A 56,116-nucleotide genomic window follows, 5' to 3' on the forward strand; every position below is an offset into this window, starting at 1 on the left:
GCAGGGCGCAGGCTGGCAGCCTTCGCGACCGCTTGCGTTTTGCTGGTCTCGATGCCGGGCAATGCGACAGCTTGCGCCGCAACCGGCCGATGCTCGAGACACATCTGAAAGCCGGCCTGCGTGATCTTTTCCATCGGTTCCAGGCCTATCCGGACGCCGCGCGCAATTTTTCCAGCGAAAACCAGCTCGAACGCCTTCAGGATCTGCAGTCCTCACACTGGGATGTGCTGACGGACGCCCGTTTCGACAGTCTTTATGCCGAGCGCGTCAAGGTTCTTTCCGACAGCGAAAGCAAGATGGGTCTCGACCCCCGCTGGCACGTCGCGGGCCATGGGGTGATGCTCGAGCATTTGCTTACCGGCCTTCTCGACGACATGGGGGGCCGTGCCATCCTCCCCGGAGCCAAGCGCCGCGCCCGCGAGCTCAGCGAGCTCGTCACATCAGTCGTGCGCCTCGTGATGGTCGATGTCGAGATCGCGGTATCGCTGCGCTTCAACGAATTGCGGGTCGGCCATCAGCGGGCGCTGGCCGAACAGCGGGCCGCCGATCGCGGCGAGGCGGCGGCATTCATCGCTGAGCTCGCCAACGGCCTTGCCGATCGCGACCTTACAACCCGGATGACGAGTGATTGTCCGGAAGCCTATACCGAGGTCGCCGAGGCCTTGAATGCGGCGCTGGCGGACATCCAGCAGCAGTTTTCGGCTCTGTCCGCTGGCGTGCAGGCGGCGGAAGCGGCAAGCGACGCCATTTCCCGTGCCTCAAAATCCCTGGCGGAAACATCGTCCGAACAATCGCGTGCGCTCGCGGTCTCGGCGCGACAGCTCGCGGAGCTTGCCGAGCAGGTGCGCGGCAATGCGGCCAATACGCGCTCGGCCGAGCGCGTCACGGCATCGACCCGCGTGGCCGCGGAAGACAGCGGCCGCATCGTCGGCCAGGCGATATCGGCCATGGCCGATATCGAGACATCAGCCGAAAAGATCGGCCAGATCATCGGTGTCATCGATGAAATCGCGTTCCAGACCAATCTTCTCGCCTTGAATGCCGGCATCGAGGCGGCTCGCGCCGGCGACAGCGGCCGCGGCTTTGCCGTCGTCGCGCAGGAAGTTCGCGCACTCGCCCAGCGTTCCGCCGATGCCGCGCGCGAGATCAAGGTTCTGGTCACGGGTACCAAGGCGCAGGTGGATGCCGGCGTGCAGATGGTCGGCCGCACCCAGGATGCGATCGGCGGCATCGTCCGTCAGGTGACCGATATCAACCAGGCGATCTCGGGGATTGCCGCGGCGAGCGACGAGCAGGTCGCCGGCCTCAACGCACTCACGACCGACATCGGCGGCTACGGCGAGCGCGCGGCGGTTGCCGGAAGCGAGGCAAGCCGCTCCGAGGAAGGCGCCGATCATCTGCATAGCGTCGTCGTCGAGCTCGGCCGGACCATTCGCGAGTTCCGCATCGAGCGCGAGCGGCGCCATGCGGCATTTTCGGCGCCGGCGAGAGCCTCTCAGCAACGACAGCTCCCCACCCGCGACGAGCCCAGCAACGGGCGGGACGAAGATGAGATGGCGGATTTCGGCTTCCCGCTTCGCAGGGCCGCATCGGGAGGTGATCGCAATGCCTATTGATCTTTCAGTTTCATGCACATGCGGGCCGAGCGGCCTGATTTCAGACAACGAGGAATGAAGCGATGCCGAGCAAGAAAGGCGAAAAGACAATCAGTCTGGCCGCGGTGCTGGACCTCAACGAGGCCTCAGCCCTTCGCGGCACGCTGATGGGGATGCGCGGCAGCAATGTCGCGATCGATGCGTCCGGCGTCGAGAGGATCGGAGCCTTGTGCGTTCAGGTCATCATGGCCGCCGCCAAGACGTGGGATGAGGACAAGCTCCCCTTCACCTTCTCCAAGGTGTCGGACGCATTTCAAAAAACAATGCAGGTGATCGGGGTGGATATCTCCCATCTGCTTGCCAAGGAGATCCGGCAATGAAGAAAAAAGTACTGACGGTGGATGATTCACGAACCATCCGAAACATGCTTCTCGTGACCCTCAACAATGCGGGTTTCGAGACCATTCAGGCCGAAGATGGCGTCGAGGGCCTGGAAATTCTGGAAGAGGCCAATCCTGACGTCATCGTCACGGACATCAACATGCCGCGCCTCGATGGCTTCGGCTTCATCGAGGGCGTGCGCCGCAACGACAAATACCGTGCCGTTCCGATCCTCGTGCTGACGACCGAAAGCGATGCGGAGAAGAAGAACCGTGCCCGCCAGGCCGGTGCGACCGGCTGGATCGTCAAGCCGTTCGACCCCGCCAAGCTGATCGATGCCATCGAGCGCGTAACCGCCTAAACAGGATCCACCCCTCATGGATATGAACGAAATCAAAGAGATTTTCTTCCAGGAGTGCGAAGAGCAGCTCGCCGAACTGGAATCCGGTCTCCTGAAAATGAATGACGGCGACCGTGATCCGGAAACCGTCAATGCCGTGTTCCGCGCCGTTCATTCCATCAAGGGTGGGGCAGGTGCCTTCGGTCTGGACGACCTGGTCGCATTCGCCCACGTCTTCGAGACCACGCTTGATTGCGTTCGATCCAACAAGCTGGAGCCGACCCAGGATGTCCTGAAGGTCATGCTCAAGGCCGCCGACGTTCTGGCGGATCTTACCAATGCCGCCCGCGATGGCGGCAGTGTCGATCAGGCCCGCAGCCGCGGCCTGGTCAAGGAACTGGAGGCGTTGGCCCATGGCGAATTGCCCGCGTCGTCGGCCGCGGCAGTCGTCGTCGAGGCCGCTCCCAAGTCCGCCATACCGGCTCCGACTGATGATAGCGGTTTCCAGCCGATCCCCTTCAGCTTCGATGACGATTTCGGCGGCAACGAGCCGGCCGGCGACGGCGTGCCGGAGTATGAAGTCGACTTCAGGCCGCGCTCGGATCTCTATGCCAAGGGCAACGACGCAACGCTGCTGCTGCGAGACCTCGCGCGGCTGGGCGAGATGAACATCTTTTGCGACATGGATATGTTGCCGGGTCTTCCTGATCTCGATCCCGAAAGCGCCTATTTCAAATGGACGATCTCGATCAAGACGGACAAGGGCGAAGACGCCATTCGCACCGTCTTCGAATTTGCCGAATGGGACTGCGATCTCGATATCAGGCAGGCCGAAAGCGCCGGCTCCTCGAGCGGCGACGAATTGCCGATGGTGCCTGTACCCTTCGATCTCTCCGCCCTCGATGATGACGGCGCGGCACCGGCCGCCGAAGGCGTGGAGCAGGCGGCGTCTCCGAAGAATGATGCCGCCGCTGCCGTTGCCGCAGCTGAAACCGCCAGCAACGTCACGCAGCTTGCCTCAGTTGCCGCTCGCGTCGAGAAGAAGGAGGCTGCCCTTGCCGCCGCCGCTGCCGCCAACGCGGCCGCCGCGCAGAACAGCGCCGCCGCAGCGGGCGTCGGCCAGACCATCCGCGTCGACCTCGACCGCGTCGATCGCCTGATCAACCTTGTCGGCGAGCTCGTCATCAACCAGGCGATGCTGTCGCAGAGCGTCATCGAGAACGACAACAACGGTGCATCCTCGATCAACATGGGTCTCGAAGAGCTGCAGCAGCTCACCCGCGAGATCCAGGACAGCGTCATGGCGATCCGCGCCCAGCCTGTGAAGCCGGTCTTCCAGCGCATGTCGCGCATCGTCCGCGAAATCGCCGACATGACCGGCAAGTCGATCCGCCTGATCACCGAGGGCGAAAACACCGAAGTCGACAAGACTGTTATCGACAAGCTGGCCGAACCGTTGACGCATATGATCCGCAATGCCGTCGACCACGGCATCGAAACGCCGGAAAAGCGCGCGACGCTCGGCAAGAATCCGGAAGGCACGGTTCGCCTGACTGCAAAGCACCGCTCCGGCCGCATCCTGATCGAACTTGCCGACGACGGCGCCGGTATCAATCGCGAGAAGGTGCGTCAGAAGGCCATCGACAACGATCTGATCCCGGCCGATGCTAATCTGTCGGATGAGGAAATCGACAATCTGATCTTCCTGCCGGGCTTCTCGACCGCCGACAAGATCTCCGACATTTCCGGCCGGGGCGTCGGTATGGATGTGGTCAAGCGCTCGATCCAGGCGCTCGGCGGCCGTATCAACATCAGCTCCAGGCCGGGGCAGGGCTCGGTTTTCACCATGAGCCTGCCGCTGACGCTCGCCGTCCTTGACGGCATGGTGGTGACGGTTGCCGGCCAGACGCTTGTCGTGCCGCTGACCGCGATCGTCGAGACGCTGCAGCCGGAGGCTTCCGCCATCCATTCCTTCGGCGCGAACCATCGCCTGATTTCGATCCGCAACAGCTTTTGCCCGCTGGTCGATGTCGGCCGTATCCTGAACTTCCGCGCCACGCAGGCCAATCCCGTCGAAGGTGTCGCGCTGCTGGTGGAATCGGAAGGCGGCGGTCAGCGCGCCCTCATGGTCGATGCCATCCAGGGCCAGCGTCAGGTGGTCATCAAGAGCCTCGAGGCCAACTACACGCATGTGCCGGGCATTGCGGCCGCGACCATTCTCGGCGATGGCCGCGTGGCGCTGATCCTTGACGTCGATGCCGTGGTCGGTGCTTCGCGCGGCCAGTCGCTGAAGCCTGAAATGTCTTACGCAGCGGTGGGGTGAGTTCATGTCCTATGCCGTCAAGAACCTGACACAGGGCATCCGCGAGCTGATCGCCTTCCGCATCGGCGACCAGGAATTCTGTGTCAACATCATGTCGGTTCGCGAAATTCGCGGCTGGACGCCCGCAACGGCCATGCCGCATGCGCCTGGCTATATGCTGGGTGTCATCAATCTGCGCGGCGCGGTCTTGCCGATCATCGATCTCTCCTCCCGGCTCGGCATGAAGCGCGCGGAGCCGACGGCGCGGCATGTCATCATCGTGGCCCAGGTCAAGCGGAAGGCGGTCGGCCTTCTCGTCGATGCGGTGTCGGACATCCTGACCATCACCGACGACAGCATCCAGCCGACGCCGGAAGTCTCCTTCGATCAAGAGCGGCAGTTTGCGCGCGGCATCGTGGCGATCGACCGCCGCATGATCTGCCTGATCGAGCTGGAAGCCCTGTTCCCTGAAAGCGAAAGCGAAGCAGCATGAGCGTGATGGGAGCTATGGATTTCAAGGCGTCTCCGGACGAGGTGCTGGCGAGCGGCGAATATCCGCTGACGCGGCGCGACCTCATGGAAATCGCCGCCATGATCTATGCGGATGCGGGCATTTCGCTCAATGAGAGCAAGGCGTCGCTCGTCTATTCCAGGCTGTCGAAGCATATTCGCGCGCTGGGTCTTGCCGGTTTCCGCGACTACTGCCAGCTGGTTTCCTCGCCGGCGGGAAGTGCGGCGCGTCGTGAGATGCTCTCGCATCTGACGACCAATTTCACGCGCTTCTTCCGCGAAAACCATCATTTCGATCATCTGCGCGACGAGGTTCTGCCGGGTCTCCTGGCGCGCGCCAAGGCCGGTGGCCGGGTACGCATCTGGTCGGCCGCCTGTTCCGACGGGCAGGAGCCCTATTCGATTGCGCTGACCGTACTCGCCTTGATGCCGAATGCCGCGGAATTCGATTTCAAGATTCTGGCGACGGACATCGATCCCAAGATCCTCGGCCTGGCCCGCGCGGGCGCCTATGATGAGACGGCGCTCGAAACGGTCTCGCCCGCCATGCGCAAGCAATGGTTCCAGGAGGTCAATGTCCAGGGCAGGCGCAAATTCCAGATCGACGACCGTGTCAAGCGGCTGATCACCTTCAACGAGCTGAACCTGCTGGCGCAATGGCCCTTCAAGGGCATGTTCGACGTCATCTTCTGCCGCAACGTCGTCATCTATTTCGACGAGCCGACGCAGACGAAGATCTGGACGCGCTTTGCCGGCCAGCTGCATGACAGCGGCCACCTTTATATCGGCCACTCCGAACGGGTCTCCGGCGAGGCGAAGCACGTCTTCGACAATATCGGCATCACCACCTATCGCTATCTCGGCAAGAGCGCGGGGAGGAAACCATGAACGCAGCTGCCCGTGTTCTCGTGGTCGACGACTCCCCGACCATGCGCGGCCTGATCACGGCCGTATTGCGCTCCGACCCGGAAGTCGACGTCGTTGGCCAGGCCGGCGACGCGCTCGAAGCGCGCGCCGCCATCAAGGCCCTTAATCCGGATGTCGTCACGCTCGACATCGAGATGCCGAACATGAACGGCCTCGAATTCCTCGAAAAGATCATGACGCTCAGGCCCATGCCCGTCATCATGGTATCCACGATGACGCATCGCGGCGCCGACGCGACGCTCGCAGCCCTCGAGATCGGCGCGTTCGACTGCGTCGGAAAGCCGGCGCCGGGCGAGCCGCACCCCTTCGGCGACCTGGCGGACAAGGTAAAGGCGGCAGCCCGCTCTCAGCGGCAATATGTCAAGCCGGCCGCGCAGCGCGTGCCGCCGCCCGCCGTTTCAGATTTCCGCGTGGGACGCAAGATCGTCGCCATCGGTTCCTCCACCGGTGGTGTCGAGGCACTGATCAATGTGCTGCAGAAATTCCCGGCCAATTGCCCGCCGACCGTCATCACGCAGCATATGCCGCCGACCTTCACTCGCAGTTTCGCTGAACGGCTGAACCGCCTCTGCGCGCCTGTTGTCCAGGAGGCGACCGACGGCGCGCGGCTGGAGATCGGCAAGATCTATCTGGCGCCGGGCGGCGAAAGGCATTTGCGGGTCGCCAATGCCGCAGCACCCCATTGCCGTCTGGTAGACGGCGGGCCCGTCAACGGCCATCGCCCCTCGGTCGACGTGCTCTTTGATTCGGTTGCCGAGCTGGCAGGCCGCAATGCCGTCGGCGTAATCCTGACCGGTATGGGCCGCGATGGCGCCGCCGGTCTCCTCAAGATGCGCCACGCCGGTGCGCGCACCATCGGCCAGAACGAAAAGACCTGCGTGGTCTACGGCATGCCGAGGGTCGCCCATGAGCTTGGCGCCGTCGAACAACAGTTTCCGCTGAACGTCATTGGCGAGGAAATTTTGAAGATAACAGCCGCCCGAAAGGAAGGGAGCGAATAATGTCTCTAGCGGAGAAAATCAAAGTTCTGATCGTCGACGATCAGGTTACCAGCCGCCTGTTGCTGAGCGATGCTCTGACGCAGCTCGGTTTCAAGCAGATCACCGCCGCCGGCGACGGTGAGCAGGGGATGAAGATCATGGAGCAGCAGCCCCATCATCTGGTCATCTCCGATTTCAACATGCCGAAAATGGACGGGCTCGGTCTGCTGCAGGCAGTCCGGACCAATCCGACGACGAAGAAGGCGGCCTTCATCATCCTGACGGCGCAGGGCGACCGCGCACTGGTCCAGAAGGCGGCGCAGCTCGGGGCCAACAACGTGCTCGCCAAGCCCTTCACCATCGAGAAGATGAAAGCTGCCATCGAGGCTGTCTTCGGAGCGTTGAAATGATCGTCGAGGGTGCTGCCCGTCGCGTGCATATTATTCAGGGCGAGTACAAGGTCATCAGCGATCCAGAAGTGGTACTGACGACCATTCTCGGCTCTTGCGTAGCGGCGTGCCTGCGCGATCCCATCGCCGGCGTCGGCGGGATGAACCATTTCCTCCTCCCGGGAATGGCCACTTCGCCGATGAGCGGTGGCGACGCGACGCGTTACGGCGTGCACCTGATGGAACTTCTGATCAACGGCCTCTTGAAAAAGGGGGCGCGGCGCGACCGGCTGGAAGCAAAAGTCTTCGGCGGTGCCAAGACGATCGCGACCTTCTCCAATGTCGGCGAGCAGAATGCTGTCTTCGCCATGCAGTTTCTGAAAGACGAAGGCATACCGGTCGTCAGCTCCAGCACGGGCGGCGAGCATGGACGCAAAATCGAATATTGGCCGATCTCCGGAAGGGCCAGGCAATACCCGCTGACCGGCGCGGAGACGCAGAAGACCGTTGCGCTGGAACAGCGTCCGGTCGTGGCTCCCAAGCCGGTCGACAATACGATCGAATTTTTCTGATCAGCGAGGCTACCGCATGACCCCCTTCCAGCGTATTGAAACGGCCGCCATCGAGGAGACGCTTCCCGCCATCCTCCTGCGGGTCGTTTCCGAATTGCATGACGTCGCCTATCTGATCGAGCGGATCGAGCCGCAGCTGCTCGATCTCAGCGGCACCGATATAATGGCCTCGCCGGAGGCGATGAAGGTTGTTCAGGGCATCGACCTTGCCGTGCAGAAGACCCGCGGCATCGCCGAATTCATCGACACCATCGCCGGGACCATGCCCGAGGGCTGGACGGTCGATCTGGCAACGGCATTGAGCCTGGTCAAGCTGACGGAGATGCAAAAGGCGCTTGGCGGCGGTGGTTTCCATGCGCATTCTCAGCCCATGGCGAAGGCCGCCGGCGACTTTGATTTCTTCTGATCTGGTTGCCGGTTATAAATACTGTTTTTCTTATATAATCTTCATCATTTCCTCCCGACTTTTTCCCGTTTTTCAGCCGGACGAAACGTTCGCACAAGTTTCGATTTCTATTTTCTCCGCAGGGTACAAAGCCATCAGGTCTTTGACGAATCGTGCGAGAACAGAATGAATCTGTTAAATCAATTAGTTCCCCTGTTTCGGAATATTCAGAATCTCGGGAGAACGCGGCTGATGATCCTGGGGGGTGTCGGCGCCGTCTCCATGCTGCTGATCCTTTTTGCCGCCCTTTACGTCAATAAGCCCTCCCAAGAGACGCTTTATGTCGGCCTGGATGCGACCGATCTCAATCAGATCAGCATCGCTCTCGCAGAGGCAAAGATCAATTTCCAGGTCGGCTCCGACGGCACCAGCCTGACCGTTCCAGCCGGCATGACCGGCAAGGCTCGCGCACTGCTTGCCGAGCGCGGCCTCCCCAATAGCGGCAATGCCGGCTATGAATTGTTCGACAATGTCGGTTCGCTCGGCCTGACTTCCTTTATGCAGGAAGTCACCCGCGTGCGCGCACTTGAAGGTGAAATCGGCCGCACCATTACCTCGATCGCCGGCATCAGTGCCGCGCGCGTCCATATCGTCATGCAGGACGTCGGCAATTTCCGGAAGGCGGATCAGAAGCCGACGGCGTCCGTCATGATCCGCGCCAGCGCGGAAGCAGCCCGCAAATCCGCGTCGGCTATCCGCCACCTTGTCGCCTCCGCTGTTCCGGGCCTGGAGGTCGATGACGTCACGATCCTCGACTCGACGGGCCAGCTGCTCGCATCGGGCGATGACCCGAGCAATGGCGCTCTGAACCGCAATCTCGGCATCGTGCAGAATGTACAGAGCGAAGTCGAATCCAACATCAACAAGGCGCTCGCGCCGTTCCTCGGCGCGGATAACTTCCGCTCGAGCGTCACGGCGCAGCTCAACACCGACAGTCAGCAGGTGCAGGAAACCACCTACGATCCGGACTCGAAGGTCGAACGCTCCGTCCGTACGGTGAAGGAAGCGCAGAAATCGCAGCAGAGCCAGCCCGACAGCGCCGCAACCGTGGAACAGAATATTCCGCAGGCGGCCCCGCAGTCCGGCGGCAACACGCCGACGTCGAACGACCAGTCGGACAAGCGCGAAGAGCAGACCAATTACGAAATCAACAGCAAGACGACAGCCACGACGCGCAACAGCTACAAGATCGAAAAGCTGTCCGTCGCGGTGGTGGTCAACAAGGGCCGCATCGCGCAGATGGTCGGCGAAGGCGCGGATCAGGCCAAGATCGATGCCTATACCGCCGAGATGCAGAAGATCGTCGCGACGGCCGCTGGCGTCGATACGACGCGCGGCGACATGGTCACCGTCAATGCGATGGACTTCGTCGACAACCAGCTGCTTGAGGATACGTCTTCCAGCTTCAGCATCACGGACACGCTGAGCCGTAATATGGCCGGCATCATCAACTCGCTGGCCTTCGTCGCCGTCGCCTTCCTGATCGTCTGGATGGGCTTCCGTCCGCTGATCCGCTCGCTCGGCGGCTCCGCAAGCAGCACGGCACTGCCGGAGGCGGCCGGGCTGGAGCTGCCGGACTTCGCGCCCGCCGCCGGCGGTCCCGGCGCGGCGCTGATGGACGGCTTCGGTTCGGACTTCGGCTTCGACAGCACCGACGATCTGCTGACGATGGGCGACGATGGCGGCACCTTCAACCGTCGCGTCAAGGAAGGGCCGGAGCGTCGCCTGTCTCGGATGGTGGAAATCAGCGAAGAGCGCGCCGCAAAGATCCTCAGAAAATGGGCTGTCGACCAGGCGGCATGAACAAAGGACCGGGAGATATCCCGGTCCTTTTTCGTTGCGAGAACGCCGGCGCGTTGATCTTGCCGATATCTGCCATTTCAACTGTGATCAATTAGCCGCTGCCAAGTAAATTGACGTGCTCGTAAGATGGAATTCCCCGGATATCCAGTTGCTGGGTAGAAAGAATCGACTTACAAATAGTATGCTTATTGGGTAACGGCCCTGTATCCGGAGCCAATTGGCCCTCGTTTTCCGCGTTTCGCATGTTTAAAGCGTTTGCAGATTCCGGAGCGCGGAAAAATCGGTTCATGGTTCGTAGATCGTGCCCGCGGCGGTATATGCGGGCTCGATTGCCGACGTGGAATTCAGGGATGGGTACGCTCATCCGCCCGTTTCCGCCGGGTTGTGTTCGTGTCGCGGTAGAGAAGATCCGGTTTTGATGCCTCATGGAAAATCCCTGTCGATTTTCCAGGGCGATGTGCCGGGTTCCGGCGAAACAATGCTCTCGTTGACGGCCGATCGCCCAACAGCGGCAGGAAATGCAAGTATGGACATGCAGATATCGCAGGTGAGCAGAAGCGATAGGGATGCGCGATCAGTCGTGCATGCCGGAGCCATGTCACGCGAGCAGCTCATTCTGCAGCTGAATGCCGTTGCAGGCCCGGCCTATCTGCAAGCCGGCCTGCATGCGCTGACCAGCTACGCCGGCGCCTCCTACTACCTCCTCGTGCGCTCCGATCTTATCCAGGAAAGTGGTCTCGACTTCGTCATTTCCTCCGATTGGCCCTTTGATCTCGTCAGGCGCCTGGCGGCGGAACTGACCAGCGGTTATGGCCGCATCGGCGAGCTCGAAAAATGCATGTCGGTGTTTCAGCCGAGCGCGGCGCTCTTGCCGGACGACGTCACCCTGCCTGACGGCATCGGCCGCCAATATCACGCCCTGAGCTTCAATGTCGGGCGTACACGCTTCTCTTTGCTGCTGCTGGTGCGTGAATCGGTAACGCCGTCATCGGAGCGGTTGCGCGATGTCGGTCTTCTGTCTAGCTATCTCGCGAGCTCCACCCGGTGCGCCGGAGGCAAGCTGGAGCGCGATTTCGATCTGACCGATCGCGAGCTGGAATGCCTGTTTTGGATTGCCGAGGGCAAGACGAGCGACGAGATCGCCATGATTCTCGGGATCTCGCGTAATACCATCAACAATTACATCACCAGCGTCATGCGCAAGACCGCCACCAAGACCCGCTCGGAGGCCATCGCCTTCGCGGTGCGAAACAATCTCGTTTAAGGGCTTACCGGATGCGCTATCAGCCAGACAGGACAACGGACAGGCCCGGCGAATCGCGGCTTACCCGTTCCGGCAGGATTTCTGGCCGCTCCGATCTCTTTCCGAAGCTGGTGTCGATGCAGAAGCTGATCGATGCGCAGCATTTCGCCGTCTATCGCCTTCATGGCTCCGGCCTGCCGCACAAGCAGCGGCTGGTCTGCGAGCTCGACAACTGGGGCTCGGCCAATTCCGTCGTCGGTAAATCCTTCCTGGAAGCCTACGGCGAGGCGATGATCGAGCATATCGACAAATCGCTGCTGCCGCTCATGTGGAATGGGCGCGATAGCGACAGCACGGCCGAGACACCGGACTTTGCCGTTTTCACGCAGCGGCTGAAGCCGCATCTTCTGCCCTTTGCCGGCGTGGCTTTTCCGGTGCGGCTGGGCGCGGTCGGCAACGGCTATATCGTCTTCACGGCCAAGTTCATGGATCTTGCGAGTGACATGATCGTCGAGCTGCATGGCCGCAGCTGCCAGATCATGATGGAGCTCCTGTCGCTGGATGAGCGCCGCTCACAGGCCGCCGAAGCGTTGAGCGAGCGTGAGATTGCCTGCCTGCAGCTTGCCGGTGACGGGCGCATCAGCGACGAAATCGCCGAAAAGCTGGGATTGTCGGTCCACACCGTCAATGCCTATCTCGGATCGGCGACGATCAAGCTCGACAGCGTCAACCGTATCCAGGCAATCGCAAAGGCGATCCGCTTCGGCTACATAAGCTGACGTTGCAGCGCCTCGGCAAATCGCCTTTGCAAATTCGAAATGATGAATCTTTTCAGATTGCGTGCGCCGCTTCGCCGCGGACGACGTAGCGCGCTTCTCTCAGGCTGTGTGCGAGCAGCGCCGTGTTTTCATCCGGGTCGGACGATGCCCTATCGAAGGCGATGTGATTGATCTCGATGCCGGCAAGGTGCTCCGTCAGCGCCAGCTTGGCATAGATGGTGACGCCCTGCGGCTTGATTTCCAGGTCGAGCGTGACCTCCGCCGGACCGCCCCAATCGAGCTTGTAGTCGCCGCCAAGACCGAAATTGACAATGCCTGGAAGAAAATAGAGCTCGGCGGCCGAGGCCACGAGGTCACCAAGATTGCCGTATCGTTCGAAGCGCAGCAGCGAGATCAGGTCGGCTGCATCAAGGAGGCGCAGCTCGCTGGCGACGGGGCTGATGGCTTCGGCTAGTATTTGTTCACGTTGGGCAGAGTAGGGGCATTTTTTCATTTGGTTTATCGTACCCGTTTTCTATTCGACTGCGCGGCGTAGATCCGATGGATGAGCTCGGCGACAGCTTTGTAAAATACTGACGGTATGACGCTATCAACCGAGACTTGCGCAAACATGGAGCGCGCGAGCGGTGGATCTTCGAAAACGGGAATATTGTTTGCCTCGGCTATCTCTCTGATTTTCAAGGCAATCAGATCCTGGCCCTTGGCGACGACGACAGGCGCATCGTTTTCCGCCTGCACATAGCGCAGCGCAACGGCGAAATGAGTCGGGTTGGCGATGATGAGCGTGGCGCGCGGCACTTGCTTCATCATGCGGCGGCGGGCGCGGTCGCGTGCGACCGAGCGCTGGCGCGACTTGACGATGGGGTCGCCCTGGGACTGCTTATGTTCGTCCTTGACTTCCTGCTTGGTCATTTTCAGCTGGTCGAACCAGTGATGGCGGCTCCACAGCAGGTCGGCGATGCCGACGATCGCGGTCGCCATCAGCACGATGATGAGAATCCGCTGAACCACCGTCGACAGGCGCACGAAGATGGTCTGCGGATCGGAAACCATCGAATCGATCGCGTGGAAGAACTGGCCGCGCAACACGAAAAACATGACGATGCTGACGAGCACGATCTTTGCGAGCGATTTGCCGAATTCCACCAGGCCGGTCGTGCTGAAGATGCGCTTGAAACCCGACGCGGGCGATATGCGCGAAAACTGCGGCTGGATCCGCTCCAGGACAGGCGTGGGCAGGTTCTGGAATATCGAGGCGCCGATGCCGAAGACGAAGAACAGCACCACGGCAGGCAACACCATGTTTCCGGCCTCCCAGCCTATGCGGGTAAACAGGGAGATGGCGTCGGGACCCGTATCGAGCCGCCATTGATCCGGCTTTTCGAAGAGATCCCGCAATATCTCGCCCAAGCGGCCCATGCGCGTCGGCAGAAAGAAGGTGACGTAGATGACCGTTGCCAGCATGGAGGCAAAGAGCGTCGCCTCCCTGGAGTGGGGCACATTGCCCTTCTCGACGGTATCGCGGAGTTTTTTCTCCGTCGGTCGTTCTGTTTTACTGTCCTTGTCTTCGTCAGCCAAAGCAGCCGCCCTTTGCGAAACGGAAAGAGGCCGCGCATCATACGCGGCCCGGTACTGAACAGTTTAAGACGATTTAGGTGAGTCGCGCCGAGGTCACGCCGCTTCTTCCACAGGCGTATTTTCTCGGGGCTTGAGTTCGATCTGGCCGGAATTGGCAAGCCTGATGGCTTCCTGGGCGATGGCGCGCCGGGCGATGGCGATTTCGCGCGGATTGATGCCGGTATTGCCCATCTGCAGGTCCGATTCGATCATTCGGCGCTGGCGCGGGCTGATCGAGGACAGAACGATCTCGCGAATCTCGTTGCCGGATCCCCGCAGCGCCATCGTCAGAATGTCGGAGGCGATGTCGTTGAGCAGCAGCACGCGGCTCGGCTGCGGCATGCGCGTGAGGTCGTCGAAGAGGAAGATCTTCGGACGGACCTTCTCGACCGATTCCTTGTTGATCGTTTCCAGCGAGCTCAGCAGGGTATCGACCTGCGGCTTGTCGAGCTCGTTCATCAGGTCGGCGACCTTCGTGGAGCCGGAAGTGTTGCGTTCGGCATCGATCTCGGCCATCAGTCCGAGCACGCGGTTATCAATGATCTGGGCGGCCTTGGGGCTGACGTCCTTGATGTTGACGGTGCGGTTCATGACATCGGCGCGCTGGGCTTCGGGAAGCTGCAGCAGGATCTTTGCGCCGAAGGCCGAAGGCATCATGGACAGCACATAGGCGATGGTCTGCGGATGTTCCCGCAGGAAGAACTTGGCGACGAAGACCGGATCGGCTTCGCCCAGGCGATCCCATATCGATGTCTCATAGGCCTGAAACGCGGTGCGGCGGCCGAGCAGGCTGTCCACCTCGTCTGGCGTCAGGCCCTCCTCGAGAATGCTTTCGATGGCCTTGGCGTTGTCCATGAGGCCGGCGCCCTCGGTGAAGAGGTCTTCGAATTCCGCCACGAGCTGGGCGAGCTCATCCGGCGGAATGAGCCTCAGCGATTGCGCCGAGGCGATGATCATTTGCAACTCGTTCTGCGTGAAATATTTGAGCAGCCGTCCTGCTACCTGCTTTCCCATTGCGAGAAGGACGGCGGCTGCTTTTTCAGTCTGAGTCAACGGTTTCTCGGCAAGCGCGCCGCTGAAATCGTCAAAGTCCATCATGGTCTTCGTCTCCATCCCGCAGGGGGAGTGGGCTCATCCTGAGCCGGTTCAGCTTTTCTTCGTGTTGTAGATTTCTGTGAGCTTGATACCGAACCTGGTGTCATCATGTTCCAGAACGGTAATTTCGCCCCGGCCGATCTTGCGGCCGTTCACTGTGATCTCGACGGGTTCGCCGATCTTCTTGTCGAGCGCGATGATTGCGCCCTCTGTCAGATTCATCAGGCCCGACACCTGCATGCGGCTGCTGCCGAGCACGATCTGGACGTCGATCGGAATATCCATGATCAGATCGAGATTGGCCGTCAGTGCGCTGCCCGGGGCTGAAGGTTCCGCGGAAACGCCGCCGAAGTCACCGTCGTCGAAGGCGGGACCGGAAGTGTCGTCGCCGAAATCGCCGAAGGTAGAAAGGTCGGTGCTTGTCTCTGCGCCGAACGTATCGGCGTCGAAGTCAGGCAGATCGCCGTCGCTATCCTTCTTCAGAACGCCGCGCAGACCGTCGATGGCCTCGTCCAAGGCGGCGTCGCTGTTTGAAATTTCCAGCGATTCCTCGCTGCTTTGCTTTGTCGTCTTCGTAGCCATGAAATCACTATTCCAGTTGAAACTTGCCTCAAGCTGCCGTGGGTGGGCGACCGACCACCTCCGGCTGGTCAATTCATAAGGTGTCGAAGAAGCTCGTCGTCGGAATTGACGTTATCCTTGACGCGCACCGTATAATTTTCGCCAGAGCGGCCGAATTCGCAGATGTAAAGGTCTTTGCTGTTGGCGCTGACTTCGACCCGGACGTCGCCGGCATCCATGAAGGGGATGACGTCGCCGACCGCGAGCTTGGAAATGGTGTCGAGCGTCAGCGACTGCAGCCGGATGCGCGCCTCCAATGTCACCTGCGAGCGGCGCACCTGCTCGCTGAGCTGATCGGACCATGTCTGGGAGGCGGCCGTCGGGTTCTTGGCGCGGGGGGCGCTGACGACGGTGCGCAGCAGATCGCGTTGCGGCACGATGATGACGATATGGGAAGTCGATTTGCCGAGCGAGATTGCCATGGTGATCGCTGCCGCAAAATCATTGCCCTCGTCGCCGACGGCCTTCAGGCGATCCTCGATGTTGTAGGGCGGGTCGAGATAGGGTTCGAAGCCTCCGGGCGCGCTGACCGCCGAGCGCAGCACATTGGCGATCTTGTCGAACACCATGACGGAAAGGTCGAGCTCGATCGCGGAAAGCGGCCGGGCGACCGCGGCTTCCATGTCTTCCGGGCGGGCGCCCAGCATATGTTCCGTCAGCGTCATGATGAAGCCGGCGCCGCAGCCGAGGATGAATTTCTGCGCCCAGTTGCGCAGCGAGCCGTTGACGAGGGCATGGTTGCCGCCCAGTCCGGCGATCAGGTCGCTCATCGGGCCGGACTGACAGCCGCCATAGGCGATGTTGATATCCAGGCCGGTCTCGTTCTTGATGATGTCGGGCAGGAATTCGGCATAGACCTGAGTGAAGGCGGCGCCAAGCTTGGCAAGCGCTGCCTGATCGCCGAGATTGCCGGTAAGTCTGGCAAAGAGGGTGCGGTCCATCGTCTGTGTCTTATACGCGGGTTGCTGGCTCATGATCGTCAAGCTGCCTTGCTTTCACCGCCGGGGTTCATCATCTCCTGCTCAACGGCGTCGATCGAGGGACGCTCGTAGGACGAGATGGTCTTGCGGCCATATTCGAGCGCGACCTGCGGCACCGATCCGTTCATGTAGGCGAGCAGCGTCTGCTTCACGATCACGTAGAGGCGATGCTGCTTGTTGCGCACCACCTTGATCTGCGAGACCAGCGGCGCGCAGACCGAATAGGACAGGATGATACCGAGGAAGGTGCCGACCAGCGCCGAGCCGATGAGATGGCCGAGCACTTCGGGCGATTCGTTGATGTGGCTCATCGCCTTGATGACGCCGAGAACGGCCGCGACGATACCGATCGCCGGGAAGGAATCACCCATGATCGTGATCGAGTGATAGGGCTTCATCTTGTCGTGCATCATGGTTTCGAGTTCTTCGTCCATCAGCGCCTCGATCTCGTGCGAGCGGGCGTTGCCGATGATGATGAGGCGGACATAGTCGCAGATGAAGGCGGTGAGGTCCTTGTTCTTCAGGACCGTCGGCGCGGCCTTGAAGATCGTCGATTCATCGGGATTGTCGATATGGGCCTCGATCTCGTTGCGCGACTTGGTGCGCAGGTCGCGCATCAGGGAATAGAGCACGCCGAGCGTGTCGAGATAATCGCGTTCCTTGGGAACCGCATGCCGGAAGGCTTCTCCGAGCGCTCTGCCCGAATCCTTCACCACTTTCATCGGATTGGCCATGATGAAGCCGCCGAGACCGGCGCCTGCGATAATGACAAATTCGAAGGGCTGGAACAGCGCCCCTACGTCTCCGCCCATGGCCATGAAGCTGCCTATGATGCAGCCGCAGGTTACTACAAATCCGATAATAATATTCATCGTCGGTCCACACCTGAACGTTGCTTCATATGATGAACTAGGGGAGCTGCCTTGCGTGAGGCTGTTCGATGTGTCCGCGGAAGCGCTTTTTGCCTTGTCAGCTTCGCACAAGCCAAGCCCTGCAGGATGATGGGTAAGGGCATCCATGCCCCGCTAACGAAATGTAGGAGCGCCGGTAGCGTTTCCTTTCCCGTTATTCTCCAATGTCCGGAGGGCGTTGAAAATGCAGTCTGGTATTTATGTCGCGCTATCGTCCCAGATGGCGCTCGAGCGGCGGCTGACCACCATCGCCGATAATTTGGCCAATGTGAACACCACGGGCTTCCGCGGTACCGAGGTCAAGTTCAATCAGGTTCTCAGCAATACCGAAAACAAGCTCAACGCCAAGGTCGCCTTCGTATCCCAAGGCAACGACTATCTCTCGACCGACAACGGCGAATTGCAAAATACCGGCAATCTTTTCGATTTCGCCGTCAAGGGTGACGCCTATTTCGGTCTCAACACGCCGGCGGGGCTGGTTGTCACGCGTGACGGCCGCTTCACCATGAGCGAGAGCGGTGCGCTGGTTTCCACGCGCGGCTTTCCCGTGCTCGATCCCGGCGGCGCGCCGATACAGCTTGACCCGACCGGCGGCGCACCGAGCGTCTCGTCGGACGGAACCATCTCGCAAAACGGCAAGCGCATGGGCCAGATCGGTCTCTACAGTTCAGACGTCACCAAGGGTTTCCTGCGCTACGAGAACAGCGGCATTCTGCCGACCGATACCCCGCAGCCGGTTGTTGATCGCTCCAACGTGGGCATCGCCCAGGGCTACCTCGAAAATTCCAATGTCAACGGCATGCGGGAAATGACCAACCTGATCGAGGTCAGCCGCGCCTTCGACAATATCAGCACGCTCACCAGCAGCAGTGAGGGCACCCTCACCGACGCGATCAAGACCCTCGGCGGCAGCCAGTAAAGAGACGGATGATGGTCGAGGATCGGTTGCCGGAGGGCGTGATGTCGCCGAAGCTTTCGCATATGGCCGTTCTGGCGGGCCAATATGCGATGGCGGAGAATGCCGTGGCCCATGGCGGCCATGTGCGCACCATCGCCGCCGGGCACTACACCGTCGCGGGCCTCTCCAGGCAGGTACGTCTCGGCGATTTCGTCGCGCATCGTTCCCAGACCGGCATTCATCTCGGCGAGGTCGTCCGCGTCGAGCCGGAGCTCACCTATGTCTGCCCGATCGAGCCGGGCGAACCGATCGGTATCCAGGACACCATCATCCGCAAGGGAGCCTTCCGCATCGCGCCCGACGAGAGCTGGTGCGGCCGCACGATCAATTCGCTGGGCGAGCCGATCGACGGGCTCGGGCCGCTGACGGTGGGCCTGGAATCGCGCTCGATCTCCAACACCGCTCCGCCATCCATGACGCGCAAGCGCGTCGAAACCGGGTTCAAGACCGGCGTGCGCGCCATCGATATCTTCTCGCCGCTGTGCCTCGGCCAGCGCCTCGGCATCTTTGCCGGCTCCGGCGTCGGCAAATCGACGCTGCTGTCGATGCTGGCAAGAGCCGATGCCTTCGACAAGGTGGTTATCGCGCTCGTCGGCGAGCGCGGCCGCGAAGTGCGCGAATTCATCGAGGATACGCTGGGTTCGCACATGCAGAAATCGGTGGCGGTCGTCGCGACGAGCGATGAAAGCCCGATGCTGCGCAAGATGGCGCCGCTTTCGGCCGTCACCATCGCCGAGCATTTCCGCGACCAGGGCGACAATGTGCTGCTGATCGTCGACAGCGTCACCCGCTTCGCCCATGCCATCCGCGAGGTGGCGACCGCATCCGGCGAGCCGCCGATCGCGCGCGGATATCCCGCGTCGGTGTTCACCGAGCTGCCGCGCCTTCTCGAGCGCGCCGGCCCGGGACCGGAGGGTACCGGCACGATCACCGCCATCATCTCGATCCTCGTCGATGGCGACAATCACAACGATCCGATCGCCGATTCCACCCGCGGCATTCTTGATGGCCATATCGTTCTCCAGCGCAGCCTTGCCGAGGAAGGCCGCTACCCGCCGATCGATCCGTTGGCGTCCGTATCGCGTCTCGCCCGCAAGGCCTGGTCATCCGATCAGGAAAAACTGGTTTCGCGGCTGAAGGCGCTTGTGCACCGCTACGAGGAAACGCGCGATCTGCGCCTGATCGGCGGCTATCGCCAGGGCAGCGATGCCGATCTCGATATCGCGGTGCGCCAGGTGCCGATCATCTACGACATCCTGAAGCAGACCCCGGGCGAAGAGCCGTCGGCGGATGCCTTCACCGATCTTGCCACCGCTCTCAGGAACGCCTCGAGCGGCGTCCCGGTCAGGGGCAAGTGATGATCGCCAGGAAGCTTAGCTCGATTTTTCCTTGTCCGCATGCAGCAGGGTATCGCCGAATTTCGTGCCGAAAGAGGGGCCAGAAGTGAGAGAATCCGACGCAGATGAGCCGGTCGCCCCGCCGAAGCAGGCGAGAAGGCGAACCGTTGCGGATAGGGCGCTGGCCTTCACGGGGCTGGTGCTTGCCGGCGCCTCGGCCTTCTTTCCCTGGTATGTCTTTCTCAATCCGGACAAGTTCGGCATCCACGTGGCCGAAGGCGACCGCACGCGCGATCTGCCGAATTGGCCAGGCCGCGAGATCGTCAGCGTGTCGCCGCTTGCCATGGTCAACAGGAATCCCGGCGAGCCGAAGGATATCATTCCCGATCCGCTGACGACCGCGACGGTCAGCAACGCCGGCCGCGAGGATGACCAGGGGGAACCGGCCGACCAGCAGCCTTTTCCTGGCAAGTCCCCGTTCCATCTGCTGCATATCGCAAATGGCCGCGCGCTCATCGAGGACGACACCGGCATGTATGTCGTGCGGGTCGGCTCGGTTCTGCCCGACAGCAGCCGGCTGGCTTCGATCGAACAACGGGACGGAAAGTGGGTCATCGTCACGTCGGCGGGCGATGTCTACGGCAATAATTGAAAAACCCGCAAACGCCGGGATTTCAAGTATTTCAAAGACTTCTCAGGAACGTATTTCCCGCAAGTCCCACGCAAGATTATCCCGCTAGGTTCCTAGTGTAAGAACGGAGAGAAGGCCATGCAACCCATACAGCTCTTTGACCTGGCCTCGCGGCAAGCCGAGTGGCTCCAGGTGCGCCAGGAGGTTGTTGCCGGCAATATCGCCAATGCCAATACACCGAAATATCGCGCGAAGGATGTGACGCCGTTCCAGGCCGTTCTGGATAATCAGAACGTCAACATGGTCCGCACCAATCCCGCGCATCTTTCGGGCAATGAATTCAGCACGAGCGGCAACATCAACGTCGAGGAAGCGTCGCTCAATCAGGAAATTGGCGTCCAGGAATCGGGTAACACCGTCGGCCTGGAAGACGAGCTCGCCAAGGCCGGGGACATCAAGCGCCAGTACAGCTTGAACACCGCGCTCATAGGCTCCTTTCATCGCATGATGTTGATGGCCGTAAAACAATAGATGAAGTGAAGATGCCATGGACCCCTTATCAGCCGCATTGAAAATTGCAGGCTCCGGCCTGGAGGCTCAATCGACTCGTCTGCGAATCGTCTCTGAAAATATCGCCAACGCCCGCTCGACGGGCGATACGCCCGGCGCCGATCCCTACCGGCGCAAGACGGTGACCTTCGGCGCGGAAATGGATCGCGCCAACGGCCTTACCACGGTCGGTGTCAAGAAGCTCGGTGAAGACACAGGCAAGTTCGTCGAAGAATACGACCCCGACAACCCGGCGGCGAACCAGAAGGGCTACGTCAAGATGCCTAACGTCAATGTCCTCGTCGAGATGGCCGATATGCGGGAAGCCAATCGCTCCTACGAGGCCAATCTGCAGACGGTCCGGCAGGCCCGTGATCTCATCTCCTCCACTATTGATCTGCTGAAGAACCAATGATCGACACGATTAAGAATGTAGCCTCCCTCTCGGCGACCCGCGGCCTCGGCAGCATCGCCACGGATCTGACCTCTGCCGCCTCCAGCGCGATGAATGCCTCACCGGCCGTCGCCATGGGAGCGGACGCCGGAATGAGTTTCGCGTCGGTCATGTCGAACGTCGCGAAGGATTCCGTCAATTCGCTGAAGGAAGCGGAAAACGCCTCCTTTGCCGGTATCAAGGGCACGATGAGCACCCGCGAGGTGGTCGACAAGGTCATGCAGGCCGACCAGACCCTGCAGACCGCGATCGCCTTGCGTGACAAGGTCGTCTCAGCGTTTCTCGATATCACGAAGATGCAGATATAGAGCGGATCTCTCCGTTCTAATTACCTGATTTGGCGAGAGTCTTTCGAAAGCCCTTCCACGGCTTCGAAGGTTCCGCCCTAGATCCAAGGACGAAAGCATGAGAGCGCTCGCAATCGCCGCGACGGGCATGGATGCCCAGCAGACCAATCTCGAAGTAATCGCGAACAACATCGCGAACATCAATACGACGGGTTACAAGCGCTCGCGCGCCGAGTTCTCCGACCTTCTCTACCAGACGGAGCGTGCCAAGGGCATTGCCAACAGGCCGAACCAGGCGGTGGTACCGGAGGGCGCCAATATCGGCCTCGGCGTACAGACCGTGGCTGTCCGCAACATCCAGGTCCAGGGCGAACTGTCGCAGACGCAGAACGATCTCGACGTCGCGCTCGTCGGCCGCGGCTGGTTCCAGATCCAGATGCCGGACCGCACGACCGCCTACACCCGCGCCGGCTCCTTCAACAAGAGCGACACAGGCCAGATCGTCACACCGGATGGCAACGTGCTCGAGCCGGGCATCACCGTCCCGAACAATGCCAGCAGCCTCACCATCAGCCAGTCCGGCCAGGTGTCCGCGATCATCGGCACTGCGACGACGCCGACCGTGCTCGGCCAGTTGCAGATCGCGAATTTCGTCAACGAAGCCGGCCTGCAGCCGATGGGAAGCAACCTCTTCATTCAGACGCCGGCTTCCGGCGATCCGGTCGTTTCTGATCCGAACGAGAACGGCTTCGCCTACATGAAGCAGCACTACCTGGAATCGTCGAACGTCGATCCGGTCAAGGAAATCACCGATCTGATCACGGCGCAGCGCGCCTATGAGATGAATTCCAAGGTCATCACGACGGCCGACGAAATGGCGCAGATCGTCAGCAAGAACCTGAAGTAGCAAGAGGGACGGGCCGAACATGAGGTTTCGCCGGATGAAAAGCTTAGCAATGGCATGGTTCGCCGCGGCGAGCCTTTCCGTCGTGGTTGTTTCGGCTATGCCCGCCTGGGCTGTGAGCGCCGATGGTTCCGCGCTCGGTACCGCCGTGGTGCCGACCGAGACGATCTATCCGGGCGATATCATCGGCAGCGGTCAGCTTGAGGAGGTTGAGGTCACCAATCCCAATCTGAGCGGCGACTATGCCAAGCGGCTTCGCGACGTCACGGGGTTGGTATCGAAGCGGACGCTTCTTCCCGGCCGTACGATTTCCATTTCCGCCCTGCGCCAGCCCTATGCGGTGATGCGCGGTTCGAATGTTCGCCTGGTGATGAGCATGGGCAGCATGATGATCACGGCGGCAGGTACGCCGCTGGATGATGGCGCCGTCGGCGACAATGTGCGCGCCCGCAACATGGATTCGGGCATCATCGTCAACGGCACTGTTCTTGAAAACGGTACGATCCGAGTGGTCGCGAAATGAAACGGCTTCGTCAATTTCTCGCAGTCCTGTTCGCGTTGCCGAGCCTGATCGTCGCCGATCCGGCCGCGGCGATGCAATCGCGCATCAAGGATATCGCGTCGCTGCAATCCGGCCGCGACAACCAGCTTATCGGCTACGGCCTGATCGTCGGCCTCCAGGGGACCGGCGACGGCCTGCGTTCCTCGCCGTTTACCGAGCAATCCATGCGCGCGATGCTGCAGAACCTCGGCATCTCGACCCAGGGCGGTCAATCCGCCGCGAAGAATACGGCCGCCGTCATGGTGACCGCGAACCTGCCACCCTTTGCAAGCCCCGGCAGCCGTATCGATGTGACGGTGAGCTCGCTCGGCGATGCCTCGTCGCTGCGCGGCGGCACGCTGATCATGACTTCGCTGAGCGGTGCGGACGGGCAGATCTATGCCGTGGCGCAGGGCTCCGTCATCGTCTCCGGCTTCCAGGCGCAGGGCGCCGCCGCAACGGTGACCGAGGGCGTTACGACGGCCGGCCGCGTGCCCGGCGGCGCGATCATCGAGCGCGAGCTGCCGTCACGCTTCAAGGATTCGGTCAACCTGGTTCTGCAGCTGCGCAATCCGGACTTCTCCACCTCGATCCGCATCGCCGACACGGTCAATACCTGGGCGACCTCGCGTTTCGGCGCACCGATCGCTGAGGCCAAGGACTCGCAGGAAGTGACGGTCGCCAAGCCGAAGATGGCGGATCTGACACGGCTGATGGCCGACATCGAAAACCTCAACGTCCAGACCGATACGCCGGCCAAGGTCGTCATCAACGAGCGCACCGGAACGATCGTCATCGGCGCCGACGTCCGCGTCTCCCCCGTCGCCGTCAGCTACGGAACGCTGACCGTGCAGGTGAGCGAGAACCCGCAGGTGATCCAGCCCGAACCCTTCTCGGATGGCGAGACCGCCATCCAGGACCAGACCGACATCACCGCCACCAAGAGCGGTGGCCGCGTTGCGGTGCTGGAAGGGCCTGATCTGAAGACGCTGGTCTCCGGCCTCAACAATATCGGCGTCAAGCCGGACGGCATCATCGCCATCCTGCAAGGCATCAAGTCGGCTGGCGCCCTGCAAGCGGAGCTCGTGCTGCAATGATCTTGACCGCCATCGCCAGAAAAATGCTGATTGCCTGCAGTCTCGCAACGGTCGCCATGCTGTTACCGCTCGACATGGCGGCGGCGCAGGAGGCGCCGAAGCCGGTTGCCGCCGATCCGGCCTCCAGCCAGGACGAGATCCGGCAGTTCTGCACCAATATTGCCGATCCGGCCCGCGATCAGCGCTACCTGCTGCAGAAGCAGGAGCTGGAAAAGCTCCAGGCCGATGTCGATCAGCGCATCGCCATCATGGACAAGCGCAAGGCCGAATACGAGGACTGGCTGAAACGCCGCGACGACTTCCTCAAGACAGCCGATCTCGGCCTCGTCGATATCTACAAGAACATGAAGCCGGATGCGGCGGCGGCGAGCCTCAACGACGTCAGAACCACGATTGCTGCTGCGATCATCATGAAGCTTTCGTCGCGTCAATCGAGCCTGATCCTTGCGGAAATGGATGCGAAGAAGGCGGCCGTCATCACCAATATCATCGCCAGCGCATCCGACCCGAATACATCGAAGTCGAAGGACCCCTCATGAACACGCGTCTTACGGCCGCCTGCGCAATCGTCGTCTTTCTCGCCGGTTGCCAGTCGCAGGCCCTCAGGGAAATCGGCAGGGCGCCTGCCATGAGTCCGATCGGCAGCGGCCTGCAATATGCGCAGACGCCGCAGATGCTGCAATATCCAAAGCGGCCGCACCAGGTTGCGCAGGGCTATTCGCTCTGGAACGATTCGCAGGCGGCGCTCTTCAAGGACTCGCGCGCGCTCAATGTCGGCGACATCCTGACCGTCACGATCCAGATCAACGACAAGGCGAACTGGGACAACGAGACCAACCGCAATCGCACGAACAAGAGCGACATGAACTGGGATATTTCGGCCAAGATCTTCGGCTGGAGACCCGCCACCAACGCCGACGCCACCTCAGGCTCCGACACCAGCACCGACAGCAAGGGCAAGATGCAGCGCTCCGAGCAGATCAACCTTCTGGTCGCTGCCGTCGTCACAGGCATTCTCGAAAACGGCAACCTGATGATCAGCGGCTCGCAGGAAGTCCGCATGAACCAGGAAATCCGCATCCTCAATGTCGCCGGCATCGTGCGGCCGCAGGACGTCACCGCGGATAATACGATTTCCTACGACAAGATCGCCGAGGCGCGCATCTCCTATGGCGGACGCGGTCGTCTGACGGAAATACAGCAGCCGCCGCGGGGCCAGCAGGCCGTGGACCTGCTGTCGCCGCTCTGACGGCTGACGGTATCGGCTAGTAGACAACGGACGGACGGAGAACATGGCAGCAGCGACAGACGAACCGGCAAAGGGCAAGGGATCGCCGCTGATCATGACGATCGTCGGACTGCTGGTGCTGACCGTTCTTGGCGGCGGCGGCGGCTGGGTGCTGGGAACCGTCGTCGCGCCGAGGATCAAGGCGGCGACCGCTGCCGTGCAGATGACGATCCAGGCCGCCGGCGACAGCAAGCAAGCGGCCGCCGCGGCACAGGCGAACGGCATCATAGCGCTCGATCCGATCACCACCAATCTTGCCTATCCCTCGCAGAGCTGGGTAAGGCTGGAACTCGCCCTGGTCTTCAAGGGACCTACGGATGCTCAGCTCGCCCAGGCGATCCATCAGGATATTCTTGCTTATATCCGCACGGTTTCCCTGCAGCAGATCGAGGGTGCGCGGGGCCTGCAATATCTTCGGGATGACATTCAGGAGCGTGTTGACCTACGCTCTGAAGGACGAGTATCGAAAGTTATGTTCAGAACTTTCGTGATCGAATGATTCGATTAATACTTGCCCTGTCTATATTAGTGATTTCTGTATTGTCGCCTGAACTGGCGATGGCGCAGCAATTGTCGCAACAGCTTCCCACCGATCTTCTGAACGCTCCGGTCAACGGCTCGGTCGCCGCCTGGATCATCCGCACGTTCGGGCTCCTGACGATCCTGTCGATCGCGCCGGGCATCCTGATCATGGTGACGAGCTTTCCGCGCTTCATCATTGCGTTTTCGATCCTGCGCACCGGCATGGGCCTTTCGTCGACGCCGTCGAACATGATCCTGCTGAGCCTCGCCCTGTTCATGACCTTCTATGTCATGTCGCCGACATTCGATCAGGCTTGGAAGGATGGCGTGCAGCCGCTGCTTGCCAATCAGATTTCGGAAGCCGATGCCGTGCAGCGCATCGCCGAGCCGTTCCGCACCTTCATGTCGAACAATACGCGCGACAAGGATCTGAAGCTTTTCGTCGATCTGGCGCAGGAGCGCGGTCAGACGACCGTGGTCGACAACAAGATCGATTATCGTGTCCTGATTCCGGCCTTCATGATCTCGGAGATTCGCCGCGGCTTCGAAATCGGTTTCCTTGTCGTACTGCCGTTTCTGGTCATCGACCTGATCGTGTCGACCATCGTGATGGCCATGGGCATGATGATGCTGCCGCCGACCTCGATTTCGCTGCCGTTCAAGATTCTCTTCTTCGTGCTGATCGACGGCTGGAACCTGCTGGTCGGCAGCCTGGTCCGCTCTTTCCACTGACAGAGCCAGTTTGAAACGATTGCCGGAAGTATCCTCCCGGCAATCGCGACAGCTTACTCGGCCGCGATCGCCGCCGAGTTCTGGTCTTCTTCCATAAAGGCTTCCGTGCGCACCGGCAGCGCCGGCACATCCATGTGATCGGGTGCGAGGCCCTGCTTGGCGCGGGCCGCCATCATCTCGAATGCGGTTTCCAGATGGTGCGTGAAGCGTTCCGCGTCGAAGAGCGGCTTGATGTGGCGATTGGCGGCAAGGGTTTGCTTGAACTGCGCAATGCGCTCCGGCTGGCCGGCAAGTTCTACCGCCATGTCCTCATAGGCCTTGATGTCATCGGCAACCAGTTCCGGCAGGCCGATGGTGTTCAACAGGCTCTCGCTGACGCGCGAGGCGAAATTGGTGCCCTTCACGGTGAGAACAGGCAGACCGCCCCAGAGCTGCTCGGACGTAGTCGTGTGGCCGTTGACCGGGAAGGTGTCGAGGCCGAGATCGGCCAGCTGCTGGCGATCGATGTGATCCTCGTAGCGAATGCGGGTGGTGAAGACGACGCGCTTGCGGTTGATGCCATGCGCTTCCAGACGTGCCCAGAGATTGGCTTCTGCACGGGCGCCGTTACAGAGCAGCCAAAGCACGCTGTTCTTGCTGCGCTTGAGGATATTGCACCACACGTCGACCATCTGCGGGGTGATCTTGCGGTTGCCGTTGAAGGAGGCGAAGACGAAGGCGTCTTCGGGCAGCCCGTGCTGCGCGCGCGTCGTCGGCCGTGGCTTCGGGCGGTTGAGCGGATCGTTCGGCTGGTAGCATTCGGGCAGGCGGCAGAACTTCTCGTGGAAATGCGGCTTCGAATGATCTGGAAGCACATAATGATCGCCGATGATATAGTCGAGGTCGATATTGACGACAGAGCCCGGAAAACCAAGCCAGGAAACCTGGATCGGAGCCGCCATATGGTTGAGGATGAGCGCGCGACTTCCTTTGGTGTGTCCCTTGAGATCGACGAGAATGTCGATATTCCGGGCGCGGATCGCCTCTGCTGCGCCCTGGTCGGACAGACCGCGAACATCGACCATCGTTCCCCACTTCTGATGGTCGAACGCTTGTTCCTTTTGGGAAGCGAGATCGGAATGGTCGAAGAGGGTGATCTCGAACCGATCCCTGTCGTGCAGCTCCAAGGTCCGCTGCATCAGTTTCATCGTCGCGTGGCCAGGCCAGAAATCCGATGAGAGATAGCCGACGCGGATCTTGTTGCTCCACGCGTGCGGCAACTTGCGACGAGCCTCGGCATGGCCGGCGGACAGGGGTTTCGTGTCGTGGACAGCGTGCTTGTTAATTGCTTCATCGCCACACCAATGCAGGTGGAAGAAGGGGTTGTCCGGGATCACGTAGTCGAGATTGCCCTTCGCCAGTGCCGCTGTGATCGGCGCCATGTGCCTGTCGACAGCCGCGAGATCGGATATTTCTCGCGCGAAGATCAGATGGAGTATGCGAGAGATAATGCTCTCGGGATGTTTCTTGAACAGCGTCGCAACCAGGTGTCGGTTGCTTTCGTCATAGAGATCGTCGGTGAGGAGTTTCGCCGCCATGAGCCGATGCCTGAGCTCCGGTCCCTCGACCAGTACCGTCTTGAAGCCGGTGAGGAGTTCTTTCTGCTGTCGGCTCAGGAAAATGCGAACGAGGATGAAGGCAAGATCCGGATCCTTGAACGCCATTGGAAGGATCAGGTTGCCAACCGCGAGCGCCTGATCATCATTGCCGCAATCGCCGTGCAGCAGGAGGGCTTCGCGCAGAAATTCGTCTCGCTGGGGCTTTTGCCGGCCGGCCAGCTCATAGGCGCTTGCCGCATCCGATCTGAAGCCGAGTTTGAGCAGCGTCTTTGCCAGCAATGCGTAGGTCTTTGGCGACCCGTCGCTATTCAGCAGCTCGTTCAACGTTTCGAGTGCGCGCGTATATTGCCCCTTTTGATAGAAGCCGGACGCTGTCACAAAGGCATTTTTCGTATTCACGAGCGAGAACTCCAAGCGGAATGTTGAACTGGCTCTCGACAAAGGCCGAGCACCGGCATCATGGATTCGCCTGATCATCTCTAACGTAGCTTGCCTGAAACCGAAGCATTGGTCGAAAGTGCCTTTACGCATTGTTAGCCAAGTTCAGGACAGGCGGTTCCCGGTGGTCCCAAGTTTAAGAAATTGGCAAGCAATGGGTGCGACCTTCCTCGCAACATGACGGGTTTGGTCCTCCAGGAAAATTGGATCGAGGGGCATGAAGCTGCTCCGTCATCGCCGGTATTTCCAGTCCGGTATGTCCTCCTTTCGTATCCAGTTTCCAGGGGACACACTCAATGACGAGCATCATCACCAACAATTCCGCAATGGCCGCTCTCCAGACGCTGCGCGGCATCAGCTCCAGCCTGCAGGACACGCAGAGCGCCGTTTCTTCCGGCCTGCGCATCTCCAAGGCTTCCGACAACGCTGCTTATTGGTCGATCGCCACCAGCATGAAGTCCGACAATGGCGCTATCGGCGCTGTATCCGACGCTCTCGGCCTCGGCGCCGCCAAGGTTGACACCGCATCGACGGCCGTCAGCAGCGCCATCGACATCGTGGGTCAGATCAAGAACAAGCTTGCCACCGCCATGGAAGGTTCGGTCGACAAGAAGTCTGTTCAGGAAGAAATCGGCCAGCTGCAGCAGCAGCTGCAGAGCGTTGCCCAGTCGGCTTCGTTCAACGGCGAAAACTGGGTCATGGCTCAGAGCGGCGACTCCGCTTCGGTTGTCTCGTCCTTCATCCGCGGCACCAACGGCACCGTTTCGGTCAGCACGACCTCTTACGCCTTCGACACCAGCGCGACCGGCAACGTTCTGTTCGGCTCGAGCGGCGGCACGATCGACACGACTTCGGGCATCCTGGGTACGTCGGATGGTTCGGTTGGCGCTTCGGTCTTCAGCCTTGACATCTCCAGCATGACGAGCGGTCAGATCTCCAGCGCCCTGAACATGGTTCAGACCGCTCTGAACTCCATGACCAGCCTCGGCTCGAAGCTGGGCTCCGTTTCCAGCCGTATCGATCTGCAGACGAGTTTCGCTTCCTCGCTCTCCGACTCGATCCAGTCGGGCGTTGGCAAGCTGGTTGACGCCAACATGGAACAGGAATCGAGCAAGCTGTCCGCTCTGCAGACGCAGCAGCAGCTGGCTATCCAGTCCCTGTCGATCGCCAACTCTTCGAACCAGTCGATCCTGTCGCTCTTCCGTTAATCGGATAGACGGCCCATTCCTAAACAAGAAGTTAACCGCGCCCGTCTAAGGCGCGGTTTTTTTTATGTTTTCTGGGTAAGGGCGGTTCAGATTTTCTTAACTTTATTGCTGTTTCTTAGGGTCATCGAAACGGCGAGTTAACCTTAACGGATTTGGTTAACAGGCATGATGCTGAATGCCGTTACCGGTTTTAGGTCCGGAATGTCCCTTATTTAACCACTGCCAAAGGGGCAAATATCATGACGAGCATTCTTACCAATAACGCCGCAATGGCCGCTCTCCAGACGCTGCGCACCATCGGCTCCAACCTGCAGGACACCCAGGCTGCCGTTTCTTCCGGCCTGCGCATCTCCAAGGCTTCCGACAACGCTGCTTATTGGTCGATCGCCACCAGCATGAAGTCCGACAATGGCGCTATCGGCGCTGTATCCGACGCTCTCGGCCTCGGCGCCGCCAAGGTTGACACTGCAACCACCGCCGTTACCAGCGCCATCGACATTGTCGGCCAGATCAAGAACAAGCTTGCCACCGCCATGGAAGGTTCGGTTGACAAGAAGTCTATTCAGGAAGAAATCGGCCAGCTGCAGCAGCAGCTGCAGAGCGTTGCCCAGTCGGCTTCGTTCAACGGCGAAAACTGGGTCATGGCTCAGAGCGGCGACTCCGCTTCGGTTGTCTCGTCCTTCATCCGCGGCACCAACGGCACCGTTTCGGTCAGCACGACCTCTTACGCCTTCGACACCAGCGCGACCGGCAACGTTCTGTTCGGCTCGAGCGGCGGCACGATCGACACGACTTCGGGCATCCTGGGTACGTCGGATGGTTCGGTTGGCGCTTCGGTCTTCAGCCTCGACATCTCCAGCATGACCGGCGGTCAGATCTCGAGCGCCCTGAACATGGTTCAGACCGCTCTGAACTCCATGACCAGCCTCGGCTCGAAGCTGGGCTCCGTTTCCAGCCGTATCGATCTGCAGACGAGCTTCGCTTCCTCGCTTTCCGACTCGATCCAGTCGGGCGTTGGCAAGCTGGTTGACGCCAACATGGAACAGGAATCGAGCAAGCTGTCCGCTCTGCAGACGCAGCAGCAGCTGGCCGTTCAGTCCCTGTCGATCGCCAACTCCTCGACCCAGTCGATTCTGTCGCTCTTCCGCTAATAAAAAGCGCCAACGCAACGCGTTGGTCGACGGCAAGAGATAGACCTTCACCGCGCCTTCCCCGGAAGGCGCGGTTTTCAATTTTGGTCCGGCACATCGGCGCCGACCAGCTCAGGACGCCTTTGCCGGGGCCGCCCTTTGCCTGACGGCATCGACGAAGCCATCGAATAGTTTCCGCATGGCCGCCTGCTTGTAGGGATAGACGATCGGGTCATCCATGTCGTGGACCACCATTGCCACATCGAGTTCGAACACCAGCAGGCGTCCGTCGGGAAGTTCCGCGCAATCGATGCCGAAATAGTCGAGCTTGATATGGCGGCAAAGGGCCGCGAAGCTCTCCTTGTGGCGCACGGCGAAGTCGTGATCGAAATTTTCCATCCATGCCTGTTCGACGGCGCGTTTTGCCGCGCTCTCCGCCATGCCGGCGCTCAGATAATGCACGATCCAATGGTCCGAGAGCGCCATGTGGCTTGCGAAAGCCTTGCCGTCGATGAACACGACACGCTGCTTGTTGTAGTAGCCGTCAGCTCCGCGAAACTCGATGAAGGGCGCCACGTAAAGCTCGGAGGCGGGCTGTGTCGTCAAAAAGGCTGCCAGCCCGGCCGGATCGGCGATACGTTCCATCCCGCTGCCTGCATGCGTGCTGATCGGGCGAAGGACGAGCGGAAAGGCCAGGCCCGGAGCGCAATCCCCGAGCGGCTTGGCGCCGGCCGCGACGGCTGCAAGATCGGCGCGCGAAACGCGATGGGTGCTTGGCGACAGGATGGACGGCTCGTTGGCCAACATGCCGCTGACGCCGTCGCGCGTGAGCCTGGCGATTAGCTCTGGATCGCGGTTCATAACCGGACCGTCGAGGCCGGCAAGCAGTTTTTGCATATGGGCGAGCAGAGGGGCGTTTTCGGTCGATTCCCCGATCGCCATGAAGGCGACGTCATGGTCCGGCAGGTCGGCGAGGACAGCGGTTTCCAGGTCGACATAATGCAGCCAGAGCACGCAGTCACTGCCGGCCAGTAGGAAGTCGAGCGGCGTATTGGCCATGAAATCGCCTTCGGTCACGAAAGCGAGCAGCCGCGGACCCGTCCCGTTGCCATGGACCACGCAATAGTCGCGGCGTATTTGCACGGCGCTCTTTAAAATCTGGCGAGCCTCATCGCTGCGGCCGAGCGTCTGCAGGATGATGGCCATGTCCAGAAATGCGGCGGCGGCGGTTGGGTCCGCCGTCACGCGCTGCATGAGTTCGTTCCAGAGCGGGGTCACGTCGTGGCCTGCGTAGACGGACGAGACTATTCTCCGCATGCCGAGAATTCGGGCGCTGGCCGGCATGTTCAGGGGCGCCGGATCGGCGGTGGGGGCTTTGGTCATCAGCATTGCGGAAGATCCTGTTGAGAGCCGATTGTCAAAACGCTCCGAACGAGCGCGTCGATATCCGCCAGTCGGGTACGGTGGTTTACGATCGCGGCGCGAATTGCCGGCTGACCGTTCATATGGGTCAGTGACGGAGCGACGCGGCCTTCGGCGTGGAGACGCTCGACGATGTGGGAATTGACGGATGCCGGCATCGTTCCATCGGCTCCGACATAGGCGAAGCAGACGATGTTGAGGGCGACGGGCGCGAGCAGTTTCAGCGCAGGCTCCCGCTCGATCCGCCGCGCAAGCTCGCGTGCCAGCATGCAGTTGGCGCTCATTGCCTCGCCCAATGCTTTGACGCCATAGGTTTTCAGCGTGAACCAGGTCTTCAGAGCCCTGAAACCGCGCGAAAGATCCGGACCGTAGTCGCAGGGCCACCAGTCTCCGCCCGCAAGCCCGGTCGCCGCGCGGCTGAGATAGGCGGCGTCCGAAGCAAAGGCTTGCCGTTGCCACTCGCTGTCCCGCACCAGGAGGAAGCCGGCATCGTAGGGTACCTGACCCCACTTGTGGAAATCGAAGGCAAGGGAATCGCAGGTTTCTATCCCCGCAAACAAAGGTGCGAGCTCCTCGCTGAGGATGCCAAGAGCGCCGAGCGCGCCGTCGACGTGAAAATGAAGATCATGGGTGTCGGCAATGCCGCGCAGGGCGGCCAGGTCATCGACGGCGCCGGTGTTGACTGTTCCCGCGCTGCCGATGAGGAGGAACGGCACGAAGCCTTCCTGCCTGTCGCGCAGGATCGCCTGCTCCAGCGCATGGAGATCGATCCGGCCGAGGGCGTCGACCGGAACGCGCCGCAGCTGATTGCTGCCGATGCCGGACATTTCAAAGGCGCGCGGGACGCAGCCATGCACCTCGCTTGAGGCATAGGCGACCAGCCGGGATTCGTCGGACAGGCCCGTTGCGCGCACGTCACGGCCGAGCTTGCGGCATCTGGCGATCTGTACCGCCACGAAATTGGCCTGCGATGCGCCGGTCAGGAATATGCCGCCGGCCGTTTCCGGAAAGGAGAAGATCTGGCGCGTCCAGCGGATGATCTGGCGCTCGACCTCGATCGGCATATGGTCGCGGCCGCCGAGATTGGCGTTCAGCCCGCCGGCCAGCATTTCAGCCAGCATGCCGGCGACCGTGCCGCCGCCCTGGACCCAGCCCATGAAGCCGGGATGGATGTTGCCGCTGCCGTAGGGCAGGATGTTTTCCCGAAAGATGGCGTGGACTTCAGCCAGATCGCCGGCCTCCACGGGCAACGGCGCATCGAACAAGGCGCGGGCGGAGGCGGGGGCATGCTGCCAAACCGGCTTCGTGCCGAGTGCCTGGAGATGATCGAGCATGTCGTCGAGCATCTGATGACCCTGTTTGCGCAGGGCCTGCCAGTCGTCCGGATCGAGGCTTGTTCGCGCGTGGCGATCAACCGCCGTTCGTCCGGCGTCCTGCAAACTGAACATCTCAACCTCGTCTATGGCCGGCCGTATCCACGCTGCCGTCGGAATGCCCTATGAAAAGTGACCGGCCGCTTCCCGTCCGACACGGACGGATCGCTGCCATGCTACGACGCCCAAGGTGGCGCGAGGCTGACTTGCGAGCCTGCCAGTCATCAGCCGTATGAATTCGTTAACTTTTGGTGGTGGCGTTAACCTTTTATTAACTCTAATGCTGTCAGTTGCAGCTAACGCAACGGTTGGTTAACCCCTCTTAAAAGGCGGTTAACAAGCATGAGGCTGATTGCCGTTCCCGGCCGCAGACCGGATGTCCCTTCCAAATTCAGCCACAAGGGGCACCATTCGATGACCAGCATTCTCACCAACGACGCGGCAATGTCCGCCCTTCAAACCCTGCGCGGCATCAACACGAACCTGCAGGACACGCAGAGCCGCGTATCCTCCGGCTATCGCGTCGCCAAGGCAGCCGACAATGCTGCCTACTGGTCGATCGCGACCACCATGCGCTCCGACAACAGCGCGCTTTCCGCCGTCTCGGACGCATTAGGCTTAGGTGCCGCCAAGGTCGATACAGCCTATGCGGCGATGGATAATTCCATCACCGTCGTGCAGCAGATCAAGGACAAGCTCGTCGCGGCAACCGAAAGCAGCGTTTCGAAGGCTGATATCCAAGAGGAAATCACCCAGCTTCAGCAGCAACTGGAGAGTATCGCACAGTCCGCTTCCTTCTCCGGGCAGAACTGGATGTATGCGGTCAACGGCGCATCGGCCTCCGTCGTCTCCTCCTTCGTGCGCAACAACAACGGCACTGTTTCCGTCAACAGCACCAGCTACAGTTTCGATACCGGTTCGCAGGGCAATGTGCTGTTCGGCGCAAGCGGCGGTACGATCGATACCAGCTCCGGTATTCTCGGCACTCAGCAGAATATCAGCGGCACATCCTATTCGGTCTTCAGTCTCGATATCACCAACATGACGAGCGGCGACATCGGCAAGGCCATGAATCTCGTTCAGAGCGCCCTCAACGCCATGACGACCACGGCCTCGCAGCTCGGCTCGCTTTCGACCCGCATCGATCTGCAGACGAGCTTCGTTTCCACGCTGCGCGACACGATCGATTCCGGCGTCGGCAAGCTTGTCGATGCGGATATGGAAGAGGAGTCGAGCAGGCTGTCGGCGCTGCAGACGCAGCAGCAACTGGCCATCCAGTCGCTTCAGATCGCCAACACCAGCGCGCAGAACGTCCTCTCCCTCTTCAAGTGAGCCTTGACTGGAGCTTGCGTTAGGATGGCGCGGCGGCATTTCCCTCTTGTCGCCGCACATGAGCTTTTGTTAACGTTGTCGCTGATTGATTTGCAGTCTTTTTGCAGGATCCGGCCTTCGATCGTCTTCAGAACGATAGCCGGGCTTTGCTTTAGCGACGGGCCGCGCTGGGATATCCCCCGCTGGTGGGCATGAGGCCAATCGTTGCTACCGGATCGGCCCGGTTTGCCAGTCCCAATGGAATTACGGATTCTCAGATGAGCAATGTGACGACGAATCATGCTGCGTCCGCGGCGCTGACCGTGTTACGCGGAATCAACAAAGATCTCGGTGTCGTGCAGCAGCAGGTCTCGTCCGGTTATCGCATCGCGACGGCGAGCGACGATCCGACCTACTGGTCGATGGCGACCACCATGCGCTCGGACCGGAGCAGCCTTTCCACGATCACGGATGCGCTCGGCCTCGGCTCCTCCAAGGTCGATACCGCGTCCACCGCCATGGATACGGTCGTCAGCCTTTTGACGCAAATCCAGTCAAAGCTGGTTTCGGCAAAGGAAGCGGGCACAAATAAGGATGCGATCAATTCCGATATTCAGCAGCTTAAGAATCAGCTGCAATCCGTTACCCAATCGGCCTCCTTCTCCGGCGAAAATTGGCTCTACAATACCGACCAGCACCCCAGCACGCAGCAATCCGTGATCAGCAATTTCACGCGCGGCGCTGGCGGCCAGATCAGCCTCACGACGATCGGCTACGACAGTTCCCAAACCCTGATGATCGATACCGCCGATGCGAGCCGGGGATTGCTGACAAAGAATGTCGATGCGAGCACGTTCGACACATCGAGCAGCGGCGGTACCACGGCCCGCAACTACTACCTCCTGGCTGCCGATACTGGTACAGCGCCGGCGGGCGGAACGGAGATCGCGATCTCGAGCAGCACGACCGACGACGAGCTGACCGACATGATCAATGTCACCAACTCGCTTCTGAAGTCCGCGACTTCGGCGGATTCGACGCTCGGTTTGATGAAATCGAACATCGACGATCAGTCGGACTATATTTCCAAGCTCAGCGACGCCATCAAGAGCAGCGTCGGCGATCTCGTCGACACGAATATGGAAGAGGCGTCGGTGCGGCAGAATGCCCTGCAGACAGCCCAGCAGATGGGTATTCAGGCGTTGTCGATCGCCAACGGCATGGCGAGCAAGGTGCTGATCCTCCTTCAATCGAAATGATGGGCGGGCGGCCCGGCTCGATCGGCTCTCGACCAAGGCCGCCGCATTCATCCTCGCACAAGTTTGACTGCCTACGGTCCTTCGCAGTGGCATGGTTGCGCAATGTGCCGGTGACGTCAGTCATGTCCGGAAGCGCAGCCCGAGGACGGAAACCGGAAGCGTGATGATCGACGTTTTGAGAATGGGAATGGAGCTGCCCTCGGCTGGGACGGACGTGCTGCATCTTTCCGATGCGAATGGGGAGATGCGCGCTTGAGCCTGGCACTATCCCGATACCTCAAGGATTTCAGCGCCGAACAGGCCCCGCCGCCGCCTGCGGAGGACGCAGCGTTTGCGCATTTGATGGAGTTTCCCGAAAGTCCGGTCGAGCCGCCTGTCGATATCGAGGCCGAGCGCCGGGCCGCCTATGCAGAGGGACACGAGGCCGCGACGCAGGAACTGTCGCAGAAGCATCAGGCCGAGCTCGATACCATGGCCGTGTCGTTTCAGGCCGAAAAGGAGGCGTTGCGGACGCGTTATGAAGAACAGGCGGCCGAGAACATCGCGGCCGGCGTGACGCGCATGGCCACGATGTTGGGTCAGGCGATCAGCGCGGAAACGGCGGCCATTCTTGCGCCGATCATGACCGAAACGCTGACAGCCAAGGCCGTTGCCGATCTCGCCGATCTGGTCAGGGCCGCAATTCTCGACGGTAGCGCCGGATCGATCTCCGTCAGCGGCCCGCATCGTCTCTTCGAGGCCCTTCATGCGCATCTCGGCGCCGACGGCGCCCTGTTGCGTCACGTCGAGACGCAGGACGTCGATCTCACCGTCACCATTGGCGAGAGCGTTCTCGTGACCCGAATGTCAGCCTGGGCCGCTAGTCTGAAAGAGATATTGAAATGAGCGACGGCGATCAAAATCACGGCAAGCACGAGATCATCATCGTCAAGCGCCATGGCGGCGGCGATCATGACGCCGGCCACGGCGGCGCGTGGAAGATCGCCTATGCCGACTTCATGACGGCCATGATGGCCTTCTTCCTGGTAATGTGGCTCGTCAATGCCGCCAACGAGGAGACGAAGGCCTCCGTTGCCTCCTATTTCAATCCCATCAAACTGGCGGACGAAAAGCCGACGGAGAAGGGTCTCAAGAAGCCCGTCGACCAGGCTCAGGGTGAAAAGAACCAGCAGAAGTCGGATAAGCCGCAGGACAAGCCGAACGAGGGCAAATCCGCCAAGACGGGTGAGGACCTGACATCGACGTCGGGCGATCAGACGAATTATTCCGAGGCCGATTTCTTCGAGAACCCCTATTCGGTTCTGGCGGAAATCGCGCAGGAAGTCGGCCAGCAGGCCAATGTCAGCGCCAAGGGCGAGGGCGGTGCCGCCCAGTCCGGCCCAGCCACGGGTGCGGATGGCGGTCAGGCCTATCGCGATCCCTTCGATCCTGATTTCTGGACCAAGCAGGTTCGGGTTTCCAGCGCCTCCAAGAAGGCGAATGAGGAACAGTCCGCCAAGTCGGATCAAACGGACAAGGGCGAAGTGATCGCCCTGTCGAAGGCAACGGCCTCCGATACCGGCCAGCCGGCGGATCAGCCGCAGACGCCGGAACAGCAGCCGACGGTGAGCGAGCAGGCGACCGGCAAGCAGCAGGAAAAGCAGACGCAAGCTCAGCAAATCGCCAAGGTCTCCGGACAAAGCGACGCGTCGATGCCTGAAGACAATGCCGCCATGCCCCAGGGCAAGGATGTGACGCCGACGAAGGCGCAGCAGCAGGAAGCCAAGGATTTGCAGCAGGCGATCAAGGCCGAGATCAACGGTGTGGCCGGCCAGCTGGCCGAGGGGTTGCAAGTCACCGCGGCCGAAGGCGGTGTGCTGGTGACGATTTCCGATCAGAGCAATGATCCGATGTTCAACATCGGCTCGGCCGTTCCGCGCCGGGAGATGGTGCTGGCCATGGAGAAGATCGGCAAGATCCTGGCCGAGCACAAGGGATCGATCCTGGTCCGGGGCCACACGGACGGGCGTCCCTACATGGTCGGCGGCCGCAACGACAACTGGCGCCTGTCGCTCGACCGTGCCCAAAGCGCCTACTATATGCTGACCAGCGGCGGGTTGGACGAGAAGCGGATCGCGCAGGTCTCCGGCTTCGCGGACCGACGGCTGAAGCTGCCCAGCGATCCCTTCAACGATGCCAATCGCCGTATCGAGATCCTGATTGCCAATCCTTCGGACCAGGCCGTGAAGGAAGGGGCCAGCCCTGATGCGCAGAGCCCGGCCAAGCCCGCTTCGGGGAAGGGCAAGTCAGGCCAAGGCAAGCAGGGCTAGTTCATGGCGCGCAAACAGCATCGTCATCACCTCGCGCTCACCCTCACCCTCGGCATGCTGATGCCGGGGGCCGCGAGCGCCGAGGGGCAGGACAGCCTGCCGCTCTACAAGATGCTGCGCTCGCTTGAATTCGTCCAGGATTCCGTCGCTGCGGGCGACAGCTCCGCCGGAGAGATGCAGCGCTTTCTGCTCGCCACTATCGATGAGCGCCTGCGCAATGCCGATAAATCCGTATTCGAGGACAGCCGCAACGTCGATGCGGCGCTGATCTATGCCATGAGCGGCGGCAACCCGGAAACGCTCGAATATCTGATGTCGCGCGACCTCAACGGCAATTTCGACAATCGCGTCGCGGATGTCTTGAGAAAATATCTGAACGGCAAGGGGCTGCTGGTCGTCAATACGCTTGCCGATATCGCCAGGGAATATCGCGACAAGCCGATCGGTCCTTATCTCTCGCTCGTTGCCGGCAACGTCATGTCCGGCAAGAACGGCAAGGTGGCCCTGCAGCTTTACGATTGGGCGCGGTTGATGGCGCCCGGCACGATCGTCGAGGAATCGGCACTGCGTCGCTCGCTGGCTTTATGTGCCGATGCGGGAATGGTGCCGACCGGGCTCGATTATGCGCGGCGCTATACGAGGCGCTTCCTGCATTCGCCCTATGCCAGTCAGTTTGCCGATCTTTTCGTGCAGCTCGTGGTGGATCACGATTCCGACGTCAAGCAGCAGGATATTGTCGACATTCTGTCCTTCATGGATCCGCCCAGGCAAAGGGAGATCTATCTGCGCATGGCGCGCCGGGCGGCGATCGCCGGCAAGGCTGATCTCGCCGCGCTGGCGGCCGGCCGCGCCCAAGCTATCTCTACCACCGACGGCGGCGACGCCTTCGGTGCGCTGGCGAACTTCTATGGCGGCGTGGCGGGCGTATCCACGCCGGAACTGAAGTCGGCGATCAACGATCTCAATCAGATGCCGGTGGGCGAGCTCAACGCGCGCGATCGTGCCTTGCGCGATGCCGCAAAGGCGGTCGCACAGGAGATACTGCGCGCCCCCGAACCTGCAAGCCTCGGGCAAGCCAACGTTTCTAACCTGCCCAATCAACAGAATACTGAACACGATGCTGCTGTGACGAATCAATCGGGAGGCCAATCTCCCGGCACGGCGGGTGTTGAGCAGGGAGCCTCGGTAAACGCGGCTCCCGCCTCGGAGGGAGGGCGGCAGGAAGCCGGCTCTTCGTTCAACGCATTCGTCACGACGAGCCGTTCGAAGCTGGATGCCATCGACGGCCTGTTGAAGCAGGAAAGTCATTGATCATGAACGACATCGGTGTATCCAGCGCCTCATCCGGGGCGGATATTCTTACTGCCGCCAAGGGCACCCGCTCCGCGAAGCAGGACGACGGCAAGGGCTTTATCGATGCGCTGACCGGTTCGCTCGGCAACGGGCGCAAATCCTCCGGGACGGATGCGTCGGCGAACGCGAACACGACAGCCGATGACGATGCGGATGCCGTAAAGACAGCTGCAAGCGATCCCGCGTCGGTAGCCCTCGCCGTTGTCGAAGACGCCAACGCCGGAGTTGGTATGATCGATACGTCCGGAGCCAATCTCGCCAATCTCGCCGGTCTGACCAAGGGGGCAAAGCCGTCCCAGGGCGCGGGTGCGGCCGCGCTCACGAAATCGCTGATAGAACTGCAGAAGGCGATATCCGCGACGACGCAGGACCACACGCTTCCTGCGGAAGGTGATCAGACGGGGGTGGCCACCGATCCGGCGGCACCGGCTGTCGACCCCAGCAAGGTGGCGGCACAACCGGCCACGCTCGATCAGCTTGCCGAACTCGCGCAGCAATTGGCCGATGTCACCGCGACCGACGGTCAAACCATGCCGGCGAAGGGCGATGGCAAAACGCCTGCCGTGAAAGACGGGAAGGATGCACAGTCCGCGGATGATGGTAAGTCTGTGCCGACGCAAGCCGGCCAGGCCGACAATACGATTTCCGCTGCGCTGTCGCTGCTGAACGTTCCGCAGCCCGTCGTTGCGGCACAAGCGGGCACGGCGCCGGCGGGCAAGACGACCGACGATGCGAAAATCCAGGGAATGCCGCTCGGCAACGCGGCCGTCACGAATGATGCATCGGATGCGGCGGTGACGCTGCCGGATGACGGCAAGGGGGCGGATGCCGCGCAGACCTTCCGCCTGACGCGGTCGGATGGTCGTGGCAGCGCGCTCGACCTGTCGATCAGCAAGAGCGGAGATGATGCGGCAGACGTCAAGGTGGCGGCTTCCGCAGGCGGCGACACCCCGACGATTACGGTCTTGGATTCCCGCCGTTATCTGGGGCTTGCCACCAATTCCAACTCGTCGCTCGTCGCCGGAGCTCTGGCAGGCGATCGCGAATGGTCTGCCGCGATGCAGCCGGGTTCGGCGCTTTCCAATGCCGCGAACCTGTCGAGCACGGGCAAGGTTGTCAACACGCTGAAGATCCAGCTGCGTCCAGACAATCTCGGCGATGTCACGGCCACCATGCGGCTTTCCGGAGATCAGCTGAGCGTCGACCTGAAAGTGCAGACGGGCGAGGCCTACAGGCAGCTTCATGCCGATCAAAGCCATATGGTCGATGCGCTGCGCGCCCAAGGCTACCAGGTGGACAGTATCACCGTCACCCTGGCCTCCAATGCGGATCAGCAGTCGGACAGCGGGCGTAATTCCGGGTCGAACCAGCAACAGTCCCTGTTGAACCAGGGACAAGGGGGCGACGCGCGTCCCAGGGGCCAGAACTATTCGGGACAGCAGTCAGATGAAAACAATGGCAATCGCAGTTCGGGTGAGCGCGGTGTTGAGGACGGCGCTGCTGGTGGCGTTCAGCGTTCTCGTTCTGGCGCCGTTTACCTCTGAGGCGCTCGCGTCGGGTAATCCGACGCCGCCGGACAATGGTGCCGCGGGCCTTTGCGAACGCGAAATTCAGTCTGCTGCCGCGAAGTACGGAATACCGGAAGGGATACTCTATTCTGTCGGCTTAACGGAGACGGGGCGTAAAGGATCGCTTTATCCCTATGCCCTCAATGTCGAGGGGCGGCCGATCTTCCCGCCGTCGGAGGGCGCCGCCCTGCAGGTCTTCGCCGCGGCACGGCAGAGCGGTGCAAAGCTTATCGACGTCGGCTGCATGCAGATCAACCAGTATTTTCACGGCGAAAACTTTACGTCCGTCGATGCAATGTTCGATCCGCGCAGCAACGTCGAGTATGCCGCGAAGTTTCTCCGCAATCTGCATGACAGGCACGAGACTTGGACGATGGCGGTAGCCAGATACCACGCGGGTCCGAACAACGACCCCGCCCAGAAGGTCTATGTCTGCCGTGTGATCGCCAATCTGGTTGCCACCGGCTACGGAAAGTGGACGCCCAATGCGGCGACCTTCTGTCAAAACTAAGCATCTATAGGTTGCAATGCCTTCTGGTTAGCCGGTGCTAACTCAATTGGGGTTGTTGACTGCCGTTGATTTGCCCAAAATGCGCTTGTTAATAATACGCTAACGAACAAGTTTTTTATCGGTGTAAAACGCAGAGCACCTACTACATCTAGTGCAAATCGCCCCTCCAAAGTTAATCAATTATTAATTCCCGTCACTCATTTCCGACAGTTGTTCGTGATTCGCCCGATTCGTACTCATGGTTCATCGAAACACCACACTGATTCGGAGGCGGACGAATGATCGTAGTGGTTGATGAGCGAGAGCTTGTTAAGGACGGATATACATCACTGTTTGGACGCGAGGGCATCCCTTCCACGGGGTTTGATCCACGCGAATTCGGCGAATGGGTAACGACGGCGGCAGAGGGCGATATTGCTGCCGTTGAAGCCTTCCTGATCGGGCAGGGCCAGCATGTGCTCGAGCTTCCCAGGGCGATTCGCGATCGGACGACGGCGCCTGTGATCGCGGTCAGCGACCAGCCGTCGTTGGAAGCCACCCTTGCACTCTTCGATTGCGGCGTCGACGATGTCGTGCGCAAGCCGGTGCATCCCCGGGAGATCCTGGCGAGGGCCGCCGCGATCCGCCGTAGGCTGAAGGCGATCAACAACTATACCGATATCGGCCCGATACGCGTTTTCGCTGACGGTCGTGATCCGGAAGTCAACGGTTCCGTATTTGCCTTGCCGCGCCGCGAGCGCCGCATCCTCGAATACTTGATCGCCAATCGCGGTCGCAGGGTGACGAAGACGCAGATCTTTAACGCCATCTACGGCATCTTCGACGAAGAAGTCGAAGAAAACGTGGTTGAAAGCCATATTTCGAAGCTGCGCAAGAAACTGCGCAAGAAGCTCGGTTTCGATCCGGTCGATTCCAAGCGCTTCCTCGGCTACTGCATCGACTGGAGTTGACGTCTTCAATCGGCATCCAGAATGCTAAATTCATGAATAGGCCCGAGAATCACCCCGATTCTCGGGCCTATTCTTTTGCATCCGTGGGGTCGTCATCGTCGCGGTAGGTGCGTCGTTCCTTACGATTTTCGCGAGCGCCGCCGGCGATCAAGCCGCAATACGACGCTTGCGGAGCAGCTTTTCGCGATGGCCGGCTTTTCGTCCTCTCAGACAGCTTCACGCAAGGCCCGCCACCTACTCTCAGTCGTATGAAGGATAACGAGGATTCCAGATGAGGAATTTCGGCAGCATGAAGACCGCATTTGCGGAAGTGGATGCACGGGCAGCTCGCCTGAGCGCTGCTTTTGAAGGCGTTGCCGTGGCGATGTCGTCTCATCATGCCGGTGTAACCGGGGCGGGTGTTTTGCATGTTCCGGCCACCGGTCCCGATCTCCGCCACAGCGGTGTCCGCGTGTTCCAGTATGCTTGCAGATGGTCGTTTCCGGCTCGCCCAGGCGGTCATCCGTCCCGTGCCAACGACAATCTGGTGACCTTCGCCGGCCTCGCTCTGACAGGCTATTCCGTCACTTCCGGCGCGCCATCGGCCATTCTGCGGCGCTAAAACGAATAGGGTATCGAGTCAGTCATGTCGCTCACAACAGCTCTCAATAACGCGCAGGCAATATTCAACAATACCGGCACGCAGAGCAGCGTCGTGTCGAACAATATCGCCAACGCCAGCAACACGAATTATTCGCGTCGTCAGGCGATGCTGACCACCGATATGGCCGGCGCCCAAGTGGTCAAGATCGACCGCAGCAGCGAGCCGGCGCTACAGAAGGCCTATCTCAGCTCGTCGTCATCGGACTCGGCACAGCAACTGCTTCTGAAAGCCTACAGCAACCTTCAGTCGGCTACGCTCGGAGGCAACGACAACGAGATTTCTCCGGCGACCTATCTGTCGGCATTTCAGGATGCGATGCAGACCTATGCCGGGTCGCCATCCAGCACCACGGCGGCTCAATCCGCGATCAATGCCGCGCAAAGCCTTTCGACCGCGCTCAACAATGCCACGACCGCCGTACAGAGCGCCCGCACCGACGCCGACAAGCAGATCAGCTCCGACGTCGATACGCTGAACAGCCTGTTGAAGCAGTTCCAGACCGCGAACGATGCGGTGAAGACGGCCACGACGACCGCCGGGCCGACGTCGAGCGCCCTTGCCGATGCCCTCGACCAGCGCGATTCGATCCTGAACCAGATTTCGAAGATTGTCGGCGTGACGACGGTGACGCGCGGCAACAACGACATGGCGCTCTACACCACGAGCGGAACGACCCTGTTCGAAACCATTCCGCGCACGGTGACGTTTCAACCGACGAATTCCTATACGGCCAGCACGGTCGGCAACAATGTCTATATCGACGGCGTCGCGCTGACGTCTGGGCAAGGCGCGAATACGACGGCGCAGGGCAGTCTTCAGGCGGCGCTGCAGGTTCGGGACGATGTCGCACCGACCTACCAGAAGCAGCTCGATGAGATCGCGCGCGGCCTGGTGACCACGTTTGCGGAAACCAACAGTAATCCCGCAAAGCCGACCCTGCCCGGCCTGTTTACCTGGAGCGGCGGCAGCGTTCCGACCGGTGCTACCGCAGTCACCGGCCTGGCTGGCTTGATAACCGTTAATCCGAAGTTAATCACGTCTCAAGGCGGCGACCCGACATTGCTGCGTGATGGTGGTATTAATAACGATACCGCGACTGGAGTGACGGGTTACACGAAGAATACCAGCGGTGGCACCGGTTATTCCACTCAGCTGGACGCCTTTATCACTGCCATGAATACGAAGATGGATTTCGATGCCACGGCCGGCTCCGATACCAGGGCCAGCCTCATGGACTATGCATCGAGTTCCATCGGCTGGCTCGAAGGTCAGCGCAGCACGGCAACGACTGCGGCCGAGAACACATCCGCGGCACTATCGCGCTCTTCGGGCGCTTATTCGAATGCGACCGGCGTCAATCTCGATGAGGAACTGACGCTGATGATGGATATCGAGCAGTCCTACAAGGCTGGAACGAAGATATTGAACGCTGTCAACGAGATGCTTCAATCGGTACTGGATATTGCGAGCTAAGCCATGAAACTTTCTTTCATTTCGAGCACGGCCATTCAGAACGCCATGCGTCAGACGATCCGTCAGGCGCAGAATGAGATGACCAGTGCTTCTACAGAAGCAACCACGGGCGTTTACGCCGACATCGGGGTTTCGTTGGGCAGCGGCACATCGCTCAGCGTGAACCTGACGCGGGAAGTGTCGAGGATCGACTCTATTCTCAGCAGTAATTCCATCGCAAATCAGCGCATGACCTCCTCGCAGACCGCGTTGAGCGATATGGGTAGCCAGGCGCAGAAGCTGATGGACCAGTTGGTGGCCCTGCGCGGAAACACGGATGGCAGTAGCATAGCGCTGACGCAGTCGACCGCGACGTCCACCCTTTCGAGCGTTGTTGCTTCTGCCAACACCATGGTCAACGGTGAATATCTCTTCGCCGGCACCAATACCGATGTCCAGCCGATGACGGATAAATCCGCCGCGACGAACACGGCAATCCAGACCGCGCTCACCGCCTATATGGCCGCTCAGACCCCGCCGGTAACTTCGACAAGCGATCTGACGGGCGCCCAGATGAAGGACTTCATCACCACCAAGGTCGAGCCGATGTTCACCTCCGATAGCAGCTGGGCAAGCTGGTCGAGCGCGTCGGACCAGAATATGACAAGCCGCATCAGCAATTCGGAAGTGGTAGAGACGTCGACAAACTCGAATTCCTCCGGCATTCGCTATCTGGCACTTGCAACCAGCGTCACCAATGCGCTGATGAAAACGACGCCGGCCCTGAGTTCGGACGCGCTGAATGCGGTGACCGATCAGGCCATCAGCTACTCGCGTCAGGCGGTTGACGGCTTGAACAGCCAGTCAAGCCAGCTCGGCCTGTCGCAGTCGCGCCTCTCGGATGCGAACACGACGCTGAATGCCCAGAAGACCATTCTCAATACCAGCCTGGGCGATCTGACGGGGGTCGATCCCTATGAGGCTTCGACCAAGGTCAATAGCCTCGAGACCCAGCTCGAGACCGCTTACACTATTGTTTCAAAGATCCAGCAGCTCAGCCTTGTAAATTACCTTTGATGATCAAAGGGACGGAATGACCAGGAAGGATGCGTAAATGTATCAGTTCTCATATGCGGAAGTCATGCAGGATGCGGTGGCCGACGCCAAGGAAAGAGAACGGCAAGTTCTGGACCGGTCGATAGCTCTCCTCGCCGCGGCCCGTGATGCGGGGAAATATGGCCGCGAAGCGATCGAAGCGCTCTTCTATACGCGACGCGTATGGGTCAGCTTCGTCGAGGACCTCAAAAGTCCGGAGAACCAGCTCAATGTCGAACTACGTGCCAGCCTCATCTCGATTGCCATCTGGATTTTGAAGGAATGTGATCGAATCCGGCGGCGCCAGTCGGAAAATTATCAAGGCATCATCGATGTCACCACCATCATCAGGGATGGACTTAAATGAAAAGTACGCTTCGCATATCGCTCAAAGCCGGGGAAAAGATCTTTATCAACGGGGCCGTCCTGCGCGTCGATCGCAAGGTTGCCCTGGAATTCCTGAATGATGTGACTTTCCTGCTTGAGAACCACGTGCTCCAGCCCGAAGACGCGACGACGCCTCTGCGCCAGCTATATTTCATCGCGCAGATGATCCTCGTCAATCCGGAGGGGAAGGAGCAGTCGACGACCATGTTCCGCAAGTCGATCGTCATGTTGCTTTCGTGCTTCCACAACGAGGAAGTGCTGGCCGAGCTGAAGCGTATCGACGGCCTCGTCGCCACTGGCCGCGCTTTCGACGCGTTGAAGGCGATCCGCGCTCTCTACCCGATCGAGGACAATATTCTGAACAACCAGGAAATGCCGGCGGCAACGATCGAGCATATCCGTCGGGAGATCGCGCCATGGCAGCGGTAGACGCCGTCAACAGCAGCACGGACACCTCCAGCACTGCCACGAAAAATGCGGCTTCCGCATCGGCGAGCGCCAGCCTGAACTACAACGACTTCCTGCAGCTTCTCATCGCACAGATGAAGAACCAGGATCCGACGGACCCGATGGACGCCAGCCAGCAGATTTCGCAGCTGGCGAGCTTCTCCCAGGTCGAGCAGCAGATCCAGACGAACTCTCATCTGGAAACCGTGTTGCAGAACCAGTGGATCTCGCAGGCGTCGGATTATATCGGCAAGGAAATCATGAGTGCCGACGGCAAGACCACGGGCACGATCAAACAGGTAAGCGTCTATACGGACGGTGTTATCGCCGAAACCGATGCCGGCGACAAGATCCTGATCCAGGCCGGCGTGACGATCGCTCCGGCAGGCACGACCATTGATACCACGGCCACCTCGAGCGATAGTAGCAGCAGCGATTCGTCGACCAGCGGCTCATGAGGAGCCGCTGAACCGGGAGTGAAGATGCCATGAATGAAGCCGATGCGTTGGATATCTTCCAGGCGGCGATCTGGACGGTGCTGGTGGCTTCCGGTCCGGCGGTTCTGGCGGCGATGGTCGTCGGCCTGGTGATCGCCCTGATCCAGGCGCTGACCCAGGTGCAGGAGGCGACGCTGACCTTCGTGCCGAAAATCGTGGCGGTCATGGTCACCATCGGCATCTCGGCTCCGTTCGTCGGCGCCCAGATTTCGATTTTCACCAATCTCGTCTTCTCGCGCATCCAGTCGGGCTTCTAGCCAGAGAAGGTCCAAAGGCCGCGGCGGCCTTCGGATACGGGCATAGATGGCCATAGGCCATGCTCGCGCAAGCTTCGACTTCTAAAGCTCGGTTCCAATAGGGCAGGCGGGTCAGCCGTTTGCCTCCTCTCATGAAGAGACGGAACCGGTCGATGGCACAACCACCCGCAATAGCACTTCCCAAAGCCAATCCCAGTGTACGCGATATCGGGTTCGCACTTGGTATTATGGTTATCCTGTGCGTGCTGTTCCTGCCGATCCCGCCATTCCTGATCGACCTCGGGCTGGCCTTCTCGATCGCTTTCTCGGTGCTGATCCTCATGGTGGCGCTCTGGATCAAGAAGCCGCTGGAATTCTCGTCCTTCCCGACCATCCTGCTGATTGCCACGATGACGCGTCTGTCGCTCAACATCGCGACGACGCGCGTCATCCTCTCGCACGGCTATGAAGGGCATGATGCCGCCGGCGGCGTCATCGCGGGGTTTTCCAGCCTGGTGATGTCGGGTGATTTCGTCATCGGTCTGATCGTCTTCCTGATCCTTATCACCATCAATTTCATCGTCATCACCAAGGGCGCGACGCGTATCGCGGAAGTCGGCGCACGCTTCACCCTGGACGCCATCCCTGGCAAGCAGATGGCAATCGACGCCGATCTGTCGGCCGGCCTGATCGATGAAAAGGAAGCGCAGCGCCGCCGTCGCGAACTGGAAGAGGAAAGCTCCTTCTTCGGCGCGATGGACGGTGCCTCGAAATTCGTGCGCGGCGACGCGGTTGCCGGCCTTTTGATCACCTGCATCAACATCTTCGGCGGCATCATCATCGGCTATTTCCGTCACAGCATGCCGATCGGTCAGGCTGCGGACGTTTTCGTCAAGCTCTCCGTCGGTGACGGTCTGGTGTCGCAGATGCCGGCGCTTATCGTCTCTCTCGCTGCCGGCCTTCTCGTTTCACGCGGCGGTACGTCCGGCTCGACCGACCAGGCCGTCGTTAATCAGCTGAGCGGCTATCCGCGCGCGCTCGCCGTCTCTGCGGTCCTCATGGGCATCCTGGCCATCATGCCCGGTATGCCCTTCCTTCCCTTCGTTTTCCTCGGCGGCCTGATGGCCTCCGGTGCTTGGTTCATTCCGCGCCAGATCGAAGCCGAGAACAAGCTTCGCCGCGACGCCGAAGAGCAGAAGGTGATGCAGACGAAGGAAATGGAAAAGGATTCGGTCAAATCGGTGCTGAAGACCGCGGAGATCGAACTGGCGCTCGGCAAGATCGTCTCCACCCGCCTGCTCGGCGCCCATCAGGAACTGGCTTTCCGCGTCGGCAAGATGCGCAAGAAATTCGCCACGCAATACGGTTTCGTCGTGCCGGAGATCAAGGTGATCGACGACATGGCGATTGCCGACAAGTCTTATCAGATCCGCATCCACGGCACGACCATTGCCTCCAACGTGCTGCGTGTCGGCGAAGTGCTCGTCGTCACAGGCTCGGGCCGCAAGCCGACCGTACCGGGGGACGAGATTCGCGAACCCGCTTTCGGCATGCCCGCCGTTTCCGTTCTCGAGGCCTTCACCGAGGATCTGAAGCGCGAAGGCTTCCAGCCGATCGACAACGTGTCCGTCGTGCTCACCCATATGAGCGAGGTCATCCGCAACAACCTGCCGGCACTTCTCTCTTACAAGGACGTGAAGATCCTGATCGAGCGCCTCGATCCGGAATATAAGAAGCTCGCCGACGAGATCTGCTCGTCGCATATGTCCTATTCCGGCCTGCAGGCGGTGCTGAAGCTGTTGCTCGCCGAGCGCGTCTCTATCCGCAACCTGCACCTCATCCTCGAAGCGGTCGCCGAACTGGCGCCGCATGTCCGCAAGACGGAACAGATCGTCGAACACGTGCGCGTGCGCATGGCGCAGCAGCTCTGCGGCGATCTGGCTGACAATGGCGTGCTGCGCGTCCTGCGTCTTGGCAGCAAATGGGACCTCATCTTCCATCAGGCGCTGAAACGCGACCAGAAGGGCGAAATCGTCGAATTCGACATCGATCCGCGCAGCCTAGAGGAATTCAGCGAGCAAGCCGGCAAAGTTATCCGTGAATACATGGACAGAGGCATGCCCTTCGTTCTTGTCACGTCGCCGGAAACGCGCTCCTATGTGCGCATGATCATCGAACGCCTGTTCGCGACCCTTCCGGTCCTGTCGCATGTGGAACTGGCCAAGGGGATCGAGATCAAGATTCTAGGTTCGATTTCATGATTTCAGACCCCCAGGGGACCATTCTGGCGCTGTTTGTCGCCTTCTGCCGCATCGGCGGCTGCATGATGGTCCTCCCGGGATTTTCATCGGGTCGTATCCCGCCGCAGATCAGGCTGCTTCTTTCCGTGGCCCTGTCGATGGCGATTCTACCGTTGCTCTGGAACACGATCTATCCTCAGGTGTCGAAGGGCGACGCGAGCTTTATCGGCCTCATCTTCACCGAAACGGTCATCGGATTGATGTATGGCATGATGGCGCGAATCTATACGCTGGGCCTGCAATTCGCCGGTGCGAGCATATCGATGCTGATCGGCTTCAACGCGCCGGGCGGTGCGGATATCGTCGAGGAGTCAAGCGAGACGTCGCTCACGAGTCTCATCAGCTTTTGCGGGCTGATGATGCTCTTCATCCTCGATTTTCACCATTATATCCTGCAGGCGCTGGTCGATTCCTATTCCGTGGTTCCTCTGGGCGGTCATATCGAGCCGCGAGCCGCTCTGATCTCGATTACGGATACGCTGGAGACCACCTTCTTCATCATGCTGCGGCTCGCAAGCCCCTTCCTGCTCTATGGCCTGATGTTCCAGATTTCGATCGGTTTCATCAACAAGCTGGCGCCGCAGATCCCGATCTATTTCATCTCCACGCCGTATTTGCTGATGGGAGGGCTGTTCATGCTCTATCTCAGCATCGCGGCATTGGTCAGTCAGTTTTCCAGTGCGTTTCTCACGGTCTTCAATGGGCATTAGAGCAATTCCAGGAAAAGCGCGCAGCGGTTTTCTGTCCGGAATTGCGATGAAATAAAGAGCTAGAGCAATTCAGAGATTCCGTGGAAAGCTGAACCGCTCTATCCCGCAAATGGACAGGCCCGGTTCGGGCAGAGCCGGCAAAAGGCAGCCGGCGGGTAGGTAGACGATGGCGGAGAAAAACCGGTCTGAAAAATTGAAGCGCCTGGTCGCGGTGCAACGCCATCTGGAGCGGATAGCGGAAAACGAGCTTGCCGATACGACCCGCCAGCGCGCGGAGGTCACGGAATCGATGGAGCGGGTCATGGTTGCCATCGGCTCGGTCGATCCCGTGCACATGGCATTCTCGATCCACTACGCCGAGCGCTACGGCCGTCTGATGATTAGGGATCAGCAGCTGGAAAGCATCCAGACGCTCATCCAGATGAAGGTCCAGCAGGAGCGCACCAAGGCCGACCGGCTCGAAGAGCATATGAAGGATGCCCGCGAGCTCGAAACGCGGGAGGCCGACGACAATGCGGTCTACGACATCATCGATCAGCGCTTCGCCGCCGCAACGCCAGCCTCCAGCAAGGTTCAAAAATAATAATCATCGCGATCATGGAGCAGGATTCGCATCGTTGGGTTGCCGATCTGCTCTGACAGTTTGATTCGACATGTCCTGGGATGAGCGCTGAGCCGCGCATTTTCAGGGTGTGCGATAGCAGAAGGAGACGTGACGTGGCTATTTCGCCTCCGAGTGATTTGGTCCTCGATGTCGTCAAGGCGGCCAATCCCGCCGATGTCGAGGCTGCGCAGGCCAAGCTTGCAGCCAACCGGGCCGCCTTTGCCGCCACCAGCCTCGCCGAGAACGGCAACGGCTTCGGCGCGACGGTGGACGCGATGAACAGCGCGGCCACCCAGGCCGGCCTTGCCAATGCCAACACGCATGTGGCCGGGACGAAGGTGCCGCAGGCCTATCGCAAGTTCGAAGCCATGGTGCTGCAGAATTTCGTGAAGAACATGCTGCCGAGCAGCGAGACGCTCTACGGCAAGGGTTCGGCCGGCGAGATCTGGAAAGGCATGATGGCCGAGCAAATGGGCAATACGCTCGCCAAGAATGGCGGCGTTGGCATTGCCGAGAAGATGTACAAGGAACAGGTCGACAAGATGCGCAATACCGGCGCCCTCAACGCTGCGACCGATGAAAACGACAAGAAAATGGCTCTGAGCGCGATTACCGATTTTCAGCGCAAGACGCTCGCCGCCGCGGATGCCGACAATGACGGCAATGCCAGCATCACCAATCAGAATAATTTGACGTCCCAGAAAGCATGAGCGAGGTAGCAAACATGGAAATGATGTCGCAGGACTATCGGATCAAGTCTGTCCTTGGCCGCCTGGAGATGATTATCGATAATGAGAATAACCGGATCGGCACCGACCCGGAATTCGATCTCAAGGTATCGAATGCGCACAAGAGCCGCTGCCTCTACGAATTGTCGATGCTGTTTCGCGATACCGATCCGGCCGATCTTGCCGCCACCCATATCGAGCAGCTGCACGATCTGAAGAAGAAGCTGGTTCTGAACGCCCGCCGGGTCGAAGCCCATCTCGAGGCCGTGCGCGCCGTCGCCGACATTCTGAAAAATGCCGTGCAGAACGCCGACGCGGACGGCACCTATTCGCAGGAGCAATTCCGCGTCCGTGAGGCCGGATGATCAAGCTCGCTCTCACCGGCCTGTGGGTCTGCGCCGTGACATTGGCCTCGGTCTATTTTTCGGTGCAGGTGGCGACGGCGCCCGCAATCAGCCCTGACGACGCCAAGAAGGCGCAGCAGGAACTGATCAAGGGCGAATCGATCAACGTTCCCGTCATCGCCAACGGCCAGGTGACCGGCTACTTCCTGACGCGCATCTCCTTCATGATGGAGAAGGGCAAGGCGAATGCACTTCAGATACCCCTGCCGGAACTGACGACGGATGAACTTTTTTCGCTGCTGATCGGCAACAAGGTGATCGACATTGCGCATACGCAGAACTTTGATGTCGCCGCCTTTCGCAGCGACCTGAAGAAACGGATGAACGAGCGGCTCGGTGGCGACTATGTCGCCGACGTGCTGATCGAACAGCTTGATTATCTCTCCAAGGAAGAAACCCATGGCGGGGAGAGCATCGGCAGGAAAACGGTCAAGCCGGTCAAGATCGTGCAGGACGCGGCGAAGGATAAGGTGCCGCTGGAGTAAGGGTGTCCTGGCGTTGCGGGATGCCGCTCCACTCCAAGGCGGCAAAGCCGGGCTCGGGCCGGTGATACATTAATGAATCCTTGATGGTTTCCGAAAAATCCCACTTTCCATCCTAACGGAACGTTGGATTTATCTCGTTATAAACACCTCCCAGTGACGTCTCGTAGCCGCCGCACCGATGAACGGTGAGCTGCATGAGCCTTGTTATTCCCGGCATCATGCGTGTTTGCGATGTCGGGCAGGAGGTTGTTGGATTGAACCGGGTTGCCGATTTTGCCGTCGTTGCGTCGCGCCGCATGATCTTCGATCTGCCGGTCTGCGATCTCGATTGGGATAATGCCCTGACCTTCGTCAATGAACTTGCATCCCTGCCGGTCGGACAGACCTCGATCTCCTTCGTCAATGCCCACAATATGCTTGTCATGCTGCGCGATGACAGCTATCGCAACGTCCTTGAGCAAAATCTGGTGCTCCCCGATGGCGTCGGCCTCGACATCGCCTCGCGCGTCGCTCATGGCGAGCCATTTCCGGCGAACTTGAACGGTACGGATTTCGTGCCCGCGCTTTTGACTTTCATGGAGCGGACGAAGCGGATCGGCCTGCTGGGCGGCAAGCGCTCGGTTGTCGAAAATGCGGCGGAGAAATTTCGCCGGCATGCGCCGTGGCACGAGTACATTGTCGTTTCCGATGGCTTCTTCGATCCCGCGAGAAGCAGCGCCGTTGCCGCGGAAATCGGCCGGCAGAAGATCGATGTGCTGATCGTCGGCATGGGAACGCCTTTGCAGGAAAAATGGGTCGCCGAGCATGTCGGGCCGCAGCATGCGCGATTGGTGCTGACCGTCGGCGCCCTGTTCGATTTCGTGTCCGGAACCGTGCCGCGGGCTCCCACGCTCGTGCGTGCGATGCGCAGCGAGTGGTTGTTCCGCCTGACTCGTGAGCCGGGCAGGCTGTGGCGGCGCTATATTCTGGGCGTACCGCTCTTCCTCTATCAGGTCATCAGGCATCAGTTCGGCCGCAAGGAGCGTGTCCTTCGCGCGGAGCCGCAACAGCTGTCACAGCGGCGTATCGCCTCTCCGGATAAATTAGCAAGTTAGAGTACTTCCTGGAAAACGCTGGGCGACTTTCCGGTCGAAATTATATAAAAACAATAGGATAGCGCGGTTCAGAGATTCGGCGAAGAGTTCGACCGCATTAGTATTCGCGGGCGCGGCGTTAACTCTTTCTTTGGCATGAAAGTTTAGAGTGGGTTAACCATTGCATTGGTCTCCGACCATGTGCGCGAGATAGCCCGCCATGTTTGAAAGCAAAGCCACGCCCGGATTTTACCCAGAGGATGCGGAAACCTTCGAGGTGTCGCGTGGGTGGAACCGGCACGTTTCTCCCCATCGGGGCGAAGATGGCTTGCGCGGTACAGCCCATCTCCGGGCAGCCAATTCCGACGATCCACGCGATACGGAGCTGCGCGCCATTTTGCGCAGGAGGCTGGATGGCGACCCTTATCCGGTCTCGGGGAGAACGGGGCCGATGGGCGCGGCGCCGTCGGAGTATCGGCCTACTGCGGCGGATATCCAAAGCATTCCGACGTTCCGCCACACGCAGCGCGAACAAATGCGGGAACCGGCACGGGAGCCTGTGCCCGACCTGCTGGAATTCGTGCCCGACCTGCTCGAAGGAGCGGCGGAACTTCCCCCACAGACTGCCATCCCCATTCTTGCCGAACACAGGCCTCGCGCGGGTCGCCGGTCTCTCAGCATCCGCTCTCTCTGTTTCGTCATTGCAGCAGCCTTGGCGGGAGCGACCATCCCGACGATGCTTGCATCGCCGCCGCTCTATATGTCGCAAGCTGTCCTGCATGCGGAAGGTGAGGGCGGTGGACGCCAGACATTGCTCGACGTCGCGGCGAAGCGTGCCGTCGCGCCGTCCGTGCTGTCCGATATTGTCGCCAGGATGAAGCTCGATCACGATCCGGAATTTACCGGCAGTCGGGCGGGCGCCCTTGGTGTCGTCGTTGAGCTCCTGTCCGGCAGCGGCAACGCATCCGATGCGCCTTCGCGCGCCCAGTCGACCCTCCGCAAGGGCATCGCCGTCGGTATCGACGGCCAGACAGGCCTGCTGCGCCTGACCGTGACCAGCGGCGATCCCGCCAGATCGGCCGATATTGCCAATCGTCTGGCGGTCGCCACCCTCTATGATGCTGCGGTTTCAAAAGCGGCTGGCACGTCGCTCGGGGTCGAGACGGCAGCCGATCGCAGCCGCAAGGAATTAGATCGCGCATCGGCGGCTCTGGCCGAGTTCAAGGCGCACTATGGCGAGAACAAGATCGCTGCGGCGCTGGCGCTTCAGCAGCGGCGCCAGCGGTTGGACGGCGACATAAAGGCCGCCGAGCAGGCAGTGCGCGCGGCCAGATCTCGCCTTGCATCGATCAGGTCGGCCACGCCGGCCTCCCTGCTGAGTGGGGCCTCGTCGGGCGATGCCGCTTTCACCGGGCTCGACGACCTGCGCGGCCGCTATAGTGCCGCCAAGGCCCAGCTTTCCCAGCTTTCGACGCAACTCGGCCCGCGCCATCCCCGCTTGCTTGCGCAGCAGGCGACAGTCGATGATCTTGTCGCCAGTATCCGCGGTCAATTACAGAGGCTCGTCGTCAGCAGCGATGCCGATGTGAAGGCGGCTCTCGAAAAGCAGACAGCTCTTTCAGCCGAGATGACGGCCCTCAGCCAGAAGAACATCGATGTCGACGTCATCCGCCTCGCGCAATTGCAGGATGCCGTGGCCGTTGCCCAGAGCCGCTATGAGGCCGATCAACAGAATGCCGCCCTGTCGGTGCCGCAAGCGAGGCAGCCGCTGACGGTGATTTCGCAAGCGGTCGCATCGGCTCTACCGCTGGACGACCATCTCGCGAGCAACCAGG

The 56,116-nt window shown here is 60.5% G+C and carries 60 protein-coding genes (2 of these 60 cut by a window edge); 51 read left to right on the forward strand and 9 right to left on the reverse strand.

Annotated elements, in window-relative coordinates:
• From HGP12_RS19595 to visR, 13 genes are all read left to right on the forward strand, one after another.
• Nucleotides 1–1,616, forward strand: the 3' portion of a protein-coding gene (locus tag HGP12_RS19595; protein WP_168841047.1) for a globin-coupled sensor protein. It extends 31 nt beyond the left edge of the window; 1,616 of the gene's 1,647 nt are visible here — the last part of the coding sequence; its start codon lies off the left edge, out of view; its stop codon occupies nt 1,614–1,616.
• A gap of 62 nt (nt 1,617–1,678) precedes the next feature.
• The gene (locus tag HGP12_RS19600) at nt 1,679–1,975 is read left to right on the forward strand and encodes an STAS domain-containing protein (protein ID WP_168841046.1); all 297 of its coding nucleotides are present in this window, start codon (nt 1,679–1,681) and stop codon (nt 1,973–1,975) included.
• Nucleotides 1,972–2,337: a chemotaxis response regulator CheY1 gene (cheY1, locus tag HGP12_RS19605; RefSeq protein ID WP_034488652.1), complete on the forward strand. Its 366-nt coding sequence runs from the start codon at nt 1,972–1,974 to the stop codon at nt 2,335–2,337. Before HGP12_RS19600 ends, cheY1 begins: the two co-directional genes overlap by 4 nt.
• A 16-nt stretch (nt 2,338–2,353) precedes the next feature.
• Complete coding sequence (locus HGP12_RS19610; RefSeq protein WP_168841045.1) at nt 2,354–4,639, forward strand: chemotaxis protein CheA; 2,286 nt, start codon at nt 2,354–2,356, stop codon at nt 4,637–4,639.
• A 4-nt stretch (nt 4,640–4,643) separates the two neighbouring features.
• Nucleotides 4,644–5,111 (forward strand): chemotaxis protein CheW, encoded by a 468-nt coding sequence (locus tag HGP12_RS19615; protein WP_168841044.1) that lies wholly within the window; start codon nt 4,644–4,646, stop codon nt 5,109–5,111.
• A complete protein-coding gene (cheR, locus tag HGP12_RS19620) occupies nt 5,108–6,016 on the forward strand; it encodes a protein-glutamate O-methyltransferase CheR (protein WP_168841043.1) in 909 nt (302 codons plus the stop codon). The genes HGP12_RS19615 and cheR overlap by 4 nt, the downstream gene beginning before the upstream one ends.
• Nucleotides 6,013–7,056 (forward strand): protein-glutamate O-methylesterase CheB, encoded by a 1,044-nt coding sequence (cheB, locus tag HGP12_RS19625; RefSeq protein ID WP_168841042.1) that lies wholly within the window; start codon nt 6,013–6,015, stop codon nt 7,054–7,056. The genes cheR and cheB overlap by 4 nt, the downstream gene beginning before the upstream one ends.
• The gene (locus tag HGP12_RS19630; protein WP_004128537.1) at nt 7,056–7,445 is read left to right on the forward strand and encodes a response regulator; all 390 of its coding nucleotides are present in this window, start codon (nt 7,056–7,058) and stop codon (nt 7,443–7,445) included. The genes cheB and HGP12_RS19630 overlap by 1 nt, the downstream gene beginning before the upstream one ends.
• On the forward strand, nt 7,442–7,996 hold the full coding sequence (gene cheD / locus HGP12_RS19635) for a chemoreceptor glutamine deamidase CheD (protein ID WP_168841041.1): 555 nt from the start codon (nt 7,442–7,444) through the stop codon (nt 7,994–7,996). The genes HGP12_RS19630 and cheD overlap by 4 nt, the downstream gene beginning before the upstream one ends.
• A gap of 16 nt (nt 7,997–8,012) precedes the next feature.
• A complete protein-coding gene (locus HGP12_RS19640) occupies nt 8,013–8,402 on the forward strand; it encodes a hypothetical protein (RefSeq protein ID WP_168841040.1) in 390 nt (129 codons plus the stop codon).
• Nucleotides 8,403–8,567: 165 nt separating this feature from the next.
• Entirely contained in the window at nt 8,568–10,244 is a 1,677-nt protein-coding gene (gene fliF / locus HGP12_RS19645) for a flagellar basal-body MS-ring/collar protein FliF (RefSeq protein WP_168841039.1), read from the forward strand.
• A gap of 526 nt (nt 10,245–10,770) precedes the next feature.
• Nucleotides 10,771–11,508, forward strand: coding sequence for a transcriptional regulator VisN (gene visN / locus HGP12_RS19650; RefSeq protein WP_168841038.1), 738 nt, complete (start codon nt 10,771–10,773; stop codon nt 11,506–11,508).
• Nucleotides 11,509–11,519: 11 nt separating this feature from the next.
• Nucleotides 11,520–12,266: a transcriptional regulator VisR gene (gene visR / locus HGP12_RS19655; protein ID WP_168841037.1), complete on the forward strand. Its 747-nt coding sequence runs from the start codon at nt 11,520–11,522 to the stop codon at nt 12,264–12,266.
• Between the two features lie 52 nt (nt 12,267–12,318).
• Here the strand turns inward: visR and HGP12_RS19660 are convergent, their stop codons facing one another.
• The 6 genes from HGP12_RS19660 to motA form a co-directional block, all read right to left on the reverse strand.
• On the reverse strand, nt 12,319–12,759 hold the full coding sequence (locus tag HGP12_RS19660) for a hypothetical protein (RefSeq protein ID WP_168841036.1): 441 nt from the start codon (nt 12,757–12,759) through the stop codon (nt 12,319–12,321).
• A gap of 5 nt (nt 12,760–12,764) precedes the next feature.
• Nucleotides 12,765–13,844: a flagellar biosynthesis protein FlhB gene (flhB, locus tag HGP12_RS19665; protein ID WP_168841035.1), complete on the reverse strand. Its 1,080-nt coding sequence runs from the start codon at nt 13,842–13,844 to the stop codon at nt 12,765–12,767.
• A gap of 93 nt (nt 13,845–13,937) precedes the next feature.
• Nucleotides 13,938–14,981 carry a flagellar motor switch protein FliG gene (gene fliG, locus HGP12_RS19670; RefSeq protein ID WP_168841034.1) on the reverse strand — a complete coding sequence of 348 codons (1,044 nt, stop codon included), beginning with the start codon at nt 14,979–14,981 and terminating at the stop codon, nt 13,938–13,940.
• Nucleotides 14,982–15,029: 48 nt separating this feature from the next.
• Nucleotides 15,030–15,560 (reverse strand): flagellar motor switch protein FliN, encoded by a 531-nt coding sequence (gene fliN / locus HGP12_RS19675; protein WP_168841033.1) that lies wholly within the window; start codon nt 15,558–15,560, stop codon nt 15,030–15,032.
• 68 nt (nt 15,561–15,628) lie between these two features.
• Nucleotides 15,629–16,573: a FliM/FliN family flagellar motor switch protein gene (locus tag HGP12_RS19680; RefSeq protein ID WP_168841032.1), complete on the reverse strand. Its 945-nt coding sequence runs from the start codon at nt 16,571–16,573 to the stop codon at nt 15,629–15,631.
• A gap of 5 nt (nt 16,574–16,578) precedes the next feature.
• Entirely contained in the window at nt 16,579–17,451 is an 873-nt protein-coding gene (gene motA / locus HGP12_RS19685; protein WP_168841031.1) for a flagellar motor stator protein MotA, read from the reverse strand.
• A gap of 223 nt (nt 17,452–17,674) precedes the next feature.
• On the opposite strand from motA, the gene flgF reads away from it, so the two are divergent.
• The 13 genes from flgF (at nt 17,675) to fliP (ending at nt 26,790) form a co-directional block, all read left to right on the forward strand.
• The gene (flgF, locus tag HGP12_RS19690) at nt 17,675–18,409 is read left to right on the forward strand and encodes a flagellar basal-body rod protein FlgF (protein WP_168841030.1); all 735 of its coding nucleotides are present in this window, start codon (nt 17,675–17,677) and stop codon (nt 18,407–18,409) included.
• An 11-nt stretch (nt 18,410–18,420) separates the two neighbouring features.
• Entirely contained in the window at nt 18,421–19,806 is a 1,386-nt protein-coding gene (gene fliI / locus HGP12_RS19695; RefSeq protein WP_168841114.1) for a flagellar protein export ATPase FliI, read from the forward strand.
• Nucleotides 19,807–19,891: 85 nt separating this feature from the next.
• On the forward strand, nt 19,892–20,437 hold the full coding sequence (locus HGP12_RS19700) for a flagellar protein (protein ID WP_168841029.1): 546 nt from the start codon (nt 19,892–19,894) through the stop codon (nt 20,435–20,437).
• Between the two features lie 117 nt (nt 20,438–20,554).
• Complete coding sequence (flgB, locus tag HGP12_RS19705; RefSeq protein WP_168879623.1) at nt 20,555–20,947, forward strand: flagellar basal body rod protein FlgB; 393 nt, start codon at nt 20,555–20,557, stop codon at nt 20,945–20,947.
• A 16-nt stretch (nt 20,948–20,963) separates the two neighbouring features.
• On the forward strand, nt 20,964–21,380 hold the full coding sequence (gene flgC / locus HGP12_RS19710; protein ID WP_168841027.1) for a flagellar basal body rod protein FlgC: 417 nt from the start codon (nt 20,964–20,966) through the stop codon (nt 21,378–21,380).
• Complete coding sequence (locus HGP12_RS19715; RefSeq protein WP_120662980.1) at nt 21,377–21,727, forward strand: flagellar hook-basal body complex protein FliE; 351 nt, start codon at nt 21,377–21,379, stop codon at nt 21,725–21,727. The genes flgC and HGP12_RS19715 overlap by 4 nt, the downstream gene beginning before the upstream one ends.
• Before the next feature lie 97 nt (nt 21,728–21,824).
• Nucleotides 21,825–22,613, forward strand: coding sequence for a flagellar basal-body rod protein FlgG (flgG, locus tag HGP12_RS19720; protein WP_168841026.1), 789 nt, complete (start codon nt 21,825–21,827; stop codon nt 22,611–22,613).
• Nucleotides 22,614–22,647: 34 nt separating this feature from the next.
• Nucleotides 22,648–23,133, forward strand: a complete 486-nt coding sequence (gene flgA, locus HGP12_RS19725; RefSeq protein ID WP_409526844.1) for a flagellar basal body P-ring formation chaperone FlgA — start codon at nt 22,648–22,650, stop codon at nt 23,131–23,133.
• Nucleotides 23,130–24,248, forward strand: a complete 1,119-nt coding sequence (locus HGP12_RS19730) for a flagellar basal body P-ring protein FlgI (protein WP_168841024.1) — start codon at nt 23,130–23,132, stop codon at nt 24,246–24,248. The genes flgA and HGP12_RS19730 overlap by 4 nt, the downstream gene beginning before the upstream one ends.
• Complete coding sequence (locus HGP12_RS19735; protein ID WP_168841023.1) at nt 24,245–24,787, forward strand: MotE family protein; 543 nt, start codon at nt 24,245–24,247, stop codon at nt 24,785–24,787. Before HGP12_RS19730 ends, HGP12_RS19735 begins: the two co-directional genes overlap by 4 nt.
• Entirely contained in the window at nt 24,784–25,497 is a 714-nt protein-coding gene (flgH, locus tag HGP12_RS19740; protein ID WP_168841022.1) for a flagellar basal body L-ring protein FlgH, read from the forward strand. The genes HGP12_RS19735 and flgH overlap by 4 nt, the downstream gene beginning before the upstream one ends.
• 43 nt (nt 25,498–25,540) lie before the next feature.
• Entirely contained in the window at nt 25,541–26,035 is a 495-nt protein-coding gene (locus HGP12_RS19745; protein ID WP_168841021.1) for a flagellar basal body-associated FliL family protein, read from the forward strand.
• Nucleotides 26,032–26,790, forward strand: a complete 759-nt coding sequence (gene fliP / locus HGP12_RS19750) for a flagellar type III secretion system pore protein FliP (RefSeq protein ID WP_112343820.1) — start codon at nt 26,032–26,034, stop codon at nt 26,788–26,790. Before HGP12_RS19745 ends, fliP begins: the two co-directional genes overlap by 4 nt.
• Nucleotides 26,791–26,843: 53 nt before the next feature.
• On the opposite strand, the gene HGP12_RS19755 is transcribed toward fliP, so the two are convergent.
• Nucleotides 26,844–28,787 (reverse strand): glycosyl transferase, encoded by a 1,944-nt coding sequence (locus HGP12_RS19755; protein WP_168841020.1) that lies wholly within the window; start codon nt 28,785–28,787, stop codon nt 26,844–26,846.
• Between the two features lie 335 nt (nt 28,788–29,122).
• On the opposite strand from HGP12_RS19755, the gene HGP12_RS19760 reads away from it, so the two are divergent.
• Nucleotides 29,123–30,034 carry a flagellin gene (locus HGP12_RS19760; RefSeq protein WP_168841019.1) on the forward strand — a complete coding sequence of 304 codons (912 nt, stop codon included), beginning with the start codon at nt 29,123–29,125 and terminating at the stop codon, nt 30,032–30,034.
• A gap of 239 nt (nt 30,035–30,273) precedes the next feature.
• The gene (locus HGP12_RS19765; RefSeq protein ID WP_168841018.1) at nt 30,274–31,185 is read left to right on the forward strand and encodes a flagellin; all 912 of its coding nucleotides are present in this window, start codon (nt 30,274–30,276) and stop codon (nt 31,183–31,185) included.
• Nucleotides 31,186–31,296: 111 nt separating this feature from the next.
• Here the strand turns inward: HGP12_RS19765 and HGP12_RS19770 are convergent, their stop codons facing one another.
• Both HGP12_RS19770 and HGP12_RS19775 read right to left on the reverse strand, forming a co-directional pair.
• A complete protein-coding gene (locus tag HGP12_RS19770; RefSeq protein WP_168841017.1) occupies nt 31,297–32,553 on the reverse strand; it encodes a RimK family alpha-L-glutamate ligase in 1,257 nt (418 codons plus the stop codon).
• The gene (locus HGP12_RS19775) at nt 32,547–34,034 is read right to left on the reverse strand and encodes a pyridoxal-dependent decarboxylase (RefSeq protein WP_168841016.1); all 1,488 of its coding nucleotides are present in this window, start codon (nt 34,032–34,034) and stop codon (nt 32,547–32,549) included. The genes HGP12_RS19770 and HGP12_RS19775 overlap by 7 nt, the downstream gene beginning before the upstream one ends.
• Nucleotides 34,035–34,373: 339 nt before the next feature.
• Here HGP12_RS19775 and HGP12_RS19780 point away from each other — a divergent pair, with 339 nt between their 5' ends.
• The 23 genes from HGP12_RS19780 to HGP12_RS19890 all read left to right on the forward strand — a co-directional run.
• The gene (locus HGP12_RS19780) at nt 34,374–35,291 is read left to right on the forward strand and encodes a flagellin (RefSeq protein ID WP_168841015.1); all 918 of its coding nucleotides are present in this window, start codon (nt 34,374–34,376) and stop codon (nt 35,289–35,291) included.
• 257 nt (nt 35,292–35,548) lie between these two features.
• Nucleotides 35,549–36,529, forward strand: a complete 981-nt coding sequence (locus HGP12_RS19785; RefSeq protein ID WP_168841014.1) for a flagellin — start codon at nt 35,549–35,551, stop codon at nt 36,527–36,529.
• A gap of 252 nt (nt 36,530–36,781) precedes the next feature.
• Nucleotides 36,782–37,414, forward strand: a complete 633-nt coding sequence (locus HGP12_RS19790) for a hypothetical protein (RefSeq protein ID WP_168841013.1) — start codon at nt 36,782–36,784, stop codon at nt 37,412–37,414.
• Complete coding sequence (locus HGP12_RS19795; protein ID WP_168841012.1) at nt 37,411–38,838, forward strand: MotB family protein; 1,428 nt, start codon at nt 37,411–37,413, stop codon at nt 38,836–38,838. The genes HGP12_RS19790 and HGP12_RS19795 overlap by 4 nt, the downstream gene beginning before the upstream one ends.
• A 3-nt stretch (nt 38,839–38,841) precedes the next feature.
• The gene (gene motC / locus HGP12_RS19800; protein WP_168841011.1) at nt 38,842–40,149 is read left to right on the forward strand and encodes a chemotaxis protein MotC; all 1,308 of its coding nucleotides are present in this window, start codon (nt 38,842–38,844) and stop codon (nt 40,147–40,149) included.
• A gap of 2 nt (nt 40,150–40,151) precedes the next feature.
• Nucleotides 40,152–41,735: a flagellar hook-length control protein FliK gene (locus tag HGP12_RS19805; RefSeq protein WP_168841010.1), complete on the forward strand. Its 1,584-nt coding sequence runs from the start codon at nt 40,152–40,154 to the stop codon at nt 41,733–41,735.
• Entirely contained in the window at nt 41,638–42,270 is a 633-nt protein-coding gene (locus HGP12_RS19810) for a transglycosylase SLT domain-containing protein (RefSeq protein ID WP_409526843.1), read from the forward strand. Before HGP12_RS19805 ends, HGP12_RS19810 begins: the two co-directional genes overlap by 98 nt.
• A 278-nt stretch (nt 42,271–42,548) precedes the next feature.
• Nucleotides 42,549–43,220: a transcriptional activator Rem gene (rem, locus tag HGP12_RS19815; protein WP_168841008.1), complete on the forward strand. Its 672-nt coding sequence runs from the start codon at nt 42,549–42,551 to the stop codon at nt 43,218–43,220.
• A gap of 289 nt (nt 43,221–43,509) precedes the next feature.
• Entirely contained in the window at nt 43,510–43,821 is a 312-nt protein-coding gene (locus HGP12_RS19820) for a hypothetical protein (protein ID WP_168841007.1), read from the forward strand.
• Nucleotides 43,822–43,845: 24 nt separating this feature from the next.
• Nucleotides 43,846–45,336, forward strand: coding sequence for a flagellar hook-associated protein FlgK (gene flgK / locus HGP12_RS19825; protein WP_168841006.1), 1,491 nt, complete (start codon nt 43,846–43,848; stop codon nt 45,334–45,336).
• 3 nt (nt 45,337–45,339) lie between these two features.
• Complete coding sequence (locus HGP12_RS19830) at nt 45,340–46,392, forward strand: flagellar hook-associated family protein (protein WP_168841005.1); 1,053 nt, start codon at nt 45,340–45,342, stop codon at nt 46,390–46,392.
• Nucleotides 46,393–46,429: 37 nt separating this feature from the next.
• Nucleotides 46,430–46,777: a flagellar biosynthesis regulator FlaF gene (gene flaF, locus HGP12_RS19835; protein ID WP_168841004.1), complete on the forward strand. Its 348-nt coding sequence runs from the start codon at nt 46,430–46,432 to the stop codon at nt 46,775–46,777.
• Nucleotides 46,774–47,226, forward strand: coding sequence for a flagellar biosynthesis repressor FlbT (gene flbT / locus HGP12_RS19840; protein WP_168841003.1), 453 nt, complete (start codon nt 46,774–46,776; stop codon nt 47,224–47,226). The genes flaF and flbT overlap by 4 nt, the downstream gene beginning before the upstream one ends.
• Nucleotides 47,214–47,702: a flagellar hook assembly protein FlgD gene (flgD, locus tag HGP12_RS19845; protein ID WP_168841002.1), complete on the forward strand. Its 489-nt coding sequence runs from the start codon at nt 47,214–47,216 to the stop codon at nt 47,700–47,702. Before flbT ends, flgD begins: the two co-directional genes overlap by 13 nt.
• Nucleotides 47,703–47,731: 29 nt before the next feature.
• Nucleotides 47,732–47,998 carry a flagellar biosynthesis protein FliQ gene (gene fliQ / locus HGP12_RS19850; RefSeq protein ID WP_112506729.1) on the forward strand — a complete coding sequence of 89 codons (267 nt, stop codon included), beginning with the start codon at nt 47,732–47,734 and terminating at the stop codon, nt 47,996–47,998.
• A gap of 152 nt (nt 47,999–48,150) precedes the next feature.
• A complete protein-coding gene (gene flhA, locus HGP12_RS19855) occupies nt 48,151–50,238 on the forward strand; it encodes a flagellar biosynthesis protein FlhA (RefSeq protein WP_168841001.1) in 2,088 nt (695 codons plus the stop codon).
• Nucleotides 50,235–50,987: a flagellar biosynthetic protein FliR gene (gene fliR / locus HGP12_RS19860; protein ID WP_168841000.1), complete on the forward strand. Its 753-nt coding sequence runs from the start codon at nt 50,235–50,237 to the stop codon at nt 50,985–50,987. Before flhA ends, fliR begins: the two co-directional genes overlap by 4 nt.
• A gap of 166 nt (nt 50,988–51,153) precedes the next feature.
• Complete coding sequence (locus tag HGP12_RS19865; protein WP_168840999.1) at nt 51,154–51,570, forward strand: hypothetical protein; 417 nt, start codon at nt 51,154–51,156, stop codon at nt 51,568–51,570.
• A 134-nt stretch (nt 51,571–51,704) separates the two neighbouring features.
• Nucleotides 51,705–52,301: a rod-binding protein gene (locus HGP12_RS19870; RefSeq protein WP_168840998.1), complete on the forward strand. Its 597-nt coding sequence runs from the start codon at nt 51,705–51,707 to the stop codon at nt 52,299–52,301.
• A gap of 14 nt (nt 52,302–52,315) precedes the next feature.
• Nucleotides 52,316–52,684 (forward strand): hypothetical protein, encoded by a 369-nt coding sequence (locus HGP12_RS19875; protein WP_168841113.1) that lies wholly within the window; start codon nt 52,316–52,318, stop codon nt 52,682–52,684.
• Nucleotides 52,681–53,208 (forward strand): hypothetical protein, encoded by a 528-nt coding sequence (locus tag HGP12_RS19880; RefSeq protein WP_168840997.1) that lies wholly within the window; start codon nt 52,681–52,683, stop codon nt 53,206–53,208. Before HGP12_RS19875 ends, HGP12_RS19880 begins: the two co-directional genes overlap by 4 nt.
• 254 nt (nt 53,209–53,462) lie before the next feature.
• Entirely contained in the window at nt 53,463–54,302 is an 840-nt protein-coding gene (locus HGP12_RS19885) for a WecB/TagA/CpsF family glycosyltransferase (RefSeq protein WP_168841112.1), read from the forward strand.
• Between the two features lie 199 nt (nt 54,303–54,501).
• Nucleotides 54,502–56,116, forward strand: the 5' portion of a protein-coding gene (locus tag HGP12_RS19890; protein WP_168840996.1) for a succinoglycan biosynthesis transport protein. Its footprint extends 314 nt past the window's final position; only the first 1,615 of its 1,929 coding nucleotides appear in the window; the start codon lies at nt 54,502–54,504; the stop codon falls past the right edge of the window.

It is taken from the genome of Rhizobium sp. P28RR-XV, assembly GCF_012641385.1.
Lineage (GTDB): Bacteria > Pseudomonadota > Alphaproteobacteria > Rhizobiales > Rhizobiaceae > Rhizobium.

Excerpts from the sequence above, each read along its gene's own strand:
- fliR (WP_168841000.1), top strand. The coding sequence starts at position 50,235 with ATGATTTCAGACCCCCAGGGGACCATTCTGGCGCTGTTTGTCGCCTTC.
- flgD (WP_168841002.1), top strand. The coding sequence starts at position 47,214 with ATGGCAGCGGTAGACGCCGTCAACAGCAGCACGGACACCTCCAGCACT.
- HGP12_RS19775 (WP_168841016.1), bottom strand. The coding sequence starts at position 34,034 with ATGTTCAGTTTGCAGGACGCCGGACGAACGGCGGTTGATCGCCACGCG.
- visN (WP_168841038.1), top strand. The coding sequence starts at position 10,771 with ATGGACATGCAGATATCGCAGGTGAGCAGAAGCGATAGGGATGCGCGA.
- flgH (WP_168841022.1), top strand. The coding sequence starts at position 24,784 with ATGAACACGCGTCTTACGGCCGCCTGCGCAATCGTCGTCTTTCTCGCC.
- HGP12_RS19865 (WP_168840999.1), top strand. The coding sequence starts at position 51,154 with ATGGCGGAGAAAAACCGGTCTGAAAAATTGAAGCGCCTGGTCGCGGTG.
- HGP12_RS19730 (WP_168841024.1), top strand. The coding sequence starts at position 23,130 with ATGAAACGGCTTCGTCAATTTCTCGCAGTCCTGTTCGCGTTGCCGAGC.
- motC (WP_168841011.1), top strand. The coding sequence starts at position 38,842 with ATGGCGCGCAAACAGCATCGTCATCACCTCGCGCTCACCCTCACCCTC.
- HGP12_RS19735 (WP_168841023.1), top strand. The coding sequence starts at position 24,245 with ATGATCTTGACCGCCATCGCCAGAAAAATGCTGATTGCCTGCAGTCTC.
- fliF (WP_168841039.1), top strand. The coding sequence starts at position 8,568 with ATGAATCTGTTAAATCAATTAGTTCCCCTGTTTCGGAATATTCAGAAT.
- HGP12_RS19745 (WP_168841021.1), top strand. The coding sequence starts at position 25,541 with ATGGCAGCAGCGACAGACGAACCGGCAAAGGGCAAGGGATCGCCGCTG.
- cheD (WP_168841041.1), top strand. The coding sequence starts at position 7,442 with ATGATCGTCGAGGGTGCTGCCCGTCGCGTGCATATTATTCAGGGCGAG.
- HGP12_RS19630 (WP_004128537.1), top strand. The coding sequence starts at position 7,056 with ATGTCTCTAGCGGAGAAAATCAAAGTTCTGATCGTCGACGATCAGGTT.
- cheR (WP_168841043.1), top strand. The coding sequence starts at position 5,108 with ATGAGCGTGATGGGAGCTATGGATTTCAAGGCGTCTCCGGACGAGGTG.
- HGP12_RS19615 (WP_168841044.1), top strand. The coding sequence starts at position 4,644 with ATGTCCTATGCCGTCAAGAACCTGACACAGGGCATCCGCGAGCTGATC.
- HGP12_RS19760 (WP_168841019.1), top strand. The coding sequence starts at position 29,123 with ATGACGAGCATCATCACCAACAATTCCGCAATGGCCGCTCTCCAGACG.
- rem (WP_168841008.1), top strand. The coding sequence starts at position 42,549 with ATGATCGTAGTGGTTGATGAGCGAGAGCTTGTTAAGGACGGATATACA.
- HGP12_RS19805 (WP_168841010.1), top strand. The coding sequence starts at position 40,152 with ATGAACGACATCGGTGTATCCAGCGCCTCATCCGGGGCGGATATTCTT.
- HGP12_RS19640 (WP_168841040.1), top strand. The coding sequence starts at position 8,013 with ATGACCCCCTTCCAGCGTATTGAAACGGCCGCCATCGAGGAGACGCTT.
- HGP12_RS19785 (WP_168841014.1), top strand. The coding sequence starts at position 35,549 with ATGAGCAATGTGACGACGAATCATGCTGCGTCCGCGGCGCTGACCGTG.
- flgG (WP_168841026.1), top strand. The coding sequence starts at position 21,825 with ATGAGAGCGCTCGCAATCGCCGCGACGGGCATGGATGCCCAGCAGACC.
- cheY1 (WP_034488652.1), top strand. The coding sequence starts at position 1,972 with ATGAAGAAAAAAGTACTGACGGTGGATGATTCACGAACCATCCGAAAC.
- HGP12_RS19765 (WP_168841018.1), top strand. The coding sequence starts at position 30,274 with ATGACGAGCATTCTTACCAATAACGCCGCAATGGCCGCTCTCCAGACG.
- HGP12_RS19810 (WP_409526843.1), top strand. The coding sequence starts at position 41,638 with ATGAAAACAATGGCAATCGCAGTTCGGGTGAGCGCGGTGTTGAGGACG.
- HGP12_RS19795 (WP_168841012.1), top strand. The coding sequence starts at position 37,411 with ATGAGCGACGGCGATCAAAATCACGGCAAGCACGAGATCATCATCGTC.
- motA (WP_168841031.1), bottom strand. The coding sequence starts at position 17,451 with ATGAATATTATTATCGGATTTGTAGTAACCTGCGGCTGCATCATAGGC.
- fliI (WP_168841114.1), top strand. The coding sequence starts at position 18,421 with ATGGTCGAGGATCGGTTGCCGGAGGGCGTGATGTCGCCGAAGCTTTCG.
- flgK (WP_168841006.1), top strand. The coding sequence starts at position 43,846 with ATGTCGCTCACAACAGCTCTCAATAACGCGCAGGCAATATTCAACAAT.
- flhA (WP_168841001.1), top strand. The coding sequence starts at position 48,151 with ATGGCACAACCACCCGCAATAGCACTTCCCAAAGCCAATCCCAGTGTA.
- fliP (WP_112343820.1), top strand. The coding sequence starts at position 26,032 with ATGATTCGATTAATACTTGCCCTGTCTATATTAGTGATTTCTGTATTG.
- cheB (WP_168841042.1), top strand. The coding sequence starts at position 6,013 with ATGAACGCAGCTGCCCGTGTTCTCGTGGTCGACGACTCCCCGACCATG.
- flaF (WP_168841004.1), top strand. The coding sequence starts at position 46,430 with ATGTATCAGTTCTCATATGCGGAAGTCATGCAGGATGCGGTGGCCGAC.
- fliG (WP_168841034.1), bottom strand. The coding sequence starts at position 14,981 with ATGATGGACTTTGACGATTTCAGCGGCGCGCTTGCCGAGAAACCGTTG.
- HGP12_RS19780 (WP_168841015.1), top strand. The coding sequence starts at position 34,374 with ATGACCAGCATTCTCACCAACGACGCGGCAATGTCCGCCCTTCAAACC.
- HGP12_RS19600 (WP_168841046.1), top strand. The coding sequence starts at position 1,679 with ATGCCGAGCAAGAAAGGCGAAAAGACAATCAGTCTGGCCGCGGTGCTG.
- HGP12_RS19830 (WP_168841005.1), top strand. The coding sequence starts at position 45,340 with ATGAAACTTTCTTTCATTTCGAGCACGGCCATTCAGAACGCCATGCGT.
- fliQ (WP_112506729.1), top strand. The coding sequence starts at position 47,732 with ATGAATGAAGCCGATGCGTTGGATATCTTCCAGGCGGCGATCTGGACG.
- flgB (WP_168879623.1), top strand. The coding sequence starts at position 20,555 with ATGCAACCCATACAGCTCTTTGACCTGGCCTCGCGGCAAGCCGAGTGG.
- flgF (WP_168841030.1), top strand. The coding sequence starts at position 17,675 with ATGCAGTCTGGTATTTATGTCGCGCTATCGTCCCAGATGGCGCTCGAG.
- HGP12_RS19680 (WP_168841032.1), bottom strand. The coding sequence starts at position 16,573 with ATGAGCCAGCAACCCGCGTATAAGACACAGACGATGGACCGCACCCTC.
- flgA (WP_409526844.1), top strand. The coding sequence starts at position 22,648 with ATGAAAAGCTTAGCAATGGCATGGTTCGCCGCGGCGAGCCTTTCCGTC.
- HGP12_RS19875 (WP_168841113.1), top strand. The coding sequence starts at position 52,316 with ATGGAAATGATGTCGCAGGACTATCGGATCAAGTCTGTCCTTGGCCGC.
- visR (WP_168841037.1), top strand. The coding sequence starts at position 11,520 with ATGCGCTATCAGCCAGACAGGACAACGGACAGGCCCGGCGAATCGCGG.
- HGP12_RS19610 (WP_168841045.1), top strand. The coding sequence starts at position 2,354 with ATGGATATGAACGAAATCAAAGAGATTTTCTTCCAGGAGTGCGAAGAG.
- HGP12_RS19880 (WP_168840997.1), top strand. The coding sequence starts at position 52,681 with ATGATCAAGCTCGCTCTCACCGGCCTGTGGGTCTGCGCCGTGACATTG.
- flbT (WP_168841003.1), top strand. The coding sequence starts at position 46,774 with ATGAAAAGTACGCTTCGCATATCGCTCAAAGCCGGGGAAAAGATCTTT.
- HGP12_RS19715 (WP_120662980.1), top strand. The coding sequence starts at position 21,377 with ATGATCGACACGATTAAGAATGTAGCCTCCCTCTCGGCGACCCGCGGC.
- fliN (WP_168841033.1), bottom strand. The coding sequence starts at position 15,560 with ATGGCTACGAAGACGACAAAGCAAAGCAGCGAGGAATCGCTGGAAATT.
- HGP12_RS19820 (WP_168841007.1), top strand. The coding sequence starts at position 43,510 with ATGAAGACCGCATTTGCGGAAGTGGATGCACGGGCAGCTCGCCTGAGC.
- HGP12_RS19660 (WP_168841036.1), bottom strand. The coding sequence starts at position 12,759 with ATGAAAAAATGCCCCTACTCTGCCCAACGTGAACAAATACTAGCCGAA.
- HGP12_RS19770 (WP_168841017.1), bottom strand. The coding sequence starts at position 32,553 with ATGCTGATGACCAAAGCCCCCACCGCCGATCCGGCGCCCCTGAACATG.
- flgC (WP_168841027.1), top strand. The coding sequence starts at position 20,964 with ATGGACCCCTTATCAGCCGCATTGAAAATTGCAGGCTCCGGCCTGGAG.